The sequence below is a fragment of the Noviherbaspirillum agri genome (assembly GCF_054780595.1).
In genome coordinates this window covers 57672-115342 of sequence record NZ_BAAGWA010000008.1, presented here as the reverse complement: position 1 = coordinate 115342, position 57671 = coordinate 57672, and the positions used below count along the sequence as shown (strand labels likewise).

The 57671-nt window shown below is 59.9% G+C and carries 45 protein-coding genes (1 of these 45 only partly in view); 11 read left to right on the top strand and 34 right to left on the bottom strand.

Translation table 11 applies throughout. The annotated features are described in order from the left end of the window. The 14 genes from ACYVIA_RS14985 to ACYVIA_RS14920 form a co-directional block, all read right to left on the bottom strand. Window positions 1–458 carry the 5' portion of an RsmB/NOP family class I SAM-dependent RNA methyltransferase gene (locus tag ACYVIA_RS14985; protein ID WP_460842114.1) on the bottom strand. Its footprint begins 799 nt before the window's first position, so the window shows 458 of its 1257 coding nt (coding positions 1–458); it begins with the start codon at window positions 456–458; its stop codon lies off the left edge, out of view. A gap of 15 nt (window positions 459–473) precedes the next feature. After that, window positions 474–1094, bottom strand: coding sequence for a phosphoribosylglycinamide formyltransferase (gene purN / locus ACYVIA_RS14980; protein ID WP_460842113.1), 621 nt, complete (start codon window positions 1092–1094; stop codon window positions 474–476). Window positions 1095–1196: 102 nt separating this feature from the next. Then, entirely contained in the window at window positions 1197–1655 is a 459-nt protein-coding gene (locus ACYVIA_RS14975) for a barstar family protein (protein WP_460842111.1), read from the bottom strand. 4 nt (window positions 1656–1659) lie between these two features. Then, entirely contained in the window at window positions 1660–2034 is a 375-nt protein-coding gene (locus ACYVIA_RS14970) for a ribonuclease (protein ID WP_460842109.1), read from the bottom strand. Window positions 2035–2367: 333 nt separating this feature from the next. After that, on the bottom strand, window positions 2368–3609 hold the full coding sequence (locus ACYVIA_RS14965; RefSeq protein ID WP_460842106.1) for a patatin-like phospholipase family protein: 1242 nt from the start codon (window positions 3607–3609) through the stop codon (window positions 2368–2370). 117 nt (window positions 3610–3726) lie between these two features. After that, entirely contained in the window at window positions 3727–5550 is a 1824-nt protein-coding gene (gene ggt / locus ACYVIA_RS14960; RefSeq protein ID WP_460842105.1) for a gamma-glutamyltransferase, read from the bottom strand. A gap of 161 nt (window positions 5551–5711) precedes the next feature. Then, complete coding sequence (locus ACYVIA_RS14955) at window positions 5712–6470, bottom strand: 3-hydroxyacyl-CoA dehydrogenase (protein WP_460842103.1); 759 nt, start codon at window positions 6468–6470, stop codon at window positions 5712–5714. 132 nt (window positions 6471–6602) lie between these two features. Then, window positions 6603–8741, bottom strand: coding sequence for a sodium-translocating pyrophosphatase (locus ACYVIA_RS14950; protein WP_460842100.1), 2139 nt, complete (start codon window positions 8739–8741; stop codon window positions 6603–6605). Window positions 8742–9066: 325 nt separating this feature from the next. Next, window positions 9067–9723: an adenylate kinase gene (gene adk / locus ACYVIA_RS14945; protein ID WP_460842099.1), complete on the bottom strand. Its 657-nt coding sequence runs from the start codon at window positions 9721–9723 to the stop codon at window positions 9067–9069. A 141-nt stretch (window positions 9724–9864) separates the two neighbouring features. After that, window positions 9865–10623, bottom strand: a complete 759-nt coding sequence (kdsB, locus tag ACYVIA_RS14940; protein WP_460842096.1) for a 3-deoxy-manno-octulosonate cytidylyltransferase — start codon at window positions 10621–10623, stop codon at window positions 9865–9867. Between the two features lie 33 nt (window positions 10624–10656). Further along, a complete protein-coding gene (locus ACYVIA_RS14935; protein WP_460842094.1) occupies window positions 10657–10839 on the bottom strand; it encodes a Trm112 family protein in 183 nt (60 codons plus the stop codon). After that, window positions 10820–11836, bottom strand: coding sequence for a tetraacyldisaccharide 4'-kinase (gene lpxK, locus ACYVIA_RS14930; RefSeq protein ID WP_460842092.1), 1017 nt, complete (start codon window positions 11834–11836; stop codon window positions 10820–10822). The genes ACYVIA_RS14935 and lpxK overlap by 20 nt, the downstream gene beginning before the upstream one ends. Then, entirely contained in the window at window positions 11833–12267 is a 435-nt protein-coding gene (locus ACYVIA_RS14925) for an ExbD/TolR family protein (protein ID WP_460842249.1), read from the bottom strand. The genes lpxK and ACYVIA_RS14925 overlap by 4 nt, the downstream gene beginning before the upstream one ends. A gap of 15 nt (window positions 12268–12282) precedes the next feature. Continuing rightward, complete coding sequence (locus tag ACYVIA_RS14920) at window positions 12283–12888, bottom strand: MotA/TolQ/ExbB proton channel family protein (protein ID WP_460842090.1); 606 nt, start codon at window positions 12886–12888, stop codon at window positions 12283–12285. Between the two features lie 315 nt (window positions 12889–13203). Between ACYVIA_RS14920 and xseA the strand changes: the two genes are divergently transcribed. Continuing rightward, on the top strand, window positions 13204–14565 hold the full coding sequence (gene xseA, locus ACYVIA_RS14915; RefSeq protein ID WP_460842089.1) for an exodeoxyribonuclease VII large subunit: 1362 nt from the start codon (window positions 13204–13206) through the stop codon (window positions 14563–14565). A 160-nt stretch (window positions 14566–14725) separates the two neighbouring features. Further along, window positions 14726–15304 (top strand): superoxide dismutase [Fe], encoded by a 579-nt coding sequence (sodB, locus tag ACYVIA_RS14910; RefSeq protein ID WP_460842087.1) that lies wholly within the window; start codon window positions 14726–14728, stop codon window positions 15302–15304. A gap of 116 nt (window positions 15305–15420) precedes the next feature. On the opposite strand, the gene ACYVIA_RS14905 is transcribed toward sodB, so the two are convergent. The 6 genes from ACYVIA_RS14905 to ACYVIA_RS14880 form a co-directional block, all read right to left on the bottom strand. Then, complete coding sequence (locus tag ACYVIA_RS14905; protein WP_460842085.1) at window positions 15421–16551, bottom strand: YbdK family carboxylate-amine ligase; 1131 nt, start codon at window positions 16549–16551, stop codon at window positions 15421–15423. Window positions 16552–16553: 2 nt separating this feature from the next. Beyond that, window positions 16554–17741 (bottom strand): cation:proton antiporter, encoded by a 1188-nt coding sequence (locus ACYVIA_RS14900; RefSeq protein ID WP_460842083.1) that lies wholly within the window; start codon window positions 17739–17741, stop codon window positions 16554–16556. A 54-nt stretch (window positions 17742–17795) separates the two neighbouring features. Beyond that, window positions 17796–18581, bottom strand: a complete 786-nt coding sequence (otsB, locus tag ACYVIA_RS14895) for a trehalose-phosphatase (protein ID WP_460842081.1) — start codon at window positions 18579–18581, stop codon at window positions 17796–17798. Window positions 18582–18583: 2 nt separating this feature from the next. After that, entirely contained in the window at window positions 18584–20839 is a 2256-nt protein-coding gene (locus ACYVIA_RS14890; protein WP_460842079.1) for an alpha,alpha-trehalose-phosphate synthase (UDP-forming), read from the bottom strand. A 14-nt stretch (window positions 20840–20853) separates the two neighbouring features. Next, on the bottom strand, window positions 20854–21960 hold the full coding sequence (locus ACYVIA_RS14885; RefSeq protein ID WP_460842077.1) for a mechanosensitive ion channel family protein: 1107 nt from the start codon (window positions 21958–21960) through the stop codon (window positions 20854–20856). 146 nt (window positions 21961–22106) lie between these two features. Continuing rightward, window positions 22107–22625, bottom strand: a complete 519-nt coding sequence (locus ACYVIA_RS14880; protein WP_460842074.1) for a MarR family winged helix-turn-helix transcriptional regulator — start codon at window positions 22623–22625, stop codon at window positions 22107–22109. Window positions 22626–22999: 374 nt separating this feature from the next. Between ACYVIA_RS14880 and ACYVIA_RS14875 the strand changes: the two genes are divergently transcribed. Continuing rightward, window positions 23000–26482, top strand: a complete 3483-nt coding sequence (locus tag ACYVIA_RS14875; protein ID WP_460842073.1) for a pyruvate carboxylase — start codon at window positions 23000–23002, stop codon at window positions 26480–26482. Between the two features lie 199 nt (window positions 26483–26681). Here ACYVIA_RS14875 and ACYVIA_RS14870 read toward each other — a convergent pair whose 3' ends face one another. Beyond that, window positions 26682–27104, bottom strand: coding sequence for a DUF1810 domain-containing protein (locus tag ACYVIA_RS14870; RefSeq protein ID WP_460842071.1), 423 nt, complete (start codon window positions 27102–27104; stop codon window positions 26682–26684). An 84-nt stretch (window positions 27105–27188) separates the two neighbouring features. On the opposite strand from ACYVIA_RS14870, the gene ACYVIA_RS14865 reads away from it, so the two are divergent. Next, on the top strand, window positions 27189–27635 hold the full coding sequence (locus tag ACYVIA_RS14865; RefSeq protein ID WP_460842068.1) for a CopD family protein: 447 nt from the start codon (window positions 27189–27191) through the stop codon (window positions 27633–27635). 92 nt (window positions 27636–27727) lie between these two features. Here ACYVIA_RS14865 and ACYVIA_RS14860 read toward each other — a convergent pair whose 3' ends face one another. The 3 genes from ACYVIA_RS14860 to ACYVIA_RS14850 all read right to left on the bottom strand — a co-directional run bounded on the left by ACYVIA_RS14860 (window position 27728) and on the right by ACYVIA_RS14850 (window position 32169). Further along, window positions 27728–28714: an NAD-dependent epimerase/dehydratase family protein gene (locus ACYVIA_RS14860; RefSeq protein WP_460842066.1), complete on the bottom strand. Its 987-nt coding sequence runs from the start codon at window positions 28712–28714 to the stop codon at window positions 27728–27730. Between the two features lie 72 nt (window positions 28715–28786). Further along, a complete protein-coding gene (locus ACYVIA_RS14855) occupies window positions 28787–29902 on the bottom strand; it encodes a glycosyltransferase (protein WP_460842065.1) in 1116 nt (371 codons plus the stop codon). A 233-nt stretch (window positions 29903–30135) separates the two neighbouring features. Continuing rightward, on the bottom strand, window positions 30136–32169 hold the full coding sequence (locus ACYVIA_RS14850; protein WP_460842063.1) for a TonB-dependent receptor family protein: 2034 nt from the start codon (window positions 32167–32169) through the stop codon (window positions 30136–30138). 294 nt (window positions 32170–32463) lie between these two features. Here ACYVIA_RS14850 and ACYVIA_RS14845 point away from each other — a divergent pair, with 294 nt between their 5' ends. The 4 genes from ACYVIA_RS14845 to phnE are packed head-to-tail and all read left to right on the top strand — an operon-like array spanning window position 32464 to window position 35804. Further along, complete coding sequence (locus ACYVIA_RS14845) at window positions 32464–33333, top strand: putative selenate ABC transporter substrate-binding protein (protein WP_460842061.1); 870 nt, start codon at window positions 32464–32466, stop codon at window positions 33331–33333. Between the two features lie 2 nt (window positions 33334–33335). Further along, window positions 33336–34157 carry a phosphonate ABC transporter ATP-binding protein gene (locus ACYVIA_RS14840; protein WP_460842059.1) on the top strand — a complete coding sequence of 274 codons (822 nt, stop codon included), beginning with the start codon at window positions 33336–33338 and terminating at the stop codon, window positions 34155–34157. 16 nt (window positions 34158–34173) lie between these two features. After that, the gene (locus ACYVIA_RS14835; protein ID WP_460842057.1) at window positions 34174–35010 is read left to right on the top strand and encodes a PhnE/PtxC family ABC transporter permease; all 837 of its coding nucleotides are present in this window, start codon (window positions 34174–34176) and stop codon (window positions 35008–35010) included. After that, window positions 35007–35804, top strand: coding sequence for a phosphonate ABC transporter, permease protein PhnE (phnE, locus tag ACYVIA_RS14830; RefSeq protein ID WP_460842055.1), 798 nt, complete (start codon window positions 35007–35009; stop codon window positions 35802–35804). The genes ACYVIA_RS14835 and phnE overlap by 4 nt, the downstream gene beginning before the upstream one ends. A 103-nt stretch (window positions 35805–35907) precedes the next feature. Here the strand turns inward: phnE and ACYVIA_RS14825 are convergent, their stop codons facing one another. After that, window positions 35908–36183 (bottom strand): HU family DNA-binding protein, encoded by a 276-nt coding sequence (locus ACYVIA_RS14825; RefSeq protein ID WP_460842053.1) that lies wholly within the window; start codon window positions 36181–36183, stop codon window positions 35908–35910. A gap of 651 nt (window positions 36184–36834) precedes the next feature. Between ACYVIA_RS14825 and ACYVIA_RS14820 the strand changes: the two genes are divergently transcribed. Further along, a complete protein-coding gene (locus ACYVIA_RS14820) occupies window positions 36835–37239 on the top strand; it encodes a response regulator (RefSeq protein WP_460842051.1) in 405 nt (134 codons plus the stop codon). 97 nt (window positions 37240–37336) lie between these two features. Here the strand turns inward: ACYVIA_RS14820 and ACYVIA_RS14815 are convergent, their stop codons facing one another. The 5 genes from ACYVIA_RS14815 to ACYVIA_RS14795 all read right to left on the bottom strand — a co-directional run bounded on the left by ACYVIA_RS14815 (window position 37337) and on the right by ACYVIA_RS14795 (window position 44774). Then, entirely contained in the window at window positions 37337–39262 is a 1926-nt protein-coding gene (locus ACYVIA_RS14815) for a hybrid sensor histidine kinase/response regulator (RefSeq protein ID WP_460842049.1), read from the bottom strand. A 264-nt stretch (window positions 39263–39526) separates the two neighbouring features. Next, a complete protein-coding gene (locus ACYVIA_RS14810; protein ID WP_460842047.1) occupies window positions 39527–39919 on the bottom strand; it encodes a DUF2721 domain-containing protein in 393 nt (130 codons plus the stop codon). Between the two features lie 99 nt (window positions 39920–40018). Beyond that, window positions 40019–42286 (bottom strand): CHASE2 domain-containing protein, encoded by a 2268-nt coding sequence (locus ACYVIA_RS14805; protein WP_460842248.1) that lies wholly within the window; start codon window positions 42284–42286, stop codon window positions 40019–40021. A gap of 27 nt (window positions 42287–42313) precedes the next feature. Beyond that, complete coding sequence (locus ACYVIA_RS14800) at window positions 42314–43951, bottom strand: GAF and HD-GYP domain-containing protein (RefSeq protein ID WP_460842246.1); 1638 nt, start codon at window positions 43949–43951, stop codon at window positions 42314–42316. Window positions 43952–43979: 28 nt separating this feature from the next. Next, the gene (locus tag ACYVIA_RS14795; RefSeq protein WP_460842046.1) at window positions 43980–44774 is read right to left on the bottom strand and encodes a 3',5'-cyclic-nucleotide phosphodiesterase; all 795 of its coding nucleotides are present in this window, start codon (window positions 44772–44774) and stop codon (window positions 43980–43982) included. A gap of 222 nt (window positions 44775–44996) precedes the next feature. On the opposite strand from ACYVIA_RS14795, the gene ACYVIA_RS14790 reads away from it, so the two are divergent. Next, window positions 44997–47369 carry an ATPase, T2SS/T4P/T4SS family gene (locus ACYVIA_RS14790; protein ID WP_460842044.1) on the top strand — a complete coding sequence of 791 codons (2373 nt, stop codon included), beginning with the start codon at window positions 44997–44999 and terminating at the stop codon, window positions 47367–47369. Between the two features lie 49 nt (window positions 47370–47418). Here the strand turns inward: ACYVIA_RS14790 and ACYVIA_RS14785 are convergent, their stop codons facing one another. From ACYVIA_RS14785 to ACYVIA_RS14770, 4 genes are read right to left on the bottom strand one after another with little or no spacing between them, the layout of a single operon-like run. Next, window positions 47419–47937, bottom strand: a complete 519-nt coding sequence (locus ACYVIA_RS14785) for a Crp/Fnr family transcriptional regulator (RefSeq protein WP_460842043.1) — start codon at window positions 47935–47937, stop codon at window positions 47419–47421. Further along, window positions 47937–48677 (bottom strand): FecR family protein, encoded by a 741-nt coding sequence (locus tag ACYVIA_RS14780; RefSeq protein WP_460842041.1) that lies wholly within the window; start codon window positions 48675–48677, stop codon window positions 47937–47939. The genes ACYVIA_RS14785 and ACYVIA_RS14780 overlap by 1 nt, the downstream gene beginning before the upstream one ends. Then, on the bottom strand, window positions 48646–52404 hold the full coding sequence (locus ACYVIA_RS14775) for a two-partner secretion domain-containing protein (RefSeq protein ID WP_460842039.1): 3759 nt from the start codon (window positions 52402–52404) through the stop codon (window positions 48646–48648). The genes ACYVIA_RS14780 and ACYVIA_RS14775 overlap by 32 nt, the downstream gene beginning before the upstream one ends. 19 nt (window positions 52405–52423) lie before the next feature. Beyond that, complete coding sequence (locus tag ACYVIA_RS14770; RefSeq protein ID WP_460842038.1) at window positions 52424–54010, bottom strand: ShlB/FhaC/HecB family hemolysin secretion/activation protein; 1587 nt, start codon at window positions 54008–54010, stop codon at window positions 52424–52426. Between the two features lie 485 nt (window positions 54011–54495). On the opposite strand from ACYVIA_RS14770, the gene ACYVIA_RS14765 reads away from it, so the two are divergent. After that, window positions 54496–57513, top strand: a complete 3018-nt coding sequence (locus tag ACYVIA_RS14765; RefSeq protein ID WP_460842036.1) for a bifunctional diguanylate cyclase/phosphodiesterase — start codon at window positions 54496–54498, stop codon at window positions 57511–57513. Window positions 57514–57671: the final 158 nt, after the last annotated feature.

Sequence of the window (57671 nt, the reverse complement as noted above, 5' to 3'; positions counted from 1 at the left end):
CGCAAATCGAGCGGCGCCGGCTGGTTCAGCGCTCCGGCCAGCTGCAATGTTGCTGCCTCCCCGTCACGTGCGATCAGTTTTTCAAGCAGCCAGTCCGGGAAATTGGCGCGCAGTGCCAGCGGCAATGAGGAACGCTCAATTTGCGCGACGCGTTGCAGCCATTCGATTTCCTCCGGCGACAGTCCGCCGAGCGCATCGACGCCTACCGCATCTGCAAGGCCGAGCAGCGCCAGGCGGCGCATAGCCGATCCCGTGCCGGACTCGGAAAAACTGCCATACACCAGCTTGTTTCGCAAAACGGCGTAGACGCCTTCGGCGATGGCATTGCGTTCGCGCGAGCCCAGCTTGGGATGTTCGCGGAAATATCGGGAAACGATGACGTCAGCCGGACCGGTAAAGCGCAGCACTTCGCGCAGCACTTCTTCGATGTGAGTGACGACTGCGGGATGCAATCTCATGGGATTCTTTCAAATTCAGGCGGGTTGCGGCGTGTCGGCGAGGCGGACGAGACCGTTGTCGATGGAAAGCCTTCCTTCGACAAACCAGCGCACGGCGCGCGGGTAGATCACATGTTCCTGCGTCAGTACGCGATCTGCCAAGGTGTCTTCCGTGTCATCCGGAAGGACCGGGACGGCTGCCTGGGCCACGATCGGACCATGATCCAGCTCCGCTGTCACGAAGTGAACCGTGGCACCATGCACCTTGACGCCGGCTGCCAACGCCTGGCTGTGCGTCGCCAACCCGGGAAAGCTGGGCAGCAGGGACGGATGGATATTGAGCATGCGGCCCGAATAGTGTTCTACAAAAGCGGGCGTAAGAATGCGCATGAACCCGGCCAAAACGACGAGATCAGGCGAGAACCGGTCGATCGCAACACGCAAGGCCGAGTCAAATGCGTCACGCGTCGGGAATGCCTTGCTTACCACCACATCGGTAGGAATACCGTGTTCGGCAGCAAAAATCAGTCCTTCAGCATCCGCCCGGTTGCTGATGACGGCGGCAATCCGACATGGCCATTGTTCGTTGCGCGCTGCCCGGACGATTGCCTGCATGTTGCTTCCGCGCCCGGAAATCAGGATGACGATATTCTTCATGGCGCGCATTTTACCGTACCAGCCTTGTGTAGCCGTAACAAAAAAGCCGACAGGGCATGTCGGCTTTCTGGTGATGCGGGCAGGTTGCCAACTGCCCGATGATTATTGGAACGAGTAGAACACGCGGAAAGCGACCTTCTTTTCTGCCCAAAACTCCGCGGCATCGCGGAACACATCGAGCAAGGTTTCTCGCGCTTCCTTATCGAACTTCGGTGTATTGGGCAGTTGCTCGATAACGATAAGGAAACCGGGTTGCGGTCCAGCCTTGTATGCCAGATCAGTCAGACAGTCGCCCAGCGCATCAAAGTTCTTGCCGAAGTGCCTCGGAAAATGGAAAGCCTGTGCAATGCAAGCCAAAACCTGCTGTTTCGTAGTTGCCTGCGCGCAATAGGCGTACAAAAAATGCTGGCCCAGGCGAGCAGCCTCTTCCTGAAGGTCGGTCACCCGGAATGCGCGGATCGACTGCACCACGTTCGAGGGTACGGTCTTGAACAGGCTCATGTTTTCCTCCGCTCGTGCAATTAGCGTTGCGGGTTCTCTATGCAATGGCTCGATTCGCATTTCGTTACTCTTTGATGCGCCTGAAGGTCGCATAATGATCGTCGGTGTAGTAGTACTCGCCCGAGGTGGCCGGCTGTCCGCCGGAGACGATTCGTCGCGCCCCTCGGTTGCGCGCCCCCGGGGTTTTTACCGTGAATTCGTGATAATACCCGCGCTTTTGCTTGGGTAAAACCCCTTCATAATTACGAAAGACTGTCCCATCCTTGGCATAAGGAAAGGGCCCGCCCTTCTTGATCAGCGCCAGCGTATGCCGAGCTTCTTTTGGCAGATGTTCGACGGAAATGACGCCGAGAGCATTTGTCTCTTTCGCAAAAACCGTCGCAGAAAGCAGAAGGGCTGCAAGGAAAAACAGCCAGTTTTTCAGGAAGTTGGCATTCACGTGGATAGCCCGCTGGTTTAATTGAAAAATCAACAATGCCGGCGTAGTGATACCGTAGGGTAACTGGTTGTCATTGGTGAAGCAAGCCGCGAAAAGCAAATTCGACGACAGTTTCTAAGATTGGCTTCGAGCAATTTTTCCATGCCTTTCACAGGCAAGGAGCCGCTATCGCAACGGAAATTATCTCTTTCAAAGGAATGCCAGCACGATGCTGCCATTACAATTTGTTGCAATAATCAGACCGATTGCGACATTTTCGCCGTCGGGCCGTCGCAATGCCTCGGTTGTGTCGCGGCCGCTCAGTACCGGCTGACACCAACCTCGCTGCGACGATCAGGCTCTTCTCAAAAGTACATCCTGCACGTCCGTCACGTCCCTCGCGTCTCGCGCCAAAGCAGACGTGCACTTCTCTCCAAAGAAAGCAAGTACGTCGTCGCGGTGCGCCATTGCATCCTTGAGCCCCAATTGAATCAGTTCGCAGGTATAACTTGTTTCAAACAACAGATAAGATGCCAGCGCTGCACCGCTGACTTCCGTTGCGCCAATGGCGCCCAGAAGCATGCGTATGGGCGCAGGCAGGCTGCGAACATGACGGCTCGCGATTTCGTCCAACCGTTCGGAGGGGGCAATGATGAGCGTGTCGATGGGGCGCAAGGGAGTCTTCGCCCGTTGCTCCTCGGTCAACACCGACAACGTGAGGTTGATTCGGGTCATCCGCTCGATATCTACGGCAAGACTGTCAAGAAAAATACTCGACATCGCGTGGCCGCCGATCTGGGCCAGAGTCGGATATTGTGCCGGCTCCGTCGTCTCGCTCACCGGCTCTGTAAGACGTCCGGCACCGATTACCAGCACCTTGTCAGCCCCAAGGTGAATCGCCGGGGAAATCGGCGCGAGCTGACGCATTGAACCATCGCCGAAGTACTCGCGTCTGCCGTGGCAGTAAAGTGGCGTAGCGGGAAAAATGAGTGGAATGGCCGAGGAAGCCAGCAAATGCTCGACGCCGATCTGGCCACGCAGTGCGAGGCGCTGCGAGCGCACCCAGGGCTGGATCGCGGCTTCTGACTGAAAGAACGTAATGTGGCGCCCCGCGCTGTACGACGATGCTGTCACCGCAAGCGCATGCAATTTGCCATCGATGAGGGCGGCATCCAGCCTCGGGAAATTCAAGACCCGGTTCAGCAGGGTGATCAGAGGGGTGTTATCAAGCAGGGCATTGGGCGGACTGGTTTTCCATTTTCGCAGCAGCCAGCCGAACGAAAGCAGGGAAAGCCACTTCGCACCTGACCGTATGACGCCAAGCGAGTCGGCGCGATATACCTGGTCTGCGGTGAAATGCTCCCAGATCTTCAGCGTCTTCTGCAAGCCTTCGCCAAAGTTGTCTGCATGGCACGCCAGCGCGGTGGCATTGATTGCACCGGCTGAAGTGCCGCATATGATGTCGTAGGGATTGCGCGCAGGCTCCCAGCCGGCTTCCTGCAATATTTCGGATATGCCTTGCAGCACGCCTACCTGATACGCTGCCCGCGCTCCACCGCCGGTGAGGACGAGGCCTGTCTTCTTTCTGCTTTCCATAGCGAAAGATTAGCAGGCTCACCTTCGTTTGGGGAGGAAAGCAGAAGCGCAGCCAACGGAAAAAACAACGGCAGGCTCGACCTGCTTCCCGAAGCTGTCAGTGAAGCACCCTGAGTCTCAGTCTCCCCGCACGATGCCCTCGCGGCGCGGATCCGCACCGCCAAACCACATTTCCTCGCCATGGATATTGGCCCGCATGATTCCCTGCAAGCCTGAGGTCTGCTCCATCAATCGCACATTGTGCCCCTTGGCCTTGAGCTGTTCGATCAAAGCGTCGGGAACGCGCCCCTGCTCGAGTTCAGTCGGACCATTGCGGCTGCCGAAGTTGGGCAGGCTGATCGCCTGCTGCACGTTCAGCCCCCAGTCCAGTGTTCCGATGAGCAGCTTGCCGACATAATTGATGATCGCCGAACCGCCCGGCGAACCGGCAGACAGCACCAGCTTTTTGGTGGCTTTTTCAAAGACGAGCGTGGGCGCCATCGAGCTGCGCGGCCGCTTCCCGGGCTGCACGCGGTTGGCAACCGGCCCATTGGCATCCGCGGCATCGAAGGAGAAATCCGTCAGCTGATTATTCAACAGGAAGCCGCGAACCATCTGGCGCGAGCCGAATGCATCTTCGATCGTCGTGGTCATAGAGATCGCATTGCCGTAGCTGTCGACAATAGAGATGTGCGACGTCGACGGCCGTTCGGGAGAATTATCGGTTCCCTGTGCCAATGCGGTCGCCGGCGGGGTCCCTGGCTTTGCCTGCCCCATCGATTTATCACCGATCAGCGCAGCTCGCGTGCCGAGATAGATCTTGTCCAGAAGCGCCTTTGGGCTGTTGCCGGGAAGCGGGACAAAATCGGTATCGGCTACGTAGCGGCCACGATCGGCATAGGCCAGCCGACCTGCTTCGGAAAACAGGTGTACCGCTTCCGCATTCAACACGCCATCCTTCGGTGCATGCGCGCTGATGTTCTTGTGTTCAAGGATGCCGAGCATCTGCGCAATCGCGATACCGCCGGAGGACGGTGGCGGCATGCCGCACACTATCCAGTATTTGTAATCGGAGCAGACCGGCTCACGAAGCTTTGCACGATAAGTGGCAATATCGTTGGCAGTCAATTTGCCAGGATTGGTCGGATGGCTTGCCACCTTTGCTTCAATATCGCGTGCGATCTGTCCGCGATAGAAGCTGTCGGCGCCGCCGGCTGCAATTTCGCGCAGCACGGCGGCAAGCTCGGGATTCTTCAAGACGTATCCGACAGGATGCGGATTTCCATCCATGTCGTAGAAATAAGCGGCCGCGACCGGATCCTTCTTCAAATGCTGCTCGCTCTTCAGCATCGTCGCAAGTCGCGGGCTGACCGCGAAACCCTCTTCCGCCAGCCTGATGGCCCGTGCAAAGAGCGATGACCATGGCAGACGGCCATACTGTCGGTGCGCCATTTCCAGCATGCGCAGCACACCCGGCGCACCGACGGAGCGGCCGCCGACGACGCCGTCGTAAAAGCTGACCGGCTTACCGTCGGATTGCAGGAACAAGCTCTCGGTCGCCGCTGCCGGCGCCGTTTCCCTTCCATCGAACGCCTTTACAAGATTGCCGTCGAAGTGGAGCAGGAAGGCGCCACCGCCGATGCCCGAGGACTGGGGTTCCACCAGAGTGAGCACCATTTGCACCGCGATTGCCGCGTCAACAGCGGAACCACCGGCGCGCAATATCTCGTAACCTGCGTCGGTCGCAAGCGGGTTGGCTGCCGCGACCATGAATTTCTTCGCCACCCAGCCCGGTTTTTCCGTGTATCCGGTGGCGCGTTCAGGCGCCTGTGCCTGTGCTTGTGCCTGCGTCTGATGCTCATATTGTCGTGCGCTCTGTTGTTGTGCCGGTGGTTGAGGAGCGGCACAAGCGACAAGCAAAACGGCTGTGAAAACGATCGGCGTTATTCTTGTTGTGTGCATGATTGAGTCCAAAAAGAAAAAGGCAAGCATTACGCTTGCCTTAGTCTAGTTTGCCCGCTTCCCGCTGTCATGAACATGAGTCGCCAAATTAATGGCGCTTTGCGTTTGCTCACCTGCGACAGCGAATTGCCGGCGCCTCACGGAGGCCGGCAATCTCCGCTTTACTTGGGCTGCATGCGGATGGCGCCGTCCAGACGAATGGTTTCACCGTTCAACATCACATTTTCGATGATGGTCTTGGCGAGGTTTGCATACTCTGCCGGCTTGCCGAGGCGCGGAGGGAACGGGACCATGCGACCAAGCGCATCCTGCACTTCTTGCGGCATACCGAGCAGCATCGGCGTTTCAAAGATGCCTGGAGCAATCGTCATCACGCGAATGCCGTTACGTGACAGGTCTCGCGCCATCGGCAGCGTCATGCCAACCACGGCGGCCTTCGACGCGCCGTAAGCAGCCTGCCCGATCTGGCCGTCGTACGCAGCAACCGACGCGGTGTTGATGATGACGCCGCGCTCGCCATCGCTTGTCGCTTCCGTCTTCGACATGGCATCGGCAGCCAGGCGCGCCATATTGAATGTGCCGACCAGATTGATGTTGACCGTCCGCTGGAAAACGTCCAGCGGGTGCGGGCCATCCTTGCCGACAGTCTTCACAGCCGGCGCGACACCGGCGCAGTTCACCAGTCCGCGTAAGGTTCCCATTGCCAGCGCCGTATCGACGACCGCCTTGCCGTCTGCTTCCGAGGTGACGTCGCATTTGATGAAGCGGCCCTTCAGTTCCGCGGCGAGTTTTTCGCCCGGCTCCACCTGCACATCGGCCAGCACGACCTTGCCGCCGTTTTCAACGATCATGCGCGCCGTCGCAGCACCAAGGCCGGATGCACCGCCAGTAATAATGAATACGTTGTTCTGGATCTGCATTTGTCCCTCTTTATGGAAAACGGAAATGTTTTTACGTTTACGTAAACGTAAAACCTGGCCCATTGTAGCCAATTTTGGAGCGAAAAAGAATAAAGGCAGCCGAAGCTGCCTTTATTCGCCAATGACACCGTTTTATCGTTTGGCCGGAGAGGTGGCCGGCGCAGCTTCCATAGACGCAACCGGAGCAACCACGGCTGCCGGCGTAGCGGCACCATGTTCGCTCGCCTCCTGCATTCCCACTGCAGGAAGCAGCGGCACCAACAGAAGCGCAACGATGTTGATGATCTTGATGAGCGGATTGACTGCGGGGCCCGCCGTATCCTTGTACGGATCACCAACGGTGTCGCCGGTCACGGCGGCCTTGTGCGCATCCGAGCCCTTCCCGCCATGATGGCCGTCTTCGATGTACTTCTTCGCGTTGTCCCACGCACCACCGCCAGTTGTCATCGAGATTGCAACAAACAGGCCGGTGATGATGGTACCCATCAGCAGGCCGCCCAATGCCGCCGGACCGAGAATCAGGCCGACCAGGATCGGCACCACCACCGGGAGCAGCGACGGAATGATCATTTCCTTGATTGCCGACGCCGTCAGCATGTCAACCGCCTTGTCGTATTCCGGCTTGGCCTTGCCTTCCATGATGCCCTTGATGTCACGGAACTGACGGCGCACCTCGATCACGACAGCGCCGGCGGCACGTCCCACCGCTTCCATCGCCATCGCACCGAACAGGTAGGGAATCAGCCCGCCGATGAACAGGCCGACGATCACCATCGGATTGGAAAGATCGAAGGATGTGCTCTTACCGACGGAATCCAGCGCGTGGGTGTAGTCAGCGAACAGCACCAGCGCAGCCAGGCCGGCGGAACCGATCGCATACCCCTTCGTAACCGCCTTGGTGGTATTGCCGACTGCATCGAGTGGATCGGTAATGGCACGTACCGAGTCCGGCATTTCCGCCATTTCCGCGATACCGCCTGCGTTGTCGGTAATCGGGCCGTAAGCATCCAGCGCGACGATGATGCCGGCCATCGACAGCATGGAAGTCGCGGCAATCGCGACGCCATACAGGCCAGCCAGCCAGTAAGTCACAAGGATCGCAGCGCAGACGGCGAGCACCGGATACGCGGTTGACTTCATCGATACGCCAAGGCCGGCAATGATGTTCGTGCCATGGCCGGTGGTGGAGGCCTCGGCGATGTGGCGCACCGGCTTGAAGTCCGTGCCGGTATAGTATTCGGTGATGTAGACCATCAGTCCGGTCAGGACGATGCCGACAATTGCGGAGCCCATCATGGGCATGCGCATCGCTTCCGGCATGACGAGCCAGGTCACGACAGCAAATCCGATGAGGGACAGGATGGCTGCCCACCAGAGCCCGGTATACAGCGCGGACATGATCTTCTTGCCGGGTTTGGCCTTAACCATCGAGCAGCCCACGATGGATGCGAGGATCGACACGCCGCCAAGCAGCAGCGGGTACAGGATCGCTTCTGTTTCTGCTCCCTGGATCATCAGCGCACCGAGCAGCATCGTCGCGATCAGCGTCACAACATAGGTCTCGAACAGATCGGCAGCCATACCAGCGCAGTCACCGACGTTATCGCCAACGTTGTCCGCAATAACGGCCGGATTACGCGGGTCATCTTCCGGGATACCAGCCTCCACCTTGCCGACCAGATCGGCGCCGACGTCGGCACCCTTGGTGAAGATACCGCCGCCCAGACGAGCAAAGATCGAAATCAGCGACGCACCGAAGGCCAATCCAATCAGCGGCTTGAGGACATCGTGCGCCGAAGCGCCGTCGCCTGCGCCACGGGCATTCAGCATCCAGTAGAAAAGGGCAACGCCAAGGAGGCCGAGGCCGACGACGAGCATGCCGGTGATTGCACCGCCCTTGAATGCAACATTGAGAGCCTCATTCATGCCCTTGGTTGCGGCTTGCGCAGTGCGAACGTTCGCCCGCACCGACACGTTCATCCCGATGAATCCGCATGCACCGGACAGTACGGCGCCGATCAGGAATCCGAGTGCAGTGTTCAAGCCAAGTCCGGGCAGGACGGCGATCACAATAAACAGCACGACGCCGACGATGCCGATGGTGCGGTACTGACGGGCCAGATAAGCCGCCGCCCCCTGCTGCACGGCGGCAGCAATTTCCTGCATGCGCGCATTGCCGGGTTCCTGTTTCAGAATCCAACTGCGGGACACCAGCCCGTAAAGCACGGCAATGACGCCGCACGCCACGGCAAACCACAGACCTGTTGCCATATCGATTCCTCCATGATGTTCACGACAAAGTTAAAACAACCACGATGTTCGGAGGACGGCGACGGCATACGCGCGTCGACAGATATGGGTCTCTACTGTCGTCGTCCTGCGATTACTGCGTACTGCAAAACTTTCGTGCCACCTTCGAAGTTCGCTGCCTTGCGTCAGCACGTGCCTCGACTGTGAAGAAATGCATCCGTTGTTATTCTTGCATACCGGTTTTTGGTTGAGCGATCTCGACTGGTAATGTGTTCCGAATCTTTGATGTGGATTAGAAGCCGCTTCGGGCAAGACGAAAAAAAAGCGGACCCGAGGTCCGCTTTACTTATTCTGCCAACGCAGCGAAAGCTTTATCCCTGATCGTTTCGACCGGGCCGACGCCCGCAATCTTGCGATACTTCGGCGCGCCCGGCTGGCCGGACTGTGCCCACTTGTTGTAATAGTCGACCAGTACCTCGGTTTGTTCGTGATACACCTTCAGGCGCTTTTTTACGGTTTCTTCCTGATCGTCGTCGCGCTGGACCAGGTCCTCGCCAGTAACGTCATCCTTGCCCGCAACCTTGGGCGGATTGAACTTGACGTGATAGGTACGACCCGACGACTGGTGCACACGGCGCCCGCTCATGCGCTCAATGATTGCCTCATCGGGCACGTCGATCTCCAGTACATAGTCGATTGCCACACCGGCCTCTTTCATCGCGTCTGCCTGCGGAATCGTGCGCGGAAAGCCGTCGAACAGGTATCCGTTGGCGCAGTCCGGCTGCTTCAGGCGATCCTTCACCAGGCCAATGATGATGTCATCCGACACCAGGCCGCCGGCATCCATGACCTTCTTGGCTTCCAGTCCAAGCGGCGTGCCAGCTTTGACTGCAGCGCGCAGCATATCCCCGGTGGAGATCTGGGGAATGTTGAACTTTTCCTTGATGTAATTGGCTTGCGTGCCCTTGCCGGCACCAGGTGCTCCTAACAGGATGAGGCGCATGAGTTTTTCCTAAGGCTGGTTTTAAATTCTTTTTGCGGTGACGGGCAGACTTCTCCCAAAGTCATGCTTTTTATCACACGAACATTGCATGAAACTTACCACAGAATGTCGTCGATTCGATCCCCGGGGAACCGATTTCCGCTAATTTCCTGTTTTGTAATACTGGCGGACGCGCGCCAGATCCTCTGGCGTATCGACGCCAGCGGCCGGGGCGTCCTGCGTGATATGGACGGCGATCGGGTAGCCGTGCCAGAGCACACGCAGTTGTTCCAATGCCTCGATCTGCTCCAGCGGCGACATTTCCAGCGTCGGATAGGCCTGCAAGAAGGTGTTGCTGTATGCGTAAAGCCCGATATGGCGCAGCGGCCGGTAGCCGGCGGGTATGCTTTCCCGGGATTGGGCAAAGGCGTCCCGGTGCCAAGGGATGGTGGCGCGGGAAAAATACAGCGCCCTGCCCGCCTTGTCCAGCACAACCTTGACCACATTCGGGTTGAAGATTTCGGCCACCTCGCCGATCGGATGTGCAGCAGTCGCCATCGGCACATCGGCAGAAACCAGTCCGGCGGTAGCGGCGATCAAGTCAGGAGAAATCAGGGGCTCATCGCCCTGCACATTCACGATCACGGCGTCCGCAGGCAGTTTCATCGCTGCTGCCACTTCCGCGATGCGGTCCGTGCCGGAAGGATGATCGGCCCTCGTCATGTGCACCGTCACTCCGTGCGCCTTGCATTCAGCGACGATATCTGCGTGGTCCGTGGCGACAATGATTTGTGCTGCACCGGACAGTGCAGCGCGTTCGGCTACGCGAACCACCATCGGTTTGCCACCGAGGTCAGCCAGTGGCTTGTTCGGCAGGCGGGTGGATGCCAGGCGAGCAGGAATAATAACGGTAAAGGACATGCTTGGATTAAGCTGCTAGCGTTAATGCTTTTGTCAGCTGTTGGAGGGCGCTGCGTTCAGGTCACGCGCTTCGTCAGCCCACATGATTGGAATGCCATCACGGATCGGGTAGGCAAGCTTGTCCGGTTTGCAGATGAGCTCCTGCGCGTTCTTGTCATATTCGAGCGGGCCCTTGCAAAGGGGACAGACCAGGATATCAAGCAGTCGGGCGTCCACGACATTTCTCCACTATTCGTTCAGCCAGCACGCGGTCGATGCGCGCCGTCACAGGTACGACCCACAGGCGCGGATCGCTTTTAATCGTATCAAGATGCATGCATTTTACTGCATCCTTCTCGGTGATCAGAATGATATCTGCCTGGATCGCTGCAAACGGATTGTCTGCAAAGTCATAGTGGTCGGGCAGCGGCATTTCTTCGATTGCAAGACCAGCGTTGCGCAGCATGCCGAAGAAACGCGCGGGATTGCCGATCCCGGCTGCCGCGACGATGCGGCACGCAGGGAATGCGGACAACTCCATGGTCTGGGATGGATCGGCCAGGCGCTCGGCAATATTGCCAGACAGCTGCATGCGAATGACCGGTTCCGGTATTCCGGCGGGCAGCCGCGCACCGTTCACCACCGTAAAGTCGCGTGCGCGTGATGCAGGCTCGCGCAACGGCCCGGCTGGCAAGGTCCAGGCGTTTCCGTTTCCACGCTCGTCACACAGAACTATCTCCACGTCCCGCTGCAGCGCGTAGTGCTGCAGGCCATCGTCCGAAACAATGAGATTGACCTCGGGATGCGCGGCCAACAGCGCCTGTGCGGTTGCCACACGCTTGCGCCCGACCATGACGGGGCAGCCAGCGCGACGGGCAATCAGCGCCGGCTCGTCACCGACGGTGGCTGGTACCGACGTCAATGTAACCTCGACGGGAACGTCATTACTTGAACCGTAACCCCGTGAAATCACGCCGGGAACGAATCCGGCACGGCGCAGTTCCTCAACCAGCCAGATCGTCAGGGGCGTCTTGCCGGTGCCGCCGATGAAAATGTTGCCGACGACGACAACAGGCACGGGCAGGCGGGTGCTTTGGAGTATGCCCGCCTGGTACAGTGCGCGCCGCAATACGATGAGCAGGCGAAAGAGCAAGGACAGCGGCCACAAAGCCCAGGCGAGCAGGCCGCGCCGCAGCCATTCACGCGTCAGGACTGTTTCCAGCCTGCGCGTCATTTTTTGCCGCTGGTCTGTGCGGCGAAGGTGACCTTTTCGAATCCGGCCAGACGGGCTGCTTCCAGCACGTTGATGACGGTCTGGTGTGCCGCGGTGGCATCGGCATTGATGATGATGACCGGATCTTGCTTCGACTGGCCACGGGCGTTGGCCACGTTCTTCAGTTCTTCCGCCAGACCGGCTGCGTCGCGGGCCGAAATCTTCGTGTTGTCGATCGCATAGCTGCCCTGCGCATCGACGGCAACGTTGATTTCCATCGGTTGCTCGACCGCCTTCTCGGCGTCGGCCGTCGGCAGTGTGATCTGGAGTGCCGTGAACTTGCTGTAGGTGGTGGTCACCATCAGGAAGATCAGGATGACCAGCAGGACGTCGATGAAGGGAATCAGGTTGATTTCCGGATCGTCGCGGCCCTTGCCTTTGCGGAAGTCCATTGCCATGAGAGCGCCTTACTTGCGGTTGCCGTGGACGGTATCGACGAACCTCACCGCCTGCTGCTCCATGTCGACGATAAAGCTGTCGACCAGCGCACGGAAATGACGGTAGAAGACCAGTGCGGGCATCGCGATTGCAAGACCGAATCCGGTGTTGTAGAGGGCAATCGAGATACCGTGCGCCAGTTGTGCCGGATTGGTGCCAACGGCGTTCTGCGCACCGAAAATCTCGATCATGCCGACCACCGTGCCGAAAAGGCCCATCAATGGAGCGAGGGTTGCGATCGTGCCGAGGGTGGTAAGAAAACGTTCGAGTTCGTGTGCTGTGCCGCGCCCCGCTTCCTCGATGGATTCTTTCATCACGTCACGCGGCGCATTGATGTTGCGCAGGCCGGCAGCCAGTACGCGGCCGAGCGGCGAATTCTGTTCCAGGTTGGAAATGACTTCTGGGCCGATCTTGCCATTGTGGTAGACCCGAATAACTTCACTGAGCAGGTTCGGCGGCAGGATGCGGGAGCGTCGCAGGTACAATAACCGTTCAATGATTAAGGCCAGTCCGATGACGGAAGCAATCAGCAACGGCCAGATCGGCCAGCCGGCGGCTTGAATAATGGCGAGCAAAAGTGGCTCCTCGGGTTAATTCATTCGGATGCAGAATGTAACGTGTTGAGCCCGGCTGAGCAAGCGCCATAGAGCAACATTACCCATGAAAAAGTTCCGCACAGAGGCTGTGGATAACGCTGTGGACAAATAGGGAAGCGAACGTCAAAGTCACTGATTCAAAAGGAATTTTGTTTGCTGCACAGAAATCATGCAGCATTGCATTGATCCGTGAAATCAACGACTTAGCACATCGACGACATGAATGTAAGCGATTGTGACAGGCAAAACGACAATCTGGCACGTCTGTGAACAGGATGTGCCTCGAGAGACCGCATGAACACGAGAATTGCACCAGAAGATATTGAAACGGCGCCACCGGTACTGACTGTTTCGGCCCTGAACCAGGCCGTGGCGCGGATGCTGGAGCGCAACTTCCCGCTCGCATGGGTTTCCGGCGAGATTTCCAATTTCACCCGTGCGGCGTCAGGCCATTGGTACTTCACCCTCAAAGACGACGGCGCTCAAGTGCGAGCGGTCATGTTCCGCGGGCGGGCGCAATATGCCGGTTTTAGCCCCCGTGAGGGCGACAAGGTGGAAGTACGGGCGCTTGTCACCCTGTATGCGCCACGCGGCGACTACCAGCTCAATGTCGAGGCGATCCGGCGCGCGGGCGTGGGCAACCTGTACGAGGCATTCCTGCAACTCAAGGAAAAGCTCAACGCGGAAGGATTGTTCGACCTGCAGCGCAAACGACCGCTCGCGCTGTTTGCACGCACTGTTGGCATCGTGACAAGCCTGCAGGCGGCTGCACTACGCGACATTCTGACCACGCTGCGGCGTCGTGCTCCGCATGTCCGGGTGATCCTGTATCCGGCTCCGGTGCAGGGCGAAGGCGCCGCGCAGAAGATTGCGCAGGCAATCAATACTGCCTCCGCGCGCGCCGAATGCGACGTCCTGCTGGTGTGCCGCGGTGGCGGCAGTATCGAGGACTTGTGGTCATTCAACGAGGAAGTGGTGGCGCGGGCGATTGTCGCGTGCTCCATGCCGGTCATCTCGGGTGTCGGTCACGAGACAGACTTCACCATTGCGGACTTTGCGGCCGACTTGCGGGCGCCGACGCCGACCGCAGCGGCGGAAATGGCTGCCGCACCGCGCGCGGACTGGCTCGCCACGCTCGATGCACATGCTGACGACCTGACGCGCGCAATGCGCCGGCAGCTGGCGGATACGTCCCAGACGCTGGACTGGTTGTCACGCCGCCTCGTCAGTCCGTCTGCCTACATTGCCCACGAGCGACTCAAGCTGCGCGGGCTGCAGACACGGCTTGCGCATGCAACGCGCACACCGCTGAACCAGGCCCGTTTCGCCGTATCCCATTTGCAAACGCGCCTTTCGGCCCAGTTTCCCAAGACGGTGCCCCATCGAGCCCGCCTGACGGAAGAAGCGCGCCGCATGACTACCCGCATGACTGTCCAGAACGCACAGCGGCGACAGGCCCTGGCTGCACTTGCTGCACAGCTGGAACTGCTGAACCCCCAGCGCACGCTGGAACGCGGCTATGCAATGGTTCTCGACAGCAAAGGCCGGGTCATCCGGGCGCCGAAAGATTTGCGGCCGAGAGAAACAGTCACCATGCGCCTGGCAGAAGGATCGGCCGAAGTCGGTATTGCCAGCGTGCAGCCGACGCTCGACTGAACAGCATCGGTGGTCCTTTCGGCTGCCGGATTGTCACTATCAGTTCCGGCGTCGCTTTGGCGTTGCATCAATGGACGGTTCCCTGCAGGTTTGCGGCAACCGACATACAATTGAAGCCTTTCAAAAACGACATTAACTGCAGAAATAGAAAGGAAACACCATGGAACACACCCTGCCTCCCCTGCCTTACGCGATGGACGCCCTGCAACCGCACATCTCGAAGGAAACGCTGGAGTACCACTACGGCAAGCATCATCAGGCTTATGTCACCAACCTGAACAACCTGATCAAGGGCACCGAATTCGAAAACGCTTCGCTGGAAGACATCATCAAGAAATCCTCTGGTGGCCTGTTCAACAACTCCGCCCAAGTGTGGAACCACACCTTCTTCTGGAACTGCATGAAGCCCAACGGCGGCGGCGCACCGACCGGTGCTGTCGCTGATGCGATCAACAAAAAGTGGGGTTCCTTCGACAAGTTCAAGGAAGAATTCACGAAGTCGGCAGTGGGCAACTTCGGATCCGGCTGGACCTGGCTGGTCAAGAAGGCTGACGGCTCCGTTGATATCGTCAACACCTCCAACGCTGCTACGCCGTTGACCACCGCAGACAAGGCATTGCTGACCTGCGACGTTTGGGAGCACGCCTACTACATCGACTATCGCAATGCGCGTCCGAAGTTTGTCGAGGCATTCTGGAACCTGGTCAACTGGGATTTCGTCGCGAAGAATTTCGCTTAAGGGCTGGCAGCCCCGGGCCGACCTGCAAAGCGCCGCACCGATTTGCCCGGCGGTGCCTCAAGAAAGCCAGCGTATGCAAGACGCTGGCTTCTTTTTTTGGCATATCGGCGGTCCGACTACATCACGCTATCGTCATTGCGAAAACGCTGGATCGCGGCATCAACCATCCCCTCGGTACTGCCACTCGTGGCGTACTGCTCCCGCAGATAGGTGGCATCGCTGCCCGTATGCGTCGCCCGGTACAGGTGCTCAATCGCCGCCAGGCTGCCCGCCTTCTCGGCATAAGGCTCCATCTTCCGCAATGTCGTCAGAATATCTTCGCGAATCGATAGCGATTCGTGTGTCTTCGGATGGACGAGGGTGCCATCCATGCCAAAGCGGCAGGCCTGGAAACGGTTGAAGTTATAGACGAGGTAGTCGTCCTCGACGGGCGGAGCTTCGGTACGGTCGAGCAGGTACCGGCACAAGGCCTGCAGGTAGCAAGCCAGCGCGGCCGCCCGCTCCACGTTCAATGGCGTATCGCATACGCGCAGTTCGATGGTGCCGTACTCCGGCTTGGGGCGGATATCCCAATAGAAGTCCTTCATGCTCTTGACAATGCCGGTGTCTTCCATACGGGAAAAATAATCACGCTCGAACTGCTCCCAGCTCAACAGGAACGGTGCGCGGCCGCTGAGCGGGAATGCAAACACCGAATTGAGCCGCGCGGAATTGAACAAGGTGTCCCTGCCCTGGAAGTACGGCGACGACGCAGACAGCGCGATGAAATGCGGTACGTAACGGTTCAGCGAATGCAGCAGGAACAACGCGTCATCGCCCGAACCGCAGCCGATATGCACATGCTGGCCAAACACCGTGAACTGCTTGGCAAGGTAACCGTAGAGCGACGACACCTGCTTGAAGCGCGGCTTGGAGAAGATCTTCCGCTCCGACCACTTCTGGAAGGGATGCGTGCCGCCGCCGCATACGCCGACATTGAGCATGTCGCCCGCCCGGACCAGCGTGTCGCGAATCTTGCGCAATTGCGCAACCAGCTCGGTATGGTTGGTATGGATATCGGTGTTTATCTCGATCATGCTTTCCGTGATCTCGGGCGTGACGTTGCCGGGAAACGGCTTGCGTCCCAGCAGATCGAGCATGTCGGGACTGGCGTCGGTCAGGTCGAAATCGCTGAGACTGACAAGCTGCAGCTCCAGCTCGACGCCGAGTGTCAGTGGCGCGGATTGCTTGAATGGTTCCAGTGGCATGGTCAGACCTCCGACTTGTCCGGCGTTTCTTTTGCCAGGATCAGTGCACGCTGTGTGATGATGGGGCCAACTACTTCGAGCAGCAGCACCATCGCTGCTAGCGGCACCAGCGTATCAATAAATTCCGCTCCTACGCTTCGCGTTTGCTCCAGCAGAAGGATCACGAAAACAGAAATTGGTGTCAGCGCCATGCCGGCAAATGCGCCCTTGCGCCACGAGATGCCGCTCACGCGTGCAAACACGGCCACGCTCAGCGTCTTCACCACAAACCTTGCTGCCACCAGCGTCACGCCGAGCGCCAGGCCTTCCATCACGCTTGTCCACGACAGCGTGGTTGCCACAAAGAAGAACAAGACGATGGTCAGGAGATCGCCCATGACGCCGAAATTACGCTGGGTCTGGCTGAGCGTGACACGCCGATGGCGCGCAACGATGCCGAATGTCAGTGTCGCCAGCACAGGCGAGAATCCGAGAGCATAGGTCACCGCCACCAGCAAGATGACCGCAATTGCGAATGCGACCGTTGCATCCCTGGCGACGTTGCCAAGGCGCCTCAAGATACCAGGCACGGCAACACCGAACAATCCGCCGAACGCTGCCGAAGCACTGAGCACGATCAGGCTGCTCCACATTGCATGCAATAGGCTGCCGGAGGTCTGGAATACACCGATGCCGATGATGACCTTGAACGCGAATACCGCCAGTACGCAATTCAATGCGGACAAATGCAATACGCGCTCCGTGACCTGGCCGGAGCTTGACTGCTCGTTGAGCACACGGAGAATGCCGGCGGGCGATGTTGCCATCGCGAGCGAGCCGAGCAAAAGAGCGGATAACGTTGCCGTGCCAAACCAGTCGGCGACAAAAAATACCACTGCAAATGTCGACACCGACTCAACCAATCCAGTAACGCCGATCCAGGGGTTCAGGCGCAACCATCGCAAGTTGATGCGGTAGCCCAATTCAAAAAGAATCAAGCCGAAGGCGACATTGGCGAGCAGCATGAAGGTGCCGCCTTCGGTTTCGGGGAGCAGTCCTCCGCCGGCATTCGCAAACAAGAAACCGACAAGACCATAAATACTGATCCGCGGCAGTCCTGTCCAGCGATGCACGAACTCGCCGGCAAGCCACGCGATCGCAAGTGCGAACGGCCATGCAAGCTGCGAAACGGCTACCAAGATATCAGGCATATTCTTTCCTTGTTCAGTTAGTCGTTGCCACGCAATTTAACCATGGCCCCGCTGTCAGGCCGTTCGCGCCACGCAGGTTGCACTGAGCCGGCCTATCAATTCGTCCAGCAGTTGCACCATTTCCAGACGGTGATTCAGGTGAAACTCGGCCGCCGTATCGACCGACCGTTCGATGCGAACCGTCAGCAAGTCATCCCGTTGCAGCCTGAAGACATCCTCGTCGGTCGCATCGTCGCCGACATACAGCACACTCGTCGCGCCGCTGGCCTCAAGCAAGCGTTCCAGCGCAGTCCCCTTGTTCATGGCGTCGGACGGCAGGAGGTTGAACACGCACTTCCCGCCGATGACGCGAGCCTCCGGCATCAAACCCGCGAACAGCTTACCAAGATGCATTTCTGCGCTCTCCCGGTCGCGCACCATACGGTAGTGGATGGACAAGGAATAGGTTTTGTTTTCAATCCAGATGCCCGGCTCAAAAATTCCACGATCGTTCAGTGCTGCCGACAGACGCTGCTCCCATTGCTGGCAAAGCTGGCGGAAGCCCTCCGCATGATGCTCCCAGCCCGGAATTCCTTCAATACCATGGTTGCCTGCGACGTAGTCCGGCAGAAAATCCAGCCGCAGTCCGATGTCCTCGACCGAGCGTCCGGTAATGATGGCAACCTGCGCACATTCCGAAAGCGTCACGAGCCGACGCGATACGGCCGCCGGTATGGAGGCGCGCTCCGGTTCCTTGACGATCGGCGCCAGCGTGCCATCGAAGTCGAATGCACACAGCATGCCAGGTTTGACGATGTGATCCAGGCGCGATGCGCCACACTCAAATAACGGTAAGGACATATTTACACCACCCGGCGCAAGTGCCGGCGACTATGTGAATGAATCTTCGACATGACCCGTTCGCGCTGGCGCAGCCGCGCCGCGTCCACCAGCATATGGCCAGCCCAACGGTAGACATTGAAGTCCCGGACCAGCGCCCGCATGCTGCGCATGCGCTCCCGCTGCTCCGCCTCCGGCATGGTCAGGGCCCGATATAACGCCTCCGCGCCCTGCTCGATGTGATAAGGGTTAATGATGAGCGCCTCATGCAGCTCGCGCGCAGCGCCGGTGAACTGGCTCAGCACAAGGACGCCGCGCTCGTCTTCACGTGCAGCGATGAATTCCTTTGCGACGAGATTCATGCCGTCGTGCAGGCTGGTGACCATGCAGACGTCAGCGGCGCGATAGTAGCGCAGCAGCTGATCCTGCTCATGATGCTCGGTCTTCAGGATGATGGGCAGGTAGCTGCCGATCGAAAAGCGCTGGTTGATGCGCTGGGCGAGGCCGCGCACCCGCGCCTCGAAGTTCTGGTATTCCTCGAGCGACGAACGGCTGGGTGCGGCAATCTGGACGAGGCTGAAGCGCCCCACCATGTCAGGATTCATCTCCAGCATCCGCTCGACCGCCTGGAAGCGTTCAATAATCCCCTTCGTATAGTCGAGGCGGTCCACGCCGATACCAAGCAGATGATCCGGCGGCAAAGCGAGCGCCTTGCGAATGCTGGAGTGGCAGGCGTCCACGCTGTCGTCGATGGCGCCGCCTTCTTCGGGCCACGCGATGGATATCGGATAGTGCTCGACCTGCGTCAGCTCGCCGCGATAGGTAATGGTGGATGCTTCCGATTCAATACGCGTTTCCAGATAGCGGTCCACCGTCTCAAGGAAGTTCTTGCGGTGAAACGGCGTATGGAAACCCAGGATCGTGCTGCCCAGCATGCCCTCGAGTATTTCCTCGCGCCACGGACAGATACCGAAGGATTCGGAATTCGGCCACGGGATATGCCAGAAGGTGATGATGGTCGCCTTCGGCAGCACATCGCGCACCATGCGCGGCAACAAGGCAAAGTGATAATCCTGGACCAGCACCACGGGATCGTCGGTATTGGCTTCCGCAATGACCGCGTCGGCAAAGCGCTGGTTGACCTCCACATACTGCTCCCAGTCGGAGGAGCGGAACACGGGCCGGACATGCGCAATGTGGCATAACGGCCAGAGGCCTTCGTTGGCGAAGCCATAGTAATAGCCCTGCTCTTCCTCCTTCGACAACCACACGCGCCGCAGCGTGTAGCTCGGATGCGCCGGCGGCACCGCAACCCGGTCATGCCGGTCGACGACCTGGCGGTCCGCCGAACCGCTGCCGTGAGCGATCCAGGTACCGGAACATGCCCGCATGACTGCTTCCACCGCCGTCACCAGGCCGCTGGCCGGCCGACGTACCTCGATGCCGTTGGGCGTCGATACATGGATATAAGGCTCGCGGTTCGACACGACGAGCACCTGGTCGCCCGCCAGCTCGCCTTGCAGCAGCGACTTGAGTTTATCCGGTGTCCACAGCTGTGAAAAACTGGCCTGGTGCTGGCGCTCGAGGTGATATTCGTGCAGCAGAGCCCGCAGGTCACCAATCAGCGGCTGCATTTCTGGTGGCGCGCGCTTGAAGGAACGTGGCAACAGGTCTCCGCGCAAGATGCCTTTGACGCCATTGACCCACCCGCGCCAGCTGACATGGGCAATGAAAACTGTGATCAGTGAAATGACAACTGCCAGTAGCGCAAAAAAGTAGATGACGTACTTCTTGGTGTCAGCGCTGCGCCGCTCGATGAAACTCATGTCATGCACCAGGATCAGCTTTCCCAGATCCTGCCCGTCCTGTTGCAAGGTACTCTCGGCAACATGCACCGGCCCGCGCGGCAATTGCACGAGGGATTGCCGTACCCCGCCCTTCTCGGGAGCGCTCCAGCACCCTAATGCGTCAGGAAAGGTTGTCGTCTTGTAGAGGAGAGTGCCGTCGTTGCCGCAAAAGCCGAGTGCATACAAACGCTCATCCTGGATTGCGCGCTCGAATAGTTGCATGACGCGCTTTTTCGACTTCTCCGGCACGTAGTCTCGCAGCGGCTCCTGCAGCGTGCTGGCAAGGAGTTGCGAGCGGATATCCAGGTCGCGGACGAACCAGCGCAGTGTCAGTGTGTCCATCAGCGGAACGACAACATACGCAAACGCCGCGACGACGAGTGCCAGCGGCAGTATGAATCGCAATGACAGTCGCAAGGAACGAAATGGCATGCGCTCTTCCTCCCTCAGGATGCCATCGTGCCTGCGGCACGAGGTTTTGCGGACGCGACCGGCATTTCAAGATCCTGCGACGAAGGCGGAACAAGATGCAGCGTACGAGTCGGGTAGGCAAAGGAGATGCCGTACTCGCGGAAACGGCGCAACAATGCCAGGTTGATGCGCTGCTGTATGTCCATATATTTGTTGTAATCCGGGTCAAGCATGTAGTACACGACCTCAAACTGCAGCGCGCTCTCGCCATACGACTTGAAGTGCGCGCGGTCGAAGCGCGTGCTCGGCGCGCAGGCGTCAACGATCTCCTTCACGATCTGCGGAATGCGCTCGACGTCGCCCACCGGGGTGTCGTAGGAGATGCGGAATTCGAACAGCACGCGCCTCTCCTGCATGCGCTTGTAATTCCTGATGCGCTGTTTCAGCAACTCGGTATTGGAAAAAATAATTTGCTCTCCGCCCAGGCTGCGCAGCCGGGTGGTCTTCATGCCCACATATTCGACCGTACCCATGTAGGAATCGACAATGATGAAATCGCCGATCACAAAGGGTTTGTCGAGCGCGATTGACACCGAAGAAAAGATGTCGCCGAGGATGTTCTGCACCGCCAGTGCGACGGCGATGCCGCCGATGCCAAGACTCGCCATCAGGGTGGTGATATTGAAGCCGAGGTTGTCCAGCATGACCAATGCCGCGAGCACCCACACGAGGACGCGTGCTACAAGGCCGGCAAGCATCAGGTGCGTTGCACCTGCAGGATTGATCTCGCGATGGCGGGCGAAAGCGCGCTCGGCCGAGACGGATACCATCCGCGTAGCCCACAGCGCAACCTGCGATACGAGAATGACAATCCATGCGTAGTGGAGCCATCGGTCATGGTGCGGCGCGAGATCGAGCTGACTTGCTCCGGCAAGCAGGGAAACGCCGACGAAGAAAGGCAGCCGTGTCGCGCTGAGGAGTTGCTCCGGATAGCTGAGGAACTGGAGCCTGCCGGCTGTCGCAAGCTTGCGCAACTGGCGTGAAATGAATGCCTTCAATATGAGCAAGGCGGTCAGGACACTCGCAGAAACCGTTACTGCGAGCATGGCGTCGTACGACACAAAGTCAAATGCATCAGTCATGGCAACTCCTGTATAACCCGTACCACTATGGCGTTGCTGGGTAGATGTGTCGCATTCCTTGCGGAATGGATCAGAAGAAAAGCATCCCCCGCATCGGGGGAATGAAGAGGCCGGCAACCTCGTTGCAAAAAGCGTTTCCGGTATTACTACATCGTAAAAGGCAGCGGCTGCAGCCCGTATCCTTCGTCAACCGCTTCAATCACGTCCAGCAGGGCTCGCAAGCCCGTGTTCAGTTTCGACAGACTGTCCTCGTCCAGCTTGCGCAAGGCTTCCGGCAGCAAACCGCGCGCCGGCGTCGGCGCGCGCTGCAGGAGTTCCTTTCCTGCCTCGGACAGCGTTAGTTTGACGACCCGATGATCCTCGTCATCGCGGGTCTTGACTACATATCCGCGCTTCACAAGCATGTCCAGCAAGTTGCTGGTCGTTGTCTGGTGAATTGCGAGCTTTTCGGCGACTTCGCCGACACGCAGGCCCGGCACTTCGGCGAGCTCCTGCAGTATCCAGAGCTGGGCACCGCTGATACCGCATTGCTTTTCGATCCATGCGGAATGGCGCTGGGCTGCGCGAATCACGATGCGCAGCTTTTTGAGGGCATCGACATGCGTCATGCCGCCTGCGTTTTCGCCTGATGGCGCTGCGTTGCCCTGCTTTTTCCTGGTCGCCATTTTTCAACTCCGCCGATATATTGCCCCAAATATATATTCGGGGCAATACGTTTTACCAAATTAATTCCGGCCCGTTATTCAACCTTTAATCCGCGCCGTTCTTCGCCCTCTTAAAACACCAGCACTTCTCTTCCTTTGACACGCCTTGAATAAGGACATATTGCTGCTCGCCGGTATTGCAAGAACATCTGTGACACATGGGGTAACCGAGTAGCGAACGGAAACGATCAGCCATCATTTTCGCGACAAATGGCCATATTTCACTAAGATGTAAGCAATACGTCAGCTGCAGGTGAAAAAGTTTCACTCCGCGATCGGAAAGATAACCGTATTCTTGCCCGATCCATTCCACTCACCTCAAATTCCACGCCACGATGATGAAGCCGCAATCGCATACTCCTGCCCGTCCGATCCGCAAGCTGCTTGTTGCGAACCGTTCCGAAATCGCGATCCGCGTCATGCGCGCTGCTGCAGAGCTGGGCATTCGCACCGTCGCCGTGTATGCCGCCGAAGACCGCTTTGCGCTGCATCGCTTCAAGGCGGACGAGAGCTATCTGGTCGGCGAAGGCAAGAAACCGATTGCCGCTTACCTCGACATCGAGGACATCATCCGCATTGCGAAGGAAGCGGAAGTGGACGCGATCCACCCCGGCTATGGGTTCCTGTCGGAGAACCCCGACTTTGCCGAAGCCTGCGCAAGGAACGGCATCGTGTTCATCGGCCCCAAGCCCGACGTCATGCGCACGCTGGGCAACAAGGTCGCCGCACGCAATGCCGCGATCGCTGCGAACGTGCCCGTGATGCCGGCCACATCGGCCTTGCCGCACGACATCGAAGATGCGAAGAAGCTGGCAGCCCAGGTCGGCTACCCGTTGATGCTGAAAGCAAGCTGGGGTGGCGGCGGACGCGGCATGCGCGTGATCGAATCGGAAGCGGATCTGCCCGGCCAGCTCGAAGTCGCACGCCGAGAAGCGGCGGCTGCATTCGGCAACGACGAGATGTATCTGGAAAAGCTGGTGCGCCGTGCACGCCACGTCGAAGTGCAGCTACTGGGCGATACGCACGGCAACCTGGTACATCTGTTCGAGCGCGACTGCTCAGTACAGCGGCGCAACCAGAAGGTGGTCGAGCGCGCACCGGCACCTTACCTTGACGAGAAGACCCGTAACGAGTTGTGCGACGCTGCGTTGCGTCTTGGCAGCGCCGTCAATTACACGCATGCCGGCACCGTCGAATTCCTGATGGATGCGGACACCAACCAGTTCTACTTCATCGAAGTGAACCCGCGCATTCAGGTCGAACATACCGTGACCGAGCAGGTAACCGGCATCGACATCGTGAAGGCGCAGATCCGCGTGTCCGAAGGCATGAGAATCGGCGAGCATGATGCGCACGAGGCTGGCATCCCGGTGCAGCAGGATATCCGCCTGAATGGTCATGCACTGCAGTGCCGCGTGACCACCGAGGATCCGGAAAACAACTTTACGCCGGATTACGGTCGCCTCGTCGCCTACCGCAGCGCGGCGGGCTTCGGCGTGCGCCTCGACGGCGGTACCGCCTACTCCGGCGCAGTGATCACGCCTTATTACGACTCGCTGCTGGTAAAAGTGACCGCCTGGGCACCGACCTCAGATGAAGCGATCTCACGCATGGACCGCGCGCTGCGCGAATTCCGCATTCGTGGCGTATCAACCAACCTGCCGTTCCTCGAGAACGTGATCAACCACACGCTGTTCAAGTCCGGCGAATGCACGACGCGCTTCATCGACACCACGCCGGAACTGTTCCAGTTCGCCAAGCGCCGCGACCGCGCGACGAAACTGCTGCGCTTCATCGGCGACGTCGTCGTCAACGGTAATCCGGAAATGAAAGGCCGTCAGGGAATCGCCGGCGTCCTGCCCTCCCCGATTCTTCCCTCCACCGGCAAATCCGGCACGATCGTTCCCGGCAGCCGCGACAAGCTCAAGGAACTCGGTGCGGAAAGGTTCTCGCACTGGATGAAGGACCAAAAACAGATCCTGATCACCGACACGACGATGCGCGACGCGCACCAGTCGCTGTTCGCAACCCGCATGCGCACCGCCGACATGCTGGCGATCGCGCCGTATTACGCGCGCCTGCTGCCTAACCTGTTCTCGATGGAGTGCTGGGGCGGCGCGACCTTTGACGTATCGATGCGCTTCCTGAAGGAAGACCCGTGGGAACGCCTGGCGCAATTGCGCGAAGCGGTGCCGAACATCCTGTTCCAGATGCTGCTCCGCGCATCGAACGCCGTCGGCTACACCAACTATGCAGACAATGTGGTCAAGCACTTCGTGCAACAAGCTGCGGCCGGCGGCGTTGACCTGTTCCGCGTGTTCGATTCGCTGAACTGGGTGGAGAACATGCGCGTGGCCATCGACGCGGTGCGCGAGACCGGCGCGCTGTGCGAAGGCGCGATCTGCTATACCGGCGACCCGTTCGACCCGTCACGGCCGAAGTACAGCCTGCAGTACTACGTCAAGATGGCGAAGGAACTGGAAAAGGCTGGCGTCAATATCCTCGCGATCAAGGACATGGCCGGTGTATGCAAGCCGCACGCCGCCAAGGCGCTGATCAAGGCGCTGAAGGAAGAAGTCGGCCTGCCGATCCACTTCCACACGCACGACACCTCCGGCATTGCCGCAGCCTCTGTGCTGGCAGCCATCGAAGCAGGCTGCGACGCGGTCGATGGGGCGATGGACGCGATGAGCGGGCTGACGTCGCAGCCGAACCTCGGCTCGATTGCCGCCGCGCTCGACCATACGGATCGTGATGCAAAGCTGGACAAGCAGGCTCTGTTCGCCATCTCGCAATACTGGGAAGGTGTGCGCCGCCAGTATGCTCCGTTCGAAGCGGACATGCGTTCCGGCACGTCGGACGTGTACCGCCACGAAATGCCGGGCGGGCAATACACGAACCTGCGCGAACAGGCGCGCGCAATGGGCATCGAACACCGCTGGACCGAAGTTGCGCAGGCCTATGCGGACGTGAACCAGCTGTTCGGCGACATCGTGAAGGTGACGCCGACATCGAAGGTAGTCGGTGACATGGCGCTGTTCATGGTTGCGAACGACCTGACATCGAATGAAGTCAAGCATCCGGACAAGGAAATCGCCTTCCCGGAATCGGTGATTTCGCTGTTCAAGGGTGAACTCGGCTTCCCGCCGGATGGCTTCCCGAAGGACCTCGAGAAAAAGATCCTCAAGGGCGGCAAGCCGATGGAAGGCCGCCCCGGCCAGAACCTGCCGCCAGTCGACCTGGCGCAAGCGAAGGCCGATGCCGAAAAGGCAGTCGGCCGCAGCATCACCGAGCAGGAGCTCGCGTCCTACCTGATGTACCCGAAGGTGTTCCGCGATTACGCCGAGCACCGCCGCCAGTATGGCGACGTCTCCGTGTTGCCGACGCAGGTGTTCTTCTATGGTCTGAAGGAAGGCCAGGAAATCTCGGTCGACATCGACCAGGGCAAGACGCTGGTGATGCGCCTGCAGGGGCGTACCGAGCTGGAGGAAGAAGGCCAAAGCAAATTGTTCTTCGAACTCAACGGCCAGGCACGCATGGTGCGCGTTGACAAAGCGGGCGCGATCAAGCAGGTGACACATCCGCGCGCGCAAGACGGCAACGCCAACCATGTCGGTGCACCGATGCCGGGCATGGTAGTGACGCTAGCCGTGAAAGCCGGGCAGAAAGTCACCAAGGGTGACCCGCTGGTGTCAATCGAGGCCATGAAGATGGAGACGATGATCCGCGCCGAGCGCGACGCAGTGGTCAAGCACACACATGTCAAACCGGGTGCTGTGGTCGCGGCGAAGGACCTGTTGATCGAACTGGCGGATTAAGCGTCACGGCATTGGGAAAAGGCCTGCGGCTGCAGGCCTTTTCTTATGTGCTCGTATCGTTCTGGCATTACCGTTACAACTGCGACCTGGCTTGAGCCATATAAGCACCGAGGTGCGTGAAGCCGATTACTGGCCCCCATAGAGGTACGGCCGTTGCACTTCTCCCCGGAACCGATTCATATCTTCGTTCCCTGCCAACCTACTTGAGCAGTGCAAGCGTCGCCGGGTCGCGCTGCCCCTCGAAATACTTTTCCAAGCAGGTATTGAAGATCGCGTTGTCAGGCGTTGCACACGCAAACAGCGTCATAGAAGACCGGAATTTCAGGTCGTCGGGATAACCAAAGATTTCCTCGATGGTGCGCCCTTCTATTGCAGCAACTAATTGGCTACATTCCCTTAACCTGAATCCGAGCACGGGATGGGCGAGATAGGCCTTTGCCTCGTCCAAGGTAGAAATCGCATACAAACGAGCGACCGCGCTGCGCCCCAGCCCAGCAATCTGCGGGAAAATGAACCACATCCAGTGGCTTTGCTTCTTTCCGGATTGCAGCTCTGAACAGGCAGTGCCGTATACCGGTGCCTGTGCATCGAGAAAGCGTTGCAGGTGAAATGGGTCGTCCATGTCTCCCCCGGTAAGAGTCACGTGACGTTACTATGCCTGAAACGTGGCATGCAGCAGCAGCGGACTTCGAATAAATGGAAAAACATGATCTACGCAAAGTTTCTTCATATCTTAGGGTTCACCGTCTGGATTGGTGGCATGTTCTTCGCGTATATGGCGCTACGTCCGATCGCGGCAATGCGACTTGAGCCGCCTCAGCGGCTCGCGCTCTGGGAGGGTGTGTTCGGCAAATTCTTCCCATGGGTATGGCTGGCGATAGCACTGATCTTCACCGGCGGCCTCTTCCGCATGGCGCAGATGGGTATGCCGCCGCTCTATGTGATCGTAATGTTCTTGCTCGGTACGGTGATGACCGTCATCTTTGCGATCATTTTCTTTGCGCCATATGCACGGCTCCAGCAAGCAGTCGCAGCAAAGGACTGGAAGAGCGGGGGGACGGCGTTGGGGCAGATACGCAAGTTGATTGGCACCAATTTAGTCCTTGGCCTGCTTACGCTGGTGATCGGTGCACTCGGGCCGGTTACCGCCTGATTATTTTGCTGCTTGCTTGTGCCGGCTGTGGACGACGCCGGAAGACATCTCGCGTTGAATCAGGCGGTCAACCGGTTTATCGTTACGGCTCTTTAGCACCCCGGCTTTGCCCAGATGCGGTACCAATCGCCAAACACTGCAAGCCCCTTGTCGAGCGGAGTGGCAGGTGCAAAGCCCACCCAGTCGCGCAAGCGTGACGTCTCCGCATAAGTAGCCGGCACATCGCCCGGCTGCATCGGAAGAAATTCGATATTGGCCTTCCGGCCAAGGACCTGCTCCAGCGTGGCAATGAAGTCCATCACCCTGACAGGTTGATGGTTGCCGATATTGAACACCGTATGTGCCGGTGACTCGGCAGTGGCAGGAGTCGGCTTGAACAGCAAGCGGACGACGCCTTCGACGATATCGTCGATAAAGGTAAAGTCGCGCTTCAATTCGCCATTGGCGAATACCGGTATCGCCTCACCCTTCATGATCTTCTGCGTGAAGCTGAAGTAGGCCATGTCCGGCCGCCCCCACGGGCCGTAGACGGTAAAGAAGCGCAGTCCGGTCATTGGCAAATGGTAAAGATGGCTGTACGAGTAGGCCATCAGCTCATTCGACTTCTTTGTCGCTGCATAGAGAGAGACAGGGCTGTCACTCTTGTCGCTTTCCTCGAACGGCACCTTGGTATTGGCTCCATACACGCTGCTGCTGCTCGCATACACCATATGCCGGATACCATGCCGGCGGCAGGCTTCCAGCATGTGCGAGAAGGCAACGAGATTGGACTGGATATAGGCAGCGGGATTCTGCAGCGAATAGCGCACACCGGCCTGTGCAGCGAGGTGCACCACATGCGTCGGCCGGTACTTTTCGAACAGCTGCGCAACGTGCTGAGCATCCGACAGTTCCGCATGCACGCAATCAATGGAACGCGGCGCCAGCAGCGAGGCGACCCGGTCATGCTTCAATTGCGCCGTGTAATAGGCATTGAAATTATCGCAGCCCAGCACACGATGGCCCATGTCCGCCAGACGCGCAGCGACAAAGCTGCCAATAAAACCGGCCGCACCGGTGACAAGAACCCTTGTTTCCATCTTAATCCCCTGCAATGACCATGAAGGCTGCTGCGCCGCAGTCCGCGGCTTATTCAGACCGGCGCTGCAATATCAGGCTGCAGCCGCCCCCAGTTGCCTGTCTTCCGTTTTCGACCGCTTCAGTTCGGCATACAGTTCGACATAAGCCTTGACTACGGCTTCTTCACTATGGGCATTGGCAGCCATGTGTCCTTCGTCGACCAGGGTTTGCAGCTCGCTGTCAGAAAGCGCCAGCATCTTGCGCAGACCATCGGCCATTGCATCGGGGTCAGCAATGGGAACCAACAGCGCGTTCTTGCCCGGATCGATCAGTTGCTGTGCACCCTCATTGCGAGTGCTTAGCACTGGCAAACCGTTGGTCCAAGCTTCGAGAATGACGTTGCCCAATGGCTCATGTCGCGACGGACATACAAACAGGTCGGCCAGTCTGAAATACGGAGCGGGGTCGGCCTGCCAGCCTGCAAAGCGGACCCGCTGCGATACGTTCAGCTGCTGTGCCAGTGCTTCGTACTTGGCACGCTCGGCACCGTCCCCTGCAAGCACCAGCATCAGGGGCCGGCCACGATGTGTATCGGGCAGCTTGGAAAAGGCTTCGATCAAATCATGAAAGCCCTTCTTCTCGATCATGCGGCCAAGCGCAAAAACGACGAATGCGTTGTCCGGCAGTTGCAGGGACTGACGCACCTTGGCTAATTCGTCCCCAGATACGTCACGAGGTTTCGGTACAAAATTGCCGATATAAAAAATCCGTTCCGCCGGCAGGCCTTGCTTGACAAGGTAATCACAGATATCCTGTGTGTTGCCCACCCATGCTTCCGCGTGGTCGTAATTGCCGGGAATCGAATAGTACCCGCCGAGGCGCGCCACATGGACCGCATTGCTTCCCGCCGGCAGGCGCGTGAGGCGACTGGCACGGCTCATATAGGTCTGCACGATGTCCGGTTGATGCTTCGCGATGAGACGGCTGAGTTGCCAGCGCGACCAAAGGTCCCACTTTGATGCAAAAGGCAGATGCAACTGCGTAACGTCGGAAGAAAGGAGCGTGGAAACTGGTGCTCCGGGGCGAGTTATGGCGATCGTCTCGTGGCCGGCTTTCGTAAGGGCTTCGACCAGCCTCACGAAAAAGCTCTCTGCGCCGCCGAGTTCCTTGCTGCCAATAATGTGAAAAGTCTTAATTTTTATTGCCAAGAAAAAGGAATTGAAGCGGCTATTCTACCCACTTCACTCACACAGAGACAATGGCGCGTGCCTCCTTGCCGCTCATTGACATTAGTAAAACGGATGAGGCTAGGCGTTGGGAACCTCCGCATCCCGGCAACCCGTTCCGAGGCAAACCCAGAAGCAAAAAACCAGCAAGACAATCTCCGAAAAACTGACCTGCCATGCTTCATCGATAGCGCCAGCAATGAAAGAGCGCATGCTCAAAACCGCGCCCTCACCCCCACAAACAGCCGCCTTCCCGCCGCAGGCTCAAAGTATCGCTGGTTACCCTCATTCACGATCACCGACCCTGCGTAATGCTTGTCGAACAGGTTGTCGACGCGGCCGAATGCATACATCGTTGTCCGCCCCAATGCGAACTCGTATCCCGTACGAAAATTGAATACCGCATAGCCCGGCGCGGCATCGGTGTTCGCGTCATCGACATACGCCTTGCTTTCGACGCGCATCTCGAGGCCCAATGTCATGGCCGGCAGAGGACGGAATTCGATCTGCGTAAACAGGCTATGCACCGGCGCACCCGGAAGGCGGTTGCCGGCGGCGATGACGGCGCCCTGCGCATTGGTGAAAGGCTGGCGGAAACGCGCATCGAGGAAGGTGTAGCCGAGCTGTGTACCGAACCTGTCCCATTGCGCTGCCCATGACAGTTCGAATCCACGGCGGCGGACCTTGTCGACGTTCTGGAAGATGGCACGGCCGTTCTGCGTGGTCAGCGGCACGATCTCGTCGCTGCTGGTGGCGTTGAACAAGGCGGCATCCAGCGTGTGACGGCCATGGCGCAGCTTCATGCCGATCTCGCCCTGATTGCTGCGGGACGCTTCCAGCGACAGATTCGGGCCTGATGCATCGGGGCGGTAGGCAATCTCCGTCAAGGTGGGCGTTTCAAATCCGCGGCCGATATTGCCGTACACATTCAGGTCTTCGCTGGCGTGCCATACCAAACCGGCGACCGGGCTGGTGTTGCGAAAGGTGACGCTGCCGCTGTCGTCAGGACTGGATAACGTGACATAGCGGTCATCGACGGCCATGCGCACGCGGCTGGTGCGTATGCCGGCGGTTGCTTTCCATTGCGGCAGGAAGGTCCAGTCGATCTGGCCGAAGACGTCGACGTTCTCCGCCGTATCGACTTCGTCGCGCCGCAGATCTCCGGCAGTGCCGTTGTTGTTCACATAGCCGCGCCGTTTCTGGTCCAGTTCGTCCGCTTCAATGCCGATGGTCCAGTTCAGCGGCAAGCCATTGGCTTTCGTCCTGTGCGCCCAGCTGACGCCGACGCCGCGAAAGCGGTTGTCGAGGTCGACCACGCCACCGGAAGAGGTAGGCGCGCTGCCGCTGAAGGCGAGCATCTGCCGCACTTGCCGCGTGCCGCCATAGGCACGGGCATGCAATGTATCGGCGACGGACAGCGCATGATCGACGACTAAGCCACCCTGCTGCTGCTCGACGCTTTTACGCGTATCGAATGCGAGCGCATTCGGCACCACCTGGCGCGGATCCCGTTCAAACTGCACGCGCGTGAGGCCGAGCGGATCCTGCGTGTCCGGCTGGTCGAAGCGATTGAAGATGCCGGTGATGGTGGTGTCGCGCGATGGCCGCGCAAGCAGCTTGGCATTGACCTGCGTGCGCTTTGCCGCGCTGTGGTCGCGGTAGCCGTCGGTGGAAAAACGCGAAACGTCAACCAGCGCACCGAGCGTTTCCGTTCCGCCGCCAATGGACACATCCAGATGCTGCTGGTCATAAGACCCGGCGCCGGCAGACACGCTTGCGTACGGCCGATCCGGCGCCAGTGGCGGGGCGGCCGTGAAGACCTGGACCACACCTCCGGCAGCATTGCCATACAGTTGCGCGACTGGTCCGCGCAATACTTCGATGCGCTTGGCCGAAGTCAGGCTGGCAGTGGCTGCCTGCCCTTGCCCGTCGGGCATCGTGGCCGGGATGCCGTCGACCAGGATGCGCACGCCTCGCACGCCAAAGGTGGAACGCGTGCCGAAGCCGCGAATCGAGACTTGCAAATCCTGCGCATAGTTCTGCCGCTCGCGGACCTGGATGCCGGGTACGGCGGCGGTGAGTTCGGAGAGATTGACCAGTGAGGAAGGCGTGCGCAATGCGTCTACCTGCACCGCATCGATCGATGCCGGCGCATCGAAGCGGCGCTGCTCGCCGCGGTTTGCCGTCACGACCACCTCATCAAGCCTTTTGGCTGGTTCGTCTTGCGCATGCACAAGATGTTGTGCCATGCAGAGCGTGGCAATGGCAACGCAAATCGGCCTGATACGCGGTGGGAATGCGGTCATTATGGCGATACGAAGTTTCCATAAAGGCAACAGATTACTCTCACCTCTGCCGAGCATCTTGATATGACGCACCGGGCGAAAACTTCGCTTCCTGTTACTGGGCTTGACGCTCCCCCAACGGGGTCTTTCTGCAGCGTTGATCGTCTTTGTGTGACTCCGGGTTTCCGTTTCATTAAAATACCGCCTTTGCGCGGCGCAGCATGCGTCCCCCCTCTTACTTCCTCCGCAAAGGTTTGTATGCAACGATCCCCTGCCTTGACGTTCCTGAAAACACTGAGTGTCGCTTTCGCCGCGCTGGCGCTGTCCGGCTTTGCCCACGCGCAGCAGGTCCTGCGCGTGTCCGCGATTCCCGACGAAGCCCCGACCGAGTTGCAGCGCAAGTTCAAGCCGCTCGGCAGTTACCTGGAGCAGAAGCTGGGGATGAAGGTGGACTTCGTACCGGTTACCGATTACGCAGCCTCGGTCGAGGGGCTGGTGAACAACAAGCTGGACATGGTGTGGTTTGGCGGCTTTACCTTCGTGCAGGCGAAGATCCGCAGCAACGGCAAGGTGGTGCCGATCGTGCAGCGCGAAGAGGATGAGAAGTTCAAGTCGGTGTTCATCACGACCAACAAGTCCATCAACACGCTGGAAGACCTGAAGGGCAAGACCTTTGCCTTCGGCTCCGAATCGTCAACCTCGGGCCACCTGATGCCGCGCTACTACCTGCTCGCGGCAAAAATCAATCCGGATATCGACATGAAGCGCATTGCGTTCTCCGGCGCGCATGACGCCACTGTTGCCGCGGTGTCAGGCGGCAAGGTCGATGCCGGCGTGCTCAACATCTCCGTGTGGGAAAAACTGGTCGCACAAGGCAAGGTCGATACCAGGACCGTGCGCGTGTTCTACACGACGCCGGGCTACTACGACTACAACTGGACGGTTCGCAGCGACATGGATCCGGCTCTGCGCAAGAAGCTGACCGATGCATTCCTCGCACTCAACGCAAATGACCCGGCAGGAAAAGAGATCCTTGCCTTGCAGCGCGCAACGCGTTTCATCCCAACCAAGACGGAGAATTACGAACAGATTGAAAAGGCTGCCCGCAATGCCGGACTGCTGAAGTAATAATGAGCTTTGCATTACATGGCGTGTCGGTACGCCATCCATCCTCGCCCGCAAATCATGTTGCGCTGGGCGAGCTGACGCTCTCGATCGCCCAAGGCGAACAGGTCGCGCTGATCGGGCCGTCAGGTGCAGGCAAGACGACTTTGCTGCATACGCTGGCAATGGTGCAGCGGCCGCAGGCCGGTCAGCTTCGCGTTCTCGGCATTGATCCGTGGGCGCTGTCCGAGGCGCAGCGCCATGCCTTGCGTGGGCGAATCTTCCTTGCGCCGCAGACGCCGCCGCTGCCGCCGCGCCAGCGGGTGGTCACTGCGGTCCTGGCGGGGCGCCTGCCGCAATGGAGCATGTGGCAATCACTTGCATCGCTGTTCCGCCCCGCCGATCCGCAGGCGGCTTTCGATGCGCTTGCGCGCTTCAATCTTCAGGACAAGCTCTACATGCGCGTGGACCGGTTGTCCGGCGGCGAACGGCAGCGTTGCGCGATGGCGCGCCTGCTGGTGTCGAAGGCCGAGGCATTCCTTGTCGACGAGCCGCTGTCCGCGCTCGATCCGGCGCTTGCACAGCAGACGCTGTCGGTCCTGCAGCAGGAAGCCGCTGCAAGGAGCGCGACACTCGTCTGCAGCCTGCACCAGGTGGAACTGGCACGCGCGCATTTTGCGCGCATCGTGGGTGTGCGCGCCGGCCATATCGTGTTCGATGCACCGCGCGAGAACGTGACCGATGCCATGATCGAAAGCCTGTACGGCAACGAGTCACGCAATGCTTCGGCGCAGGATGCAGACACCGAGTCGCCGCTGGCGCCAACGACGATCACGCGCTGCTTCTAGAGACCAAACACCTGGCATGGCTTTCTTTTCCCCGAATACAGCGCATCCCGACCCTGCATGGCATGGCCGGATCGCGGCGATCGTCGTGGCGCTCGTCATTCTCTGGCCATTGCTGGTCTGGAGCGAATTCAAGCCGTGGATGCTGTTCGACGAACAGAGCCTGACAGCAACCGGACGCTTTCTCGCGGGGTTCATCCCGCCGGCACATTCGGCAGAGTTCCTGCAACTTGTTGCCGAGGCCGCATGGCAGACGATTGCAATTGCCACCGCCGGCATGGCCCTTGCGCTGCTGGGCGCGATCCCGATGACGCTGCTCGTGACGGAGCGCCTGTCGATCTCGCGCATCGGCACCGGCCGCATCCGGCTTGCCGGGCGCGCCGTGCGGCAGCTGGTGCGCTGGCTGCTGATCCTGCTGCGCAGCGTGCCGGAACTGGTGTGGGCGCTGCTGTTCGTGCGCATCGTCGGTCTTGGCCCGACTGCCGGCGTGCTGGCGATTGCGCTCACTTACTGCGGCATGCTGGGCAAGGTCTATGCGGAGATCCTGGAGTCGTCCGACACGCAGGCCACCGACGCGCTGCTCAACAATGGCAGCGGACGGCTCGCGGCCTTGCTCTACGGCGCATTGCCGGAATCCGCTTCCGAACTGGTTTCCTACACGGTGTATCGCTGGGAGTGCGCGATCCGTGGTTCGGTCGTGATGGGCTTCGTCGGCGCCGGTGGCCTCGGCCAGCGCATGGATGAATCGATGAAGATGCTCGCGGGCGATGAAGTGGCGACGATGTTGCTGGTATTCGTCCTGCTGGTCGCGTGTGCGGATGGCGTCAGCAAGTTCTGCCGCAGGAGGCTTGCATGAACGACAAGACGCTGCCGCCATCGACACCGCTAATTCGCCTGCCGACGATTGCGTTGCTGCTCGGCCTGCTTGCACTCGTCGTCGCGAGTTTTGTAACGCTGCCACTGCAGTGGCGCGCATTGTTCACGCTGGATGCGGCGCGCACCAGCCTCGAATTTCTGCGAGGCTTCGCCCCGCCGGAAATGGCGCCGGCTTTCCTGCAAAAGACCGCGATTGCCTGCGCAGAGACGCTGGCGATGTCCGCGCTTGGAACCGCAATTGCCGCCGTGCTCGGCATCCTGCTGGCACTGCCTGCGGCGGGCCGGCTCGGCGCAACGGCGCGCGGCGCGACCCGACTTCTTTTAAATGCTGCGCGCTCCATTCCCGAGCTGGTCTGGGCGGCCATCCTGCTGATTGCCGCCGGCCTGGGACCGTTCGCCGGCACGCTGGCGCTGGCGGCACATACGACCGGCGTGCTCGGCCGCCTGTTTGCGGACACGCTGGAAAACTGCTCGCCCTTGCCCGAGGCAAGCTTGCGCACCAACGGCGTGCGCGCCACGCAGGCATTCCTGTATGCAACGCTTCCGCAGGCGACGCCGCAGATCATGTCGTATACGCTGTACCGATGGGAAAACAACATCCGTGCCGCCGCGATCCTCGGCGTGGTGGGTGCGGGGGGACTGGGCCAGATGCTGAAATACCATTTGTCGCTGTTCCAGATGCAGCAGGCGGCAACGGTGATCCTTGCGATGCTGGCGCTGGTGGCGGTCGTCGATGCAATCAGCTTTGCGCTGCGCCGGCTGATGACGCGTTAACAACGAGCGTTCCGGCGGCAGAAACAGATTGGCAATGCCGGAAAACACAAAGCCCCGCATCGAGCGGGGCTTTGCAAAGAAACGGGTCAGGTCTGCAGTCGGCTCAGCCGTTCACTGCGTCCTTGAATGCCTTGCCAGCGGAGAACTTCACGGTCTTGGCAGCGGCGATCTTGATTTCTTCGCCGGTACGGGGATTACGGCCGGTGCGTTCTGCACGCTTGCCGCAGGCGAAGCTGCCGAAACCAACCAGTTGCACGGTCTTGCCTTCGGCGACCGACTTGACGATGTTGTTGATGACCGAGTCCAGCGCGCGCTGAGCAGCAACTTTCGACAGGTCGCATTCTGCTGCAATTGCGTCAACCAGTTCCGTTTTGTTCATAATCAATCTCCTCAGAAAAAGGCCTCGATTCTAGCATCCACGGGGCAAATCAGTCTGTATGAATTTTGCACAACTGAAATGTATGCGGGAGCCTTGCAGCTGCGGCAGGCGGGCCGGAATGGCCGCGATCGGCACCGATAAACACGGCCGTTGTCGATCCGACTCCGGCTGACCGACTGCAGGCCGGCCAAGCCGTCCGCACAGAGGAACGGTAATTTCCATTACCCAGCCGCACGCCGACTGCCCCGATACTGCTCTTTGTTGCCGTTTCCTGTCGCAGGCGGATGGAATTGACCGTGACGATCATCACCAAGGGCGGAGGTGGCAGGAAACCCCGCTGCGTGCCGAATCTTGACGGCCGCTATCGTGGCGATCGTCGGTGGTCCGCTCATCGGCAGCAATGTTGAGCGAACGCAGAGCATCGAACCATTCACGTCGATGACAATCTCGATGCTTACGGCTACGCTGAACAAGTTCACGCGCGCAGCGCATCCCGACTTCAGGTGCGCGCCATCGCGGGACTTGCTCAGCGTAACCTTACGCCCAGGTTACTTCTCAGGGCGGCGCACGCACCAAGATCCAACAAACCAGGACCGACGAAGAGGGAGTAAAGGCATAGGGCAACCCGGTGCCTTCATCAAAATGCTCTGCATGAATACCACGACACCACAAGCAGGACCGGGCAGCACCGGACTCCAGCACCGCCGCGTTCTCGTCGTCGATGACAACCTCGATTCCGCCGATACCCTTGCGGTGCTCGTCGGACTGCTTGGCGCAGAAGTGCATGTCGCGCGCGACGGTCCGGCGGCACTGGCGGAAACCGCCTCATTCCATCCGGACGCAGTGCTTCTGGACATCGGCATGCCGGGCATGAACGGCTACGAAGTCGCACGCCGTATCCGCGCGATGCCGGGCTCCGATGCCGTGAAACTGATCGCGCTCACCGGCTGGGGCGAGGAAGAGGACCGCCGCCTCGCACATGACAGCGGTTTCGACCATCATCTGGTCAAGCCGGTCGATGTGGAAGTACTGAATTCCCTGCTGTCGCGCCTGTAGGGGACCGCCCGATTCCGCGTTTGAAGCTTTCAGACCGGTTGCGTTACTCCAGCTGTGTTATCACAGCCGCGATCTTGTGCCGCTCAATTCGGCAGCGCTATGCAGCCGCGCGAAGCTTTTTTGCAAGCTCCGACAAACGATACGGCTTGTTCATGAACGCAAATTCGTCGAGATTGCCATGCTCCGACCTGAGGGTGGGCAGCGGATAGCCCGATGCCAGGATGACTTTCACATCAGGGCAGAGCTTTTTCGTGAAACGCGCAAGGTCGATACCGCTCATGCCTTGCGGCATCATTACGTCGGTAAACAGGATGTCAATATCGCGCCTGCGCTTGAGGATATCGATGGCATCATGACCGTTGCCGGCCGTGAGCACCTCATAGCCAATACTGCGGCAAAGTTCGGCGGCGACCTGCATCACGTCTGGTTCGTCTTCCACAATCAGAACCGTGTCGACAGCTGTATTTGTGTTTCTGTCCGTATTCGCTTCCTCTGCACTGGCGACCGCGGGCAGATAAATGCTCACCGTCGTGCCTTTTCCGACCTCAGTCGCCAGCGCCACTTCCCCGCCGGACTGCGAGATAAAGCCATAGACCTGACTCAAGCCCAGCCCGGTCCCTCTGCCCACCTCCTTGGTGGTAAAAAACGGCTCAAACACGCGGGCTGCCACTTCTGGCGGCATGCCGGTGCCGGTATCGCTGACCGATACTTTGACGTAGGAACCTGCAGCCAGGCTGCCAACCTGCTGCTCGCCGAGTTCGACGTTCTCGGTGGCGAGGATAATCGTGCCGCCGCCCGGCATGGCATCGCGGGCATTGACCACCAGATTCAGCAGCGCCGCCTCGAACCGGGCTGCGTCAAGCGACACAGACTTTAACGAGGATCCGAAGTTGATGTTGAAGGCAATCGACGAATTGCCCGCACGGCGCAGAACGGCTTCGAAGCCGCCGATCAGCGTATTCAAATTGTGTTTTTCGGCCTTCAAGGGCTGTTGACGGGCAAATGACAACAGTTGCTGGGTCAGCGTTGCGCCGCGTGCGACCGCGCGCTGCATACTTTCCAGCAGCTTGATATCGCCCGGATCCTGCAGCCGCATTGAAAACACGTCCAGGCTGCTCGACAGCACCGCCAGCAGGTTGTTGAAGTCGTGGGCAATCCCGCCGGTCAACTGGCCAAGCGCCTCCATTTTTTGTGACTGGAACAGCGCCACGTTGGCCCGCTCGAGCGCTTCCGCCGCCTGCTTCTTTTCCGTGATGTCGCGGGTGATCTTGGCAAAGCCGATCAGTTCGTCCTGCTCGTTGCGGATCGCATCAATGACCACATGCGCCCAGAACCTCGAACCATCCTTGCGTACCCGCCAGCCTTCCTTCTCGAACCGGCCTTCCCGCGCCGCGGTCGCCAGCGCCTGCGATGGCATGTCGCTGCCGCGATCTTCTTCGGTATAGAAGCGGGAAAAATGGGTGCCGACCACTTCATCGCGGGTATATCCCTTGATGCGTTGCGCGCCGGCATTCCAGTTTGTGATGTGTCCCGCAGGGGAAAGCATGTAGATGGCGTAATCAGTGACGCCCTGCACGAGCATGCGAAACCGGTCCTCGCTTTCGCGCAAGGCTGCCTGCGCCGCCTTGCGCTCGGTAATGTCGCGCGTGACCTTGGCGTACCCGATCAGCGCGCCTGCATCATTGCGGATCGGGTCAATCACCACGCTGGCCCAGAAGCGCGTTCCATCCTTGCGCACCCGCCAGCCTTCTGCCTCAAACTTGCCTTCGTCGAGCGCGGTCTGAAGCGCTTTGGCAGGGATACCGGCGAGCCGATCCTCTTCGGTGTAGAAGGCAGAAAAATGCCGGCCAATGATTTCGTGCGCCAGATAGCCTTTGAAACGTTGCGCGCCCGCATTCCAGCTACTGACAAAACCTTCGGGGTTCAGCATGTAAATCGCGTAGTCACTGACACTCGAGACGAGCAGTTGAAATCGCCTTTCATCCGTCAGTTCGTCAGTGATGGTGCCGGTTTTAGTGTTCATTGAAATAGTGGAAATCCACCCAAGACGTGGGAAGGAAGCATGACGTTACGGAGCATTGTAGAAGCCGGTTTCAGGACAGGTTTTGCTGAAAGCCAACTGTGCTCGCGCGGAGGGCTCTGAATAATACACCGGAAGCCGTGTTGCGTTTTTTGAGGAAGGATTTCCTTGCAAATCAACAACAATGGCGGACAGGCCGTGGTGCCGGCAGGCGAAACAACTGCGGATTGCTTTGAGCGTAGCGTCCGACTTCAGGCAATGTCAGCGTCACTTCAGGCTATGCTCGAAGTCCTCGAGTTCGATCTCGATGGCCTTGGTGCTGATCAGGACTTCAATCAGGGAAAACACCAGCGACACCACCAGCAGGAACAGGCTGACGCCGAAGACATACTGGGCGACAAGCAGCATGTCGATGAATACCAGGAACATCGCCAGGGCGCAGAGAATAAAGCTGGTCACGCCGAGCGCCTGCATGCGGCGAATCAGCACGATGCGCAGGCGCAGGTTGGCGATCTGGCGGACGATGGCATCGGTCAGTCTTTCCTGGTTCTGCGTCTTCAGGTTGCGGATCAGCTGCGCCAGTACGAGGAAGCGGTTGGTATAGGCAAGCAGCAGCAGTGAAATGGCTGGGAACAGCAGTGCTGGCGTGGTGAGGTTCATGGCTCCTCCGAAAGTGCCGGGAAGATAGCATGAACCCGATGTTCCTGTGATGACAAAGGCAAGACGCCGGTCGTTGCCGATGCCTGCCCGTGCCAATCGCTACTTGGAATCGAAGGTAGTGACGCCATCCCAGCCGGCACCGGGCGGGTGCTCACGGTAATGCGCGATGCGCTGCAGGTACAACGCATACAGCTTGTCTTCGGGATGTGCCTGCTGCAGTTGATGCAGCAGCTGCTCCGCCTGCTCCCATTGCTGCGCGCGCACCATGCCCAGCGCCGCATGCCATTGCACAAGCTCGGCACGTGTATCCGCTCCCAGTTCCGACGCCAGGCCGAGCGGCTCGTAAATCGGCACCGGTTCGTTCTTGCCCTTGACACGGACACGGTCCAGTTCGCGATAAGCATAGGTGGGAGCGGCCAGCTTCGTCCCTTCACCGACGGCGATGCCGACGCCGTACACCTTGGTGATGCCTTCCAGCCGCGATGACAGGTTCACCGCATCGCCCATCACGGTATAGGCGCGACGGATTTTCGAACCCATGTCCCCGACGCGCATTTCACCGGTGTTCAGGCCGATACCGATCTTCAGCGGCGGCCAGCCGCGTGCAATGAAGTCCTTGTTCAGATTGCCGGCGGTGGCCTGCATCTGCAATGCGGTGCCTACCGCACGCGAAGCATGGTCGGGCAACGCGACTGGCGCGCCCCAGAATGCCATCACCGCATCGCCGATGTACTTGTCCAGCGTGCCACGGTTGCTGCGGATGTCTTCGGACATCGCGGTCAGGTAGCGGTTGATGTATTCGCGCAGGCTGTTCGGGTCCAGCCCTTCGGAGATCGTGGTGAAGCCGCGCACGTCCGCAAACAGCACCGTCAGCTCGCGGCTTTCGCCTTCCATGCTGTAGCTCTGCGGATTGGCGGCCATTTCAGCGACAAGTTCCGGCGCGACGTACTCGCCGAACAGGTTCACGATTGCGCGGCCCTTGCGGTACTCGAACAGGTAACCCCAGGCGATGTTGAAGACGAACAGGCCGGCCACCAGCAGCAAGGCGGTTGCCATCGGCATGACCCAGTGCAACGACTGGTACATCCACAGGTTGAACGCGCCGAGGGAAGCGGCCGACGCCACGGCGAACAGGATGGAAGTCACCGGCGTCAGCACCGGCAGCACGAGGCCAAGCACGATGCCGACCCCGATGATCTGCAACAGGTCGAATGCCGGCGAGAAATCCGGCCGCTGCTTGAACTCACCATCGAGGATGGAGGCAATGATGTTCGCATGCTGCTCCACACCGGGATATTCCTTGTTCACCGGCGTCGCGCGCAGATCGTTCAGGCCCGGCGCCGTGGTACCGACGAGGATGATGCGGTCGAAAAGTTCATGCTTCGGCAGCGCGCCCTTCAGCACATCGGACGCCGAGACATAACGGAATGCGCCACCGTCTGGGCCGCCCTTGCCGCGGAACTGGACCAGCGCCTTGATGTTTGGCTCCACGGGGATACGCACACGCGGCTTCGAATCGAGATCGATCGCCTTGAGCGCGCCGTACTGGCGCAACTGCTCCTCCGACATCAGCGCCTCGTCGGCGTCGAAGAATACCGGCCTGACCGCCGTCGCCCCCAACGCAACACGTGCCGTGGCAAGCGACAGCGACTCGTAGTAGCCCGTGCCGACCTGCCCCAGCAAGGGCACCGAGCGCAGCAGGCCGTCCGCATCGACTTCTGTATTCATGTATCCGCCGGCACGCGCGACGCGCTGCAGCTGCGGCAGGTTGGCGTCGTAGGCTTTCCATGACAATGCATCCAATTGCCGACCGCCGAGGTCGTCCACGGTGAATGCCGGCGGCGGCGGCAATCCCTTCGGCGCCTGGTTCGACATGAAGTAGGACAGCACCACCGGGCGTCCCTCGATCGCTCGTGCGAACCGACCGTCGTAGTCGAGCACTGGCTTGAGCGCCTCCAGCTGCTTGGAGATGCCGGGGACATTCATCAGTTCCTTGTCTGCCAGCCCGACCAGCGTCGCATAACCCGAGCTGGTGTCGGGCTCATTGAACATGACATCAAAGGCAATCGTGCGTGCCTCGTAGTGTCCCGCCAGCTTGTTCACCAGTTCCGCCACAACATCCCTGCTCCACGGCCAGCGGCCGACCTCGGCCAGGCTCTTCTGGTCGATATCGACGATGACAATCCGTGTGTCGAGTTGCGGCTGCTCCACTTGCAATCGCATGTCGTAGAAGAACAGGTCGATCCGGTTGACGAGCGTCGGCGGCAGGAACTCCAGCGACTGCGCTGCCGCCAGCACGGTGAGCAGCAGCGCACACAGCCAGCGGACTCCGTATTTCGAAAAGTGGCGCCGCACGTTCAGCACAATCTCTCCCTGGGATACGTTCAGATCGGATCAGGGCGCGTAGCCCGGGATCCTGGTTTCGTCGACCTCGTCGATCTGTGCCGGATCCATGAACCGCCGCGCGTACGCGAGGTACACCTTCTTGCGGATGAATATGTCGAACAGATCGGGATCGATATGGTTACGCAGGCAAAAGCCGCCGAGCAGATGCAGCGACTCGGACAGCGTCTTGCCCTTCTTGTATGGCCGGTCCTTCGCGGTCAGTGCCTCGAAGATATCGGCGATCGCCATGATGCGCGCCTGCACCGGCATCTGGTCGCCGCGCAGCCCACGCGGGTAGCCCTTGCCGTCCATGCGCTCGTGATGGCCGCCGGCATATTCCGGCACGCTGCGCAAATGCTTCGGCCACGGCAGCGATTCCAGCATGCGGATCGTGACTGAAATATGGCTATTGATGATCTCGCGCTCACGCGCATTGAGTGTGCCGGCGCGGACGGTGAGATTTTCCAGTTCGTCCTCGTCGAGCAAGTCACGCTCTTTGCCGTCCGGGTCAACCCAGCGGTAACGCGCGATGGCGGCCACCCGCTCCTGGTCATCCTCGGACATGCTCTCGCCGCCGATGTTTGCGCGGCGCAGAAAATCGCGGTCGCTGTCGAGGCGCGCCAGCTCGTCGCGCAGGCGTGCGTCGATGGCCGCGTGGCGTGCATTGCGCTGCGGGTCGCTGCCGACGCTGGCCTTCTCCTTCCACGCACGTATTTCAGCATCGCGCTTGAGCACCTCGAAACGCGTATCGATGAGATGGATACGGTCGAAGAGGGCTTCCAGCTTGGTGGATTTTTCCACCACGTGTACCGGTGTCGTGATCTTTCCGCAATCGTGCAGCAAGCCCGCGATCCATAGCTGCTTGCGGTCGCGCTCGCTCATGCAAAATTCCGCCAATGGACCGTTCCCGGTGTCGTGCGCAGCCTGCGCCAGCATCATCGTCAGCTCCGGCACATGCTGGCAATGCCGTCCAGTATGCGGGGATTTCTCGTCGAGACCGATGTTGATCATCTTGACGAAGGACTCGAACAGTTCTTCCAGCAACCGGATCAAGTGCTGGTTGGTCAGTGCAATAGCTGCCTGCGACGCCAGGGCTTCGATGAAGCGCTGGTCGGTTTCGGCAAAGGCGACCGTCGCGCCGGTATCAGGGTCCTGCGCATTGATCAGTTGCAGCACACCGATAACCTCGCCTTCGTGGTTGCGCATCGGTACTGTCAGCAGCGACTGCGAGTGATAGCGGTACTGCTCGTCGAATCTGCGCATCCCCGAGAAGTTGAATCCTTCCCCCTCATAGACATCGCTGAGGTTGACCGTTGCGCCGGTATTGGCGACATAGGCTGCAACGGCATCGAGATTCGGCTCGCCTGATGCATTGGCGAGCGGGATGTCGGGAATGTTCACCTCATTGCCGCTGGCGCCGCCCTGGTACATCCCAAGCGAGTCGTTGATCGAGATATCAAAGTGAAGACTGCGCTTGTCGTCACTGGTGCGATACAGCGTGCCGCCATCGGCGTGCGTCATCGCCTTTGCGGTGCGCAGTATCTTTTCCAGCAACTGCGCGGTGTCGTGATTGGCGCTGAGCTCCACGCTCAGTTCCGTCAGTTGTTCGAGACGCTGAGCAATGACGGCTGGTCGGAGTCCGGTCATGATGGTCGCGCGCTCTGCACCTGCATCGTCAGAAATCGAAAACATCACCGCACTTGAGTGCCCTGAACTCGCGGGTGCCGCCCTCCTCGCGCAACTCCTGCATGATCAGGTCCTCATGCCCGGCCTTCAGGTGATAGATCAGGAACTCGACGGATGGCGGCACTGCCGCAATGTCGTCAAGCAGGGTTCGCGGACAGAAGTGCAGCGAGAGATCGGCCAGTGCCATGTCCGCATTGCGGAAAGAGCAATCGACGATCACCTTGCTCACGGTTGAGTCCTGCTGCAACATGGCCCACAGTGCAGGCGTCGATGCCATATCGCCGGTGAACAGGAAACCGTCCTGGCCGCCGTGCACGCGGTAGGCAACCGATCCTGCGGTGTGGTTGACCGCGTGCGCAACGATTCGTCGCCGGCCAAGATCGAAAGGAACACCGGGCTGCAACGGCTCCCAGCACAAGGCTGGAGATTCGGTATTGGGGATGGCAGCGAAGTCGGGCCACAGCGCCCAATTGAACAGATGCGTCTTCAGGATATCGATCACGGGTTCCGTCGCATGCACGATGATCGGTCCGTTGCGCCTGCCCTGTACGGCATCGACCAGCAGCGCCAGTCCGGCGACATGATCAAGATGACAATGGGTGATGAAGACGTGGTCGATCAGCACGAGCCGGTCGATGTCGAGATTGGTCAGCCCGGTGCCGGCGTCCAGCAGGATGTCGCTGTCGACAAGGAGGCTGGTCGTAAATCGCTCGCGGCCTCCGATGCCGCCGGCACATCCGAGCACATGCAGCTTCATGTTGTTCCTCCCCAGTCCGGCATGCATGACATGCACCTCTATTTTTTCAAACGATTGTAGTCTGAATTGCAGCCCGATTTGTGGCTGAAATATCGGACGCTGCAGGTTTTCCCTTGCCGCACAGGGCTGGATGAAAATTTTGTGAATGTGAGTGATACATTTCCGCAACGCGATCCATTATGATTTCCCATCACGCAATTGTCTTTTGATGGCAGCTTGCGATGGTTGATAACAAATGGATAACACACTATGAGTGCGGTTCTCGGTACGCCCACCACCGGCGGCAAGACGGAAGATGTCAATATCAGGCTGGACTTCTTCCAGAAGCTGCAGGCCGTCACCAACAAGATCCACGCGACCAGCAATATCGACGAGATCATGCTCGACCTGTCGCAGGACATCTGCGAGCTGTTCCATGCCGACCGCCTGACCATCTATGCCGTCGGTGACGACAAGCTGACTATCGTCTCAAAGGTCAAGACCGGCCTCAATTCCATCAACCGCCTGAAGCTGCCGATCTCCGACCAGAGCGTCGCCGGTTATGTGGCGCTGACACGCAGGACTGTCAACATTCGCGATGTGTACGACGATGCGGAATTGAAGTCCCATTCGCCCGAGCTGCACTTCCTGCAGGAAGTGGACAAGCGCACCGGTTACCGTACCAAGCAGATGCTGGTCGCGCCGTTCGTCGATGAGCGCACCAATGAATTGCAGGGCGTGGTCCAGCTCATCAATCACAGGGACGGCACGCCCTTCCCTCCTCTCGCGGAAGAAGGCATCAAGGAACTGGCGAAGACGCTGGCGATCGCGTATGCGCAGCGCCTGCGCCCGCCGCCGGTGGTGCGCTCCAAGTACGACCAACTGGTGGCCGATGCCGTGTTGTCCGTGGCGGAACTGGAGCTCGCCGCACGCTCCGCGCGCCGCAAGGGCGATGACATCGAAGCCGTGCTGGTCAAGGACTTCCAGGTCAAGCAGCAGGCGATTGGGCAGGCCATCGGGCGGTTCTTCAATGTGCCTTACGAGCCGTTCAAGGCGGACCGCGTCAAGCCGGTGGACCTGCTGCGCAACCTCAAGCGCGAATTCGTCGAGCAGCACCTGTGGCTGCCCATCGAGGACGGGCCGCAGGGTCTTGTGATCCTGGCAACCGATCCGGAGCGGGTGAAGAGTGCGCGCCTGATCAACACCATCTTCCCGAAATCGAAGCTCGTCTACCGCGTCACTACCCATCAGGAGTTCCGCCAGACGGTCGACCAGTTTTTCGGTGCTGAGAGCGACATGGGTTCCGTGGGCGAACTGTTGTCCGGGCTGGAGGACGACGAGGAGGAAGTCAGCGATTATTCCGATGAAGACCTGTCGGCGGCAGCCGAGAACGAGCTGGTCAAGCTGGTCAACAAGATCATCGTCGATGCTTATCGCCAGGGTGCATCGGACATCCATATCGAGCCGCGTCCCGGCAAGGAAAAAACGATGATCCGGTTCCGCAAGGATGGTTCGCTGGAACCTTACATCGAGATCCCGGCGACCTATCGCAATGCACTGACCGCGCGCATCAAGATCATGTGCGACCTCGACATCTCCGAGCGTCGCAAGCCGCAGGACGGCAAGATCAAGTTCAAGAAGTTCGGCCCGCTCGACATCGAGCTGCGCGTCGCGACGATCCCTTCAGCGGGCGGCGTGGAAGACATCGTCATGCGTATCCTTGCCGCCGGTGAACCGATCCCGCTGGACAAGCTGGGCATCCTGCCGCACAACCTGGAGCGGCTGAAGGTTGCGATCAGCAAGCCGTACGGCTTGTTCTTCGTCTGCGGCCCGACCGGCTCCGGCAAGACCACGACCCTGCACTCCGTGCTGCATCACCTGAACACGCCGGACACCAAGATCTGGACGGCGGAAGATCCGGTCGAGATCACGCAGAAAGGCCTGCGGCAGGTGCAGGTGAACCGCAAAAGCGGACTCGATTTTGCGACCGCGATGCGCGCCTTCCTGCGTGCCGATCCCGACGTGATCATGGTCGGCGAAATGCGCGACAAGGAAACCGTGTCGATGGGTATCGAGGCTTCTCTCACCGGCCACCTGGTGTTTGCGACGCTGCACACCAACAGCGCACCGGAGTCAATCGTGCGCCTGCTGGACATGGGCATGGATCCGTTCAACTTCGCTGACGCGCTGCTCGGCGTGCTGGCGCAACGTCTTGCCAAGCGCCTATGTGCCAACTGCAAGACAGCCTACGAACCGACCGACGAAGAACTGCAGTCGCTGCTGGCCGAGTATTGCGAGGAACTGAAGAACACATCGGCATTCAAGGATGTGAAGACCGGACAGCAGGAAGTGCTGACCGACTGGACCACCAAGTACGCAGACAGCCATGGCAGCTTCAAGCTCTACCGCGCGGCCGGTTGCGACCAGTGCAACGGCAGCGGCTACAAGGGCCGCGTCGGCCTGCACGAACTGATGATCGGCACCGACCGGCTGAAGAAGCTGATCCAGGAGCACAGCCGTGTCGCGGTGATGCTGGCGGCAGCATTGGAAGATGGCATGCTGACGCTGAAGATGGACGGCATCGAGAAGATCCTGTCCGGCATTACCGATATCAAGCAGGTGCGTGCGGTCTGTATCAAGTAATGCGTGAAGGGGCGGCAATGCAAGCCGCCCCGTTCACTGACGAAGTTGCTTACTGCTGTTCCTGCCCGAGGAACTCCACCAGTTGCCCGCTTGCGCCGCGCAGGCGCTGGCTCATCAGCTTGGCGAGCCTGGCGAGGATGTGCACGGCAAGCACGGGCTTTTCCTTGATGATCCGCTGGTAATTTTCTTTCGTCAGCAACAGCAGCACGCTTTCCTGTGAGGCGATGCAGGTCGCCGAGCGCGGCTCGCCATCGATGATCGACATTTCGCCGATGGTCTTGCCGCGGGTGACGTTCACGATGCGTCGCGGCACACCTTCATGATCGTTCTTCAGGATATCGACTTCGCCCTTGACCAGCAGGCACATGTAGCTGCCGGCGTCGCCTTCATTGAAGACGACGGTGCCGGCTGCGACCTGGTAGCACTGCACATAAGCGGCAAGCGCCTGGATATCCTTCCAGTCGAAATCCGAGAACAGCTGCGTGTCGGCGATCATGTCGCAGATCTCGTCGCGAAAGGCGGCGCCCGCGCCCATCAGTTCAAAGCCATCCATGGAGTAGTCCGCCATCACCGCACCTCGCAATCGACATCCGGCGCGGTCTTTGCACTTCCGGTAGAGCCTTGCGGGCCGCTGGTGGAAGACAAGCCCGGCGGCGGGGTGAACTGGATGCCCGGGTCCGCCGGCAACAGGATCGGTGCCTGCGTGATGCTTGGCGAGAAGCCGAACTGACCGGCCGAGAAGTCATGCGATCCGCCGTTATTGCGCAGCACGATGGCGCCGTCCACGACCTGCACATACAGACCGGGCGCACGGCCATCGGATGCCTGCGCCACCGGCACGTAATCGGCGATGAAGATGGTGCCGCGGATGCCGATGGTCGCCGTCGGCGTGTTGACGCCCACACGTTCCTTGTTGCGCTTGCCTAGCAGACCGGTCACGGCACGCAGGCCGCCCTTGATCAGGCTGAAGGCGGCGCTGTCCTTTTCCGGCTGCGCCTCGTCATAGGCAAAGCTGTCGATCTTCAGCTGCGAGTTCGGCCGCAGCGTGATCTCGCTGTTGTCAATGAACTTGATCCGCGCGTAGGTTTCCTTTTCGCTGATCAGCGTGTCGCCCTGTTCCACAGTCGACTTTTGCGCCAGGACCATCACCGTGCCGTCTGCCTTTTTCGCCAGCAAGGGGCCGCTCAGGTGGGTGACGGTGCCCGCCACTTCACCTGCCCATGCCGATACCGCTGTCAGCAATGACGCCAGCAACAGCAGCAGGAAGCAAGGCGCATTAGTTGCAGTACATTTTCTTGGCAGCTTCATTTGTCTTCGCTCCGTTGTCGTTCGTTGCTGCACCCGTCTGGTTCACTTCCTGCTCGTCGTCTGCGTTGTCGCTGCTCTGCGTGCCAGTGGCACTTGTCGCCGCTCCTGCTCCCGCGTCCGCGCCCGTGACGGCCGTCGGAAGAAGACTCGTGGCTGCTGTGGTGGTCGATGTGACTGTATTGGTGACGGATGCAAGCTGCGCGTCGATCGACGGGGAAGCAACCGCGACGCCGTTCACCAATTTCGTCACGGACGAGCCAACGACGCTGCCACTGCCCAGGATGGCGGTGCCTGCATCCAGCGTGATGGCACCAGTTGTGGTTACGTTTCCGTTGACCACAATTGCGCCGGGTGCCTTTACCCTCACGTCGCCGCTTACTGCGTCGATGCCCGGATTGATCGGGTCCAACGCATCGATACTGATGTCTCCCGCGACGGTGCTGAGCGAAACATTGCCGCCGCCGGACCATATGCCGTAAATGCCATAGTCACCGTTGTCGAGTTCATTGCCGAGGAGATCGGCCACGCTGAATGTCTTCGAGTTTGCGAAGGTGAAGTCACCGCCCCAGGTTTCCGCAGTCAACATAGTCACGGAGTTGGCCGGATTGGACAGATTGACTGTGCCATGCGCGACGACGCCGAGGTCGTGCACATCGATTGCGCCGCTCTGGCTCACCCCCGCCGCGGACAGGAGGCCGATGCGTTGCGTAATGCCATTGCGGTCGGTAAGCAGGCCGGCTCCGGTATTGGTGATGCCAGCAACATGAATCGGCCCAGCTGTCACGCCATCTTCACGTCCAATGCCGATGGTGTGCGCCGCGACGCGGTGCAGGTTGACCACGTTCAGGCAAGGCGACAGCGCACAGGTGACCGACCCGACGGTAATGGCTCGGCCCACCGTCACGGGCGCGATGTCGGCCAGGGCGCCCGTGACGGTGCTGTTCAACGCCAGGCTATCCGCCTCAAGCGTTACTTCGCCGGTGCCGGCGTTGACGGTCTGGTTGATCGCAAGCGATCCGCCAGAACCGACCGTCAGCCAGATTTCCTGGTTATTGGCTGTGATCCCCGAGATCCCATCCAGTGCGCCTACTTCCAGGCTGGTGCCACTGTACAGCTCGAACAGGCCGCTCCCCAGCCCACTACGATGAAGGTCGGCCGCAACGCGGGTGACCATGTTTCCGGTATCCCACAGCTGGACCGGGCCGACCGTTTTCAGCACCAGTCCGCCGCCGTTTGTGTTGATGGGGCTGCCGCCATTCTGGTTGATACCAAATCCTGAATCGGATTCCAGCACGATGTGGCGCGTCGAACTGGGCGATCCGGTGAGCCGGATGCCGCTCGTCAAATCAACATTGCTGGCGGTCAGCAAATTGCTGGAGCGGTAACGGAAGTCGCCAACGGTAGCCGTACCCGCGACCACGCCGGTGGCATTAGCCTCCGTAAGCGTCACCGAAGTACCGGTCGCCTGCACTGCCGAGGCACCCGCGATGATTGCCCCGGCCTGCTGCGTGATCGCGCCACCGGTCGTCATGCTAAGCCCGTTGAACACATGTTCCAGCGCCCCGCCCGGCCCGGAGAAGAGCGGTGCAGCGATATGGATGCCGCCAGTGTTGGCCGAATTGCCGATGCGCAGCACGCCTGCACGCACGCTGTTCAGGTCCGCCGCCGACAAGGCCAGCATGTTGGTGATGGCATCGTCATTGCTGCCCAAGACGATCGACGGTAAGGCGGTAAAGGGCGCGAGCGTGACGGTATTGCTGCCGGCGTTGATCGTTCCCAGCAACGACATGTTGTCCGCCGTGAGCGAAACCGGACTGCCCCAGCTGTTGATTTCCGAACCAACCGGCATGCTGATGGATGCTTCCATTCCTTTCGACAGCACGTTGACTGCACCACCATACAGCCGCCCTGCGGCCGTGAAGGTGATATCGCCGCCCGCCGTGACATCGACGTTGGCATTACCGGCGCTGACCGTATTGTTGATGCCGATCGAGCCGCTCGATCGCAGCGTCACCGCGCCATCGCCGGCATTGATGCGACCGAGGTTTAGTGTGGCAAACCACGGGGTCGAAGCTGTGCCAGCTTCGATCAGGATGGATCCACCGTTAAAAGTCTCGAATGCCAGGTCCGCGCCATGTATGCTGCCGGTCAGATCGATACCACCGCCGGTGGAATTGTCGCCCGATCCGTTACGGGTGCGCATCGTCAGGTTGCGCCCGTTGGCCAGCCGTATCGCGCCACCGTCGAATGCACCGGACACCGAGATGTTGTTGGTCGCTTCCAGCACGATGTCGGCCGTGGTGCTTTGCGCCTGGATTTCGGACTGGTAGAGAACAGACATGGTCGGCGTCGCATTATAGAAAATTGCCCCCTCACCAGTGCTCAATCCTGTTCCGCTAAAGCCCGCCGAACCCGCGTATGCATCACCGGCACCAGTACCACCGATAATCGTCAGACTCGCCGGATCCAGCAGCAGCGTGCCGGTCTTGCCGTTTGCCGCAGTAAGGTCCGCCAGCGCGCGGTATTCCAGATCCTGTTTGCCTGAGACCTCGACAAAGCCGCCGTTGCCCGATTGCGCTCCGCCGCGCGCGGAGATCTTGCCGAAGGCGCGCGTGGTGTTGTCGGACCAGATGATCACCTTGCCGCCATCGCCGCTGTCGGTCGCATCCGCCTTGATTTCCGCATCATTGCCGACATACGCATACTGCGCGTTCTGTACGCCTGTGTTCTTGCCCTGGAAGTCGCCACCGACGAGCACCGTGCCGCCGCCCTGCCGGCCGCTAGCGTCGACCGTGGCGTCACCCACCATGCCGACGCGCTCGCCGAGGATATGGATCTCGCCGCCGGCGCCCGCGCCGGTAGCACTGGTGCGGCTGCCCGCATCGAGGATGGTGTCCTTGCTGGCCTTGAACACGATCTTGCCGTTTTCGCCGACCACCGCGCTGTCCGCGCTCACCAGCCCGCGCTGGTGGATCAGCGCGCCGTAGATACCGGCCTTGCCGCCTTGCGCCACGATCTGGCCGAGGTTCACGGCCTCGCTTTCGGGCGCGCTGATGACGACATGCAGGTCGGGATTGGCGGAATCAACCAGTTGCACCGACTGTCCCGCCGCCAGCAAGACTTCGCCATTCGGCGAGGTGATGATGCCGCTGTTCTCCACGTTCGGCGCGATCAGGTAGACCCGTCCGCCGGCGGGCGTGGTGATCGCGCCCTGGTTCTGCAGCTTGCCCGCCTTGTCGCCGGCGGCGAAATTCATCCTGCCGTTCAGGAAGTCTTCGTTGCTGATGTTGAGCGTCGACGCCACAAGACCGTTCACATCGATCTGCGCCCCCTGTCCGAACAGGATGCCGTTGGGGTTGACCAGAAACACGCGGCCGTTCGATTGCAATGCGCCAAGGATCTGCGACGGATCCTGCCCGACGATGCGATTGAGCACCGCGCTGTCCGCGCTTTGCTGGATGAAACGCGTAACTTCGCCGGCATTGATGGAGAAGCTCTGCCAGTTGATGATCGCACCCGGCGTATTGGTCACCGACAGTACGTTGCCCTGGTTGTTGAACGTAGCCTGGCCGTTCACAACCTGCGCACCTGTCGGGTTTGCGACTGCGCCGGGCGCAACAAAGGCGGACGCAAAGCAGCCGGCGATCAATGCCGGCAGCAGGCGCCGGCGCAGGGTCAGTGCCTTGCGCGCGGCAAGCCGGTCACGTGTGGCGGCGTTGGATGTCATGTTGTCTCTCCCACTTCGTTCAGTACGTCACGCCCAGCTTGACGTGCAGTCGCTTGTCGGCCTTGCCTTCGCTGCCGCCGGCGTCAACCACTTGCGCGTAATCCATCTGCAGCGACATGTTTTTTTCGATCGTCATGCGCCATCCCAGGCCGACGCTGCCGATCGAGGCGCGTGCCGATTCGCCAGGAAGCGGGTCATTGCGCCGCACCCGGGCAGTGTCGTAGAACGCAAGCGCGCGGCACTGTGCCGTCACGCGCTCGATGCCGGTGCACAGGTTGGGGGTATACAGCTCCGCGCTCAGCAGGTGGCCGACATCGTTGGAAATGTCGCGTTCCTGGAAACCGCGCACCGTGCTCGCGCCGCCGGCGCCGAATTGTTCGCCCGGGATGAGGCGGTCGGAAGAGTACTGTCCGGAGAAGCTGACCCGCCCCTGCCAGTCGTTCGGCAAGGCATGCGCATAGGCAGCGCTGTAACGCAGGATGTCGTAGGAGGAATCCGCGCCGGCGCGCACGAGGTTGAATGCCGCGCGGTCGCCCTTGTCGCCACCCGGGACGTTGTGCGAGGCCGCCAGGCTGAAGCTGATCTCGCTGCGCGGCAGCGTCCATCCACCAACATAAGCCACGCTCAGCGGATGCACCGTCACATCGTTGCCAAGCTGGATCCCTTGCAGCAGCACGTTATTGCGGTAGGCCTTGTAATCGAGCCCGACCATCAGTTTGGACTCATAGTCGCCGGCGCGACGCAGATTATGGTTGTAGCGCACTCCGTACACCGCCCCCTTGCCGCTGACTTGCAGGTCAACAATGCCTGCCAGAACGGCACCGGAATCCACATCCGAATAGCTGGCATACAGATCAACCGAATCGCCCAGGCTGTACAGCGGGATGTGGTAGCCGAGGCCGTACACATTCACCCGGCTCGGTTCTTCAATGGTCGTGGTGTACTGCAGCCCCAGCACATGGTCGCGACCGGCAATGTTTGCGTGCTGGTACTGCACGGTCAGGTAAGTATCGCCGGTGACTTCGGTACCGTTGTTGTCCACCGTGGCGCCGATCTTCCACGGCTTGTCGTCGACCACCTTCAGAGTGGCGTCCACTTCGTCTTCCTGCGCGCCGCTCTGCAATTGCAGCGTGACCTTCTTGGCCGGATTCTCATTGACCAGCTTCAGGCTGGACGACACATCGGCAATATTCGGCGTCTGCCCTTCCTGCAGTCCCGGCAGGCCCTGGCGGATGTTGGCCTCGTCGAAAGTCCGGTTGCCCTGCACCCGCACCTTGCCGAGCTTCGCCTCGACCACGCGCAGCTGTACCACGCCCTGGTTCAGCTCCTGCTCCGGCAATACCACTTGCACGACGTTGTAGCCAAGCCGCTGATAGGCGCGCTCGAGCGCCTCCAGCGCCATCTGGACATGGCCGAAGTTGCGATTTTTTCCAGTGTAAGGCGCAAGCAGTGCCTCGACGGCCCGGTCGGACAGCAGCGTATTGCCCTGCACCGAAAAGCCTGTGATTTCAAAGCGCCCGACCGCGTCCTGTTCGTCGGCCGCCGCAGGAAAAATGGAAAGGATGAGTGCCGCGCCGGCGACGAGCCGCGATAGATGATGTCTCATGGCATTGTATTTCTTGGAGGAATTCCATTTTTGCGGGCGCTGCTTGCATAGCCCTTACACCCGTCACGACTGGACAATTTGGCATGGCGCAAGCACAGCACTTGCCTGTTAGAAACTATAGCCCAGCGTCGCCACGAAACCGCCATAAATTGCCGTTTTTGTATCCACTTTTTTATTCGGTGTCGCTCCAAGATTCACGGCACCTGGTGCGACCGTCGCGCCATCCTGTCCGTCGGCACACATCATTCACCTGAAAAAAACCGGACGGGCTGCCCGCAACCGGAACCCGCATGCAATGTCCTAGTCATATCAAAACGACTTCATCCACACACAGCCGTTGACCGTCTTCAAATAGAAAACAGGCGGCCGGTGGCATATTGGTTTGCGTCACTCGACACATCAACGCTTGTTCAAAGGAAGGCCTAGGGATGGGGCGCATCAGCAACCTTTTACATCAAGCGAGTGGTGGCTTGTGGGCGGACCGGATGAGCGCCGGCACTTCCTATCTGATCCGGTTCACTCTCCTCTTCGGCATCTATTTCGTCGTCGCGCGGTTTTCACTGAACTTTGTCGTCGGCTCCGCGCTGGTGAGTCCGCTGTGGCCGCCGGCTGCGATCGCGCTGTGCGCCTGCCTTGCGTGGGGCCTGCGCATGGCGCCTGCGGTCTGGCTCGGCGAGCTGATGGTGCTGCTGGCGATAGACAAGCCCATGGCCACCGCCGTCATGGCCGGCCTCGGCGCCAGCCTCGAAGCATGCGCCGCCGCTTACCTGGTACAGCGGCTCTATGGCGCACGGACTGACTTCATCCATCGCGGCACGGCATTCCGTTTTATCGGCATTGCGCTTGCCACCGCCGTCATCGGCGCCACCGCAGGCACGGCAGGCATGGCGATTGCCGGGGATAACGCGACGTCCGCGCATATCGCACTCACATGGCTGACATGGTGGATCGGCAATGCCACCGGCATGATCATCATCGCTCCCCTCATCCTGGCCTGGAACGTCGCGGCGGGGGTCCACTGGCATCGCTCCAAGATCGCCGAAGCGCTGGCATTTGCCGTGATGCTGCTCGCGGTGCCGCAGCTCGCCTTCGGCGGGCAGTTCGGCAACTGGCCGGTTGCCTATCTGTCAATCCCGCTTTTCCTGTGGGCCGCATTCCGATTCAATCTCGCTGCGGTCGCGTGGACAACCGCCGTCATCTGCGCCATCGCCGTCTGGAATACCGCGGCAGGCAACGGCCCGTTTGCCAGCAACGACCTGAACGACTCCCTGTTGCTGCTGATGATCTACATCAGCGTCGTCGGCAGCATGGGACTGGTGCTTGCCAACCTGGTGCAACAGGCCCGGGAGGTGGAGCATCAGCTGGAAGCGGAACGCGACAGCCTGGAGCAGCGCGTGCAGGAGCGGACCGATGCGCTGAAGGCCAACATCGAAATGCGCATGCAGATCGCGGAGCAGCTGGCCGAAGCGCAACACCTGGCGCAGCTTGGCAGCTGGAACTGGGAGAGCACAGGAAAGAAACTCACCTGGTCGGATGAGCTGTACTGGATCTTCGGCGTGGACAAGGAGCGCTTCGTGGTGACGCCGGACAGTTTCCGCTCGCTGATTCACCAGGATGATGCTGATGCGGTCAACCGCGCCATCGACGAGGTGCGCGCCACGGGCAAGCCGTTCCAGATGGAGTACCGCATCGTGCCGCCCGGCCAGCAGCCACGCATCGTCTCCGCCCGCGGGCAAGGCACGAAAGATGCAAGTGGCGTCGTGACCCGCATCTTCGGCACCTTGCAGGATGTCACGGCCCCCCGGCTGGCGGAAGCGTCGCTGCGCGAGGCGGAGGAACGTTACCGTGCACTCGTCGAATTGTCCCCGGACGCCATCTTCGTACAGCAGGATGAAGTGTTTGTCTTCGCTAACCGCGCTGCCGTGGACCTGCTGCGTGCCGTCGACACGGAAAGGGTCATCGGCAAGCCGATATACGAAATCCTGCATCCGGATTTCCACGACATCTCGCGTGCGCGCATTTCCTGTCTGCAGAAAGGCGAGGCATTGCCCGCCATCGAGGAGAAGCTTCTGCGTTTCGACGGCAGCGTGGTGGACGTGGAAGTGAATTCGTCGCCCTTCCTGCACAAGGGCCGCTTTGCCACGCTGTTCATCGTGCGCGACATCACCGAACGCAAGACGTCGCTTGAGCAGATGGCGTATCTCGCCCATTACGATTCGCTGACGGGCTTGCCGAACCGCACGCTGTTCCATCAGCGGCTCGAACATGCGCTCAGCATCGCGGAGCGGCCGGAACGCTCGCTGGAGATCATGTTCCTCGACCTGGACCGCTTCAAGAACATCAACGACACGCTCGGCCATGCCGTCGGCGACATGGTGCTGCAGGAAACGGCGCTGCGCCTGCAAGGCATCCTGCGTGAATCGGATACCGTTGCCCGCCTCGGCGGCGACGAGTTCGTCGTGCTGGTGGAAAACGTCGACGAGCCGCATCGCGGCGGCATCATCGCCGAGAAGATCCTCGCCGCCTTCCGCCCGCCCTTCCTGAGCGACAAGAACCCGCTGACCATCAGCACCAGCATCGGCATCAGCAGCTTTCCCAGCGACGGCACTGACGCCGATACGCTGCTGAAGAAAGCCGACATTGCGATGTACCGCGCCAAGGAATCCGGCCGCAACAGCTACCGCTACTATTCCGCCGAAATGAACCAGCATGCGGCGGAACGGCTGGCGCTGGAAAACGCGCTCAGCCATGCCATCGAACACAACCAGTTGTCCCTGCATTACCAGCCCAAGATCGACATCCTCACCAACCGCATCACCGGCATGGAAGCCCTGCTGCGCTGGAACCACCCGACCATGGGCGCCATCTCGCCCGACCGCTTCATTCCCGTCGCGGAAGAAAGCGGCCTGATCAACCCCATCGGCTACTGGGCGCTGCGCGCCGCCTGCCAGCAGAACAAGCAATGGCAGCTGAACAGCCCGGCGCGGCTGAAAGTCGCCGTCAACCTCTGCCCGCGCCAGCTCAATGACGACAATTTGCTGCCGAACATCGAAGCCATCCTCGCCGACACAGAGCTCGATCCTGCCTACCTCGAGCTCGAGATCACCGAACGCGCCATCATGGATGATCCCGAGAAATCGGTGCGCGTGCTCAACGCCCTGCGCGACATGGGCATCACCATCGCCCTCGACGACTTCGGCATCGGCTATTCATCCCTGTCCCACTTGAAGCGCTTCCCGATCCGCGCCGTCAAGATCGACCGCTCCTTCGTCCAAGGCCTCCCCTTCAACCAGGGCGACACCGCCATCACCAAAGCCATCATCGGCCTCGCCCACAGTCTCGAATGCAGCGTCATCGCCGAAGGCGCCGAAACCCAGCAGCAATACGACTTCCTGCGCGAACACGACTGCGACAGCGTGCAGGGACATTACTTCAGCGAAGCAATGCCGGCGGAGAACTTTGGGGATTTGATCAGGGTGCAGGCGAAGCTGCATATGCATTGAGAACGAAGGAAATTGGACGCCCTCACCGAAGGACACTCAGATAATGCCGGGTAGCGCATAGGCTATGCATTTCCGCTTCTGACGCTGCCAAAAAAAGACATCGGCAAAGCGGACAAAGAAGCGAAACATGTCTGAGCCGAAGGCGAGTTGGTTTCGCT

Excerpts from the sequence above, each read along its gene's own strand:
- purN (WP_460842113.1), bottom strand. The coding sequence starts at position 1,094 with ATGAAGAATATCGTCATCCTGATTTCCGGGCGCGGAAGCAACATGCAG.
- ACYVIA_RS14975 (WP_460842111.1), bottom strand. The coding sequence starts at position 1,655 with ATGCGAATCGAGCCATTGCATAGAGAACCCGCAACGCTAATTGCACGA.
- ACYVIA_RS14965 (WP_460842106.1), bottom strand. The coding sequence starts at position 3,609 with ATGGAAAGCAGAAAGAAGACAGGCCTCGTCCTCACCGGCGGTGGAGCG.
- ggt (WP_460842105.1), bottom strand. The coding sequence starts at position 5,550 with ATGCACACAACAAGAATAACGCCGATCGTTTTCACAGCCGTTTTGCTT.
- ACYVIA_RS14955 (WP_460842103.1), bottom strand. The coding sequence starts at position 6,470 with ATGCAGATCCAGAACAACGTATTCATTATTACTGGCGGTGCATCCGGC.
- ACYVIA_RS14950 (WP_460842100.1), bottom strand. The coding sequence starts at position 8,741 with ATGGCAACAGGTCTGTGGTTTGCCGTGGCGTGCGGCGTCATTGCCGTG.
- adk (WP_460842099.1), bottom strand. The coding sequence starts at position 9,723 with ATGCGCCTCATCCTGTTAGGAGCACCTGGTGCCGGCAAGGGCACGCAA.
- kdsB (WP_460842096.1), bottom strand. The coding sequence starts at position 10,623 with ATGTCCTTTACCGTTATTATTCCTGCTCGCCTGGCATCCACCCGCCTG.
- lpxK (WP_460842092.1), bottom strand. The coding sequence starts at position 11,836 with ATGACGCGCAGGCTGGAAACAGTCCTGACGCGTGAATGGCTGCGGCGC.
- ACYVIA_RS14925 (WP_460842249.1), bottom strand. The coding sequence starts at position 12,267 with ATGGACTTCCGCAAAGGCAAGGGCCGCGACGATCCGGAAATCAACCTG.
- xseA (WP_460842089.1), top strand. The coding sequence starts at position 13,204 with ATGAACACGAGAATTGCACCAGAAGATATTGAAACGGCGCCACCGGTA.
- sodB (WP_460842087.1), top strand. The coding sequence starts at position 14,726 with ATGGAACACACCCTGCCTCCCCTGCCTTACGCGATGGACGCCCTGCAA.
- ACYVIA_RS14905 (WP_460842085.1), bottom strand. The coding sequence starts at position 16,551 with ATGCCACTGGAACCATTCAAGCAATCCGCGCCACTGACACTCGGCGTC.
- ACYVIA_RS14900 (WP_460842083.1), bottom strand. The coding sequence starts at position 17,741 with ATGCCTGATATCTTGGTAGCCGTTTCGCAGCTTGCATGGCCGTTCGCA.
- otsB (WP_460842081.1), bottom strand. The coding sequence starts at position 18,581 with ATGTCCTTACCGTTATTTGAGTGTGGCGCATCGCGCCTGGATCACATC.
- ACYVIA_RS14890 (WP_460842079.1), bottom strand. The coding sequence starts at position 20,839 with ATGCCATTTCGTTCCTTGCGACTGTCATTGCGATTCATACTGCCGCTG.
- ACYVIA_RS14885 (WP_460842077.1), bottom strand. The coding sequence starts at position 21,960 with ATGACTGATGCATTTGACTTTGTGTCGTACGACGCCATGCTCGCAGTA.
- ACYVIA_RS14880 (WP_460842074.1), bottom strand. The coding sequence starts at position 22,625 with ATGGCGACCAGGAAAAAGCAGGGCAACGCAGCGCCATCAGGCGAAAAC.
- ACYVIA_RS14875 (WP_460842073.1), top strand. The coding sequence starts at position 23,000 with ATGATGAAGCCGCAATCGCATACTCCTGCCCGTCCGATCCGCAAGCTG.
- ACYVIA_RS14870 (WP_460842071.1), bottom strand. The coding sequence starts at position 27,104 with ATGGACGACCCATTTCACCTGCAACGCTTTCTCGATGCACAGGCACCG.
- ACYVIA_RS14865 (WP_460842068.1), top strand. The coding sequence starts at position 27,189 with ATGATCTACGCAAAGTTTCTTCATATCTTAGGGTTCACCGTCTGGATT.
- ACYVIA_RS14860 (WP_460842066.1), bottom strand. The coding sequence starts at position 28,714 with ATGGAAACAAGGGTTCTTGTCACCGGTGCGGCCGGTTTTATTGGCAGC.
- ACYVIA_RS14850 (WP_460842063.1), bottom strand. The coding sequence starts at position 32,169 with ATGGCACAACATCTTGTGCATGCGCAAGACGAACCAGCCAAAAGGCTT.
- ACYVIA_RS14845 (WP_460842061.1), top strand. The coding sequence starts at position 32,464 with ATGCAACGATCCCCTGCCTTGACGTTCCTGAAAACACTGAGTGTCGCT.
- ACYVIA_RS14840 (WP_460842059.1), top strand. The coding sequence starts at position 33,336 with ATGAGCTTTGCATTACATGGCGTGTCGGTACGCCATCCATCCTCGCCC.
- ACYVIA_RS14835 (WP_460842057.1), top strand. The coding sequence starts at position 34,174 with ATGGCTTTCTTTTCCCCGAATACAGCGCATCCCGACCCTGCATGGCAT.
- phnE (WP_460842055.1), top strand. The coding sequence starts at position 35,007 with ATGAACGACAAGACGCTGCCGCCATCGACACCGCTAATTCGCCTGCCG.
- ACYVIA_RS14825 (WP_460842053.1), bottom strand. The coding sequence starts at position 36,183 with ATGAACAAAACGGAACTGGTTGACGCAATTGCAGCAGAATGCGACCTG.
- ACYVIA_RS14820 (WP_460842051.1), top strand. The coding sequence starts at position 36,835 with ATGAATACCACGACACCACAAGCAGGACCGGGCAGCACCGGACTCCAG.
- ACYVIA_RS14815 (WP_460842049.1), bottom strand. The coding sequence starts at position 39,262 with ATGAACACTAAAACCGGCACCATCACTGACGAACTGACGGATGAAAGG.
- ACYVIA_RS14810 (WP_460842047.1), bottom strand. The coding sequence starts at position 39,919 with ATGAACCTCACCACGCCAGCACTGCTGTTCCCAGCCATTTCACTGCTG.
- ACYVIA_RS14800 (WP_460842246.1), bottom strand. The coding sequence starts at position 43,951 with ATGACCGGACTCCGACCAGCCGTCATTGCTCAGCGTCTCGAACAACTG.
- ACYVIA_RS14795 (WP_460842046.1), bottom strand. The coding sequence starts at position 44,774 with ATGCATGCCGGACTGGGGAGGAACAACATGAAGCTGCATGTGCTCGGA.
- ACYVIA_RS14790 (WP_460842044.1), top strand. The coding sequence starts at position 44,997 with ATGAGTGCGGTTCTCGGTACGCCCACCACCGGCGGCAAGACGGAAGAT.
- ACYVIA_RS14785 (WP_460842043.1), bottom strand. The coding sequence starts at position 47,937 with ATGGCGGACTACTCCATGGATGGCTTTGAACTGATGGGCGCGGGCGCC.
- ACYVIA_RS14780 (WP_460842041.1), bottom strand. The coding sequence starts at position 48,677 with ATGAAGCTGCCAAGAAAATGTACTGCAACTAATGCGCCTTGCTTCCTG.
- ACYVIA_RS14775 (WP_460842039.1), bottom strand. The coding sequence starts at position 52,404 with ATGACATCCAACGCCGCCACACGTGACCGGCTTGCCGCGCGCAAGGCA.
- ACYVIA_RS14770 (WP_460842038.1), bottom strand. The coding sequence starts at position 54,010 with ATGAGACATCATCTATCGCGGCTCGTCGCCGGCGCGGCACTCATCCTT.
- ACYVIA_RS14765 (WP_460842036.1), top strand. The coding sequence starts at position 54,496 with ATGAGCGCCGGCACTTCCTATCTGATCCGGTTCACTCTCCTCTTCGGC.